Below are 57,304 nucleotides of genomic sequence, written 5' to 3' on the forward strand. Positions count from 1 at the left end.
CGCCCTGGTTCCCAGGCGCACCAGAAGGGTTCATGAACGCTGGACGCATTGCGTAGGTTGATCGGCAGACAGATCCACCATGGGCGGATGTCGTCACGGTTGAACATTTCCGTGACGTGCTCGATGGTGGTTCGATACTGCCCTTCCAAGTCGACAAACAGAGCATGAATGGGCAGGCGCCCCATTTCTCGAGCGACTTCGAGCGCCAAGTGCAATGTGACGGAACTATCCTTGCCTCCGGAAAACGCCACGCAGATCTGTTCGAAGTGCTCGAAGATCAGCCGTATCCGGGATTTGGCGGCTTCATAGACATTGATGTCGTAATACTGCTTCGTCACTATCACCCCGTACGTCGCATCGACCCGAGTCGAGGCGACCAATGTAAGCGGGCGCTCGAATGCGGCACGGCCCGGACAGGTTCTTCAACTCCTGACGCAATAATAACGGAACGTTACTCGTATTACAAACGCTTACAAAATCTTTGTGTTCCTGGTTTGATGGCCATGGGTGGGCTGCCAACAATCGAAGGTCATGCTGACGCATAGGCGTGTTATTCTGCAAGGAGGTGGCGATTGAGGCATATGTACCGATACTTTCGAGAAGGCGGACGCAGTTATGGCGGTGCATGCATGAACCAATACCCATCCAAGGGCACTCGCTCAGACAATGGTAAGCGGCTACTTGGCGTATCACGCGCTTGCAATGAACTCTCGGGCGCCCGTGGCATTTCGCTATCGCGTCACCAATCTTTGCCGGCGCTCGCTGCGGCGATGCAGCCAGAAAGATGCCATGACGCGGGCGCCGATGGCCTGACTCGCCGATGACTGGCTCCTGAAACCTCGAGCCTTCATCCATGGCCCGGCGACAGATTCACCGTCGAACATCCAAGGTGGGAGCCCGGTGCCTGAATTGGGCACGCCGGGATCTGTGCGAGGGGTGTCAAGTAATGGGCATTCCTACCGCGATGAACCGGACTATCCAACGCATTACCGCCTCTACGAGATGGTATTCGCTCCCAGGAAAGAGGGGCTGGGCCCAATGGACAGCTGAAAACTCATCGCTTGCGGTGCGACGACGCCCTGCGTCGTGCGTAGCGCGGATAGCGGGCGCCCAGCATGTCCGCTATCGCCTGTGGACGGCACCCGTCTTCTGGCGGGCACTCGAGCAGATGCGTATCCGCGCAGAAATGCAGGATCTCCTGCAGCAATCCTTCGCGGGGCGCGGGTGGGAAATCCAGATGTCGGGCCTTTGTCCGTTGGCGGTAGCCCGCATGCGAGCCACCTCAAGCCTAATCCACGCCGCTTGAGGTGCGGCAGGTCAATACATTCTGTCTAGGTGTGCCGACCAGCGTGGCGGCGAGGGCCTTGGCTTGAAGCTGCAGGGACTTCGTGTTTGTCATCTCGGGAGATATCCTCAGTCGGCTAGTTGACTGACATCTCCGAGTATCACCTGCGATGCGGCCGCTGCAAGCCGATGCCACCTCCGGCAGGGTTGGAGGAATTTCATCTCTTCCCATTCGGGGATGGCTTTTCGCAGGGGTCCGGCACGGACACTGCGGCGTGTTCTCATTCGCCCTCATTGGAGGGCACAACAGCGGCTCCATAATCCGTTGCCACCGGTCTTCGCTCCTTTCTGCAGGTGCGCTGTTCAAGGACCGACTCGAAATGGTCCTGCACCACGATGATCATTGCGATGTCCTCCAATGCGCAGGTCTGCGTGTTGGGCAGCAACCAAGTTGCGAACGCGCGAGACGTCCCCGCCCCGCGGCCGGCCAACAGCATGTCTCAAGTCTCTTATTCTTCCGCAACACGCAATGATATACGGAACTGCGAATTCCGTAGCGAGTTACGCCTTAGCTACCCGGGACGTCTGCGTCGTACGATGCCGCACGGCCCCGGTCGCCGCATCTGCAGCGGTATCGAAACCGTTCTCGGCAACCTGTACCGCTTGCTTGGTCGTCGACTGCACGGTTTCGTACAACGTAGTGGTTGCTTTGATAGTGGTTTGCACGGCAGTGAACACCGCCTCGGAGCCCGCAGGCCCTGCGTTTCCAACGCTTTCCACTAGGCTCTGGACTCCACGCTTGTTGGCCTCGTAGTGGGCTTCGGCGAGCTTGTCGAACTCGGCCCTTGTCGACGCCGCGATCTCGAGAAAATGGCGGCGATATGACAAGGACCTTTCAGCTACGGGTTGCAGTAGCTCGATGTGCAGTGCCATCAACTCCTGTGGGTCTTTGACCGACAAGGCCCGCTTCATGCCTTCCCGTGTCTCTGCTAACGTGGACCTCATGGTTTGGAGATTCAACTCAAGCAGTCTCTCAAAGCCATCGAAGGCCTTGCTCGTCAGACTAACCAAGGTTTCGAAACTTGCCTTTTGCGCTTCCACGATTTTCTCTGGGGAAAACTGATTCATCTTTCATCTCCTTAGAACCTGTTTCAAAAAGAGAAGCTGGGCATTGCTAACTTGAAGGCGAACCTGTTAACCCCGTCCGTTGTGGCGACAGGAGAGACGGGATGGCAAGCCTATCATCGACGACGAACTGTGGGCACTGATCGAACCGACGCCAGAGGCACGCCGATCGCGGTCATCCTGACCGGGGCGAACCGTAACGACACTGCCTCATTTGCTGGCGCACCCTTCAGCGCGAGGAGCCTTCATTGTGAAATGAGTTCTTAGGCGCCGTCGCTGAAGGTATCCCGAGAGCCCGCGGCGTGGTTACCACCATCCGTGAACGGATCACGGGTGCCCATCGCGTGACCACCGTCGGTGAACGGGTCTCGCGTGCCCATCGTGTGCCCCCCAACGGTAAAGGGATCGCGCGGCGAACTGACGCCAGCATTCGCGATGCCCGCGACGCCGCCAAGGGTCGCCACGATCAGTGCCACCAGAGCAGTTTTCTTCAACGTACGCATTTTATTACTCCTTGTTTCGATAGTGGCTCAGTGAGCCTGCACTTGCAGTGTAGAAAGATGTACACCACCAGGGCCTGACGATAGAATTACAAATGTGTCATGTTGGTACTCCTGGCGATCTGGCCTTGATTAGCCAGCCGTATAGAGTTTGCTGCGCTCGATATAGACGCGCACGCCTTGAGCGTTGGGCATAGCCGGGAACAGGACGCCAAGATCCACGGATTTGCCGTGAATGAATTCGGCGAATGTCCAGGTGGCCTCCTGCGCGCCGCTGCGGAAGGTCACCGTGTCGCCCGAAGCCACATTGACATACTTCAGGCCGGGGGCGAGCGTCACCGCGCGCGCGGCCGTGTTCGCCGGCGCCAGGCTACCGAAGAGCGCCGCTTGCGGCCCCAATGTCGTAACGGACTGCGCCGCGGTCATCGTGGGCGCGGCGCCGGGAACGGTGCGGGGTGCCGGCGTGCCGGCTGATTCGGCGGCTTGCCGCCGCACGTGATCCGCCCAGTTGTCCCCGGCATTGGTTCTGGTCTGGTCCGTGCTCCACGCAGGGGAACTCAGAAGGATGGAAAGGGCCGACAGCGCCGTCGCGGTAGAGACGGTCTTCCTGGTGTTCATGATGCGCTCCTTAACGTTTCGAGGCGTAACCTCTTAAGTGTCATGATAGGGAGCCAACACTCACGCGGACGTTACCCGGGAATGACATCCACGTAAGCTCCCCCGCATCCTCCGTCTCCGCAGAAACGGGTACGTCGGCAGGATCAAGGTCAAGAAACTCGGTTGCCAGATGACGAGGGCGTTGGCCCGCCTGCGACGCTGCCGTGATGGCAACCCGTATCAACTCAAGGCAGTGCGCCCGCTCTCGCGCCACAGACGTGTGCCAGGCGATCGATTGAAACGCGGCCTGCGGAGTCCTCGTCGTTGACGCCAAGCTCCACAGCCCACGCGTGGTATTGCGTTCCCGCTACGAAGTCCAGCCCTTCTTCTTGGCCACCAGCAACAGCGAGCCGCCTGCCGAGAAGCGCAAGCCGGCGCGTACCAGGTTGTGCTCGAGGGTGCAAACACCCCCTAGCACGCTGTTCATGGTCGACCCAATGCGAAACCCGTCGTCCATGGCATCGCTGGGCGGCTTGGCGCGCTGCCACACCCGGGAGATGGCCATCGCGGGCAGCAGCAGCGTCATGAAGGAGGTGACGTCCACAATTTCGAACCCGGCCGCCTCCACTTTCTTCATCAGTTCTTGGCGGGTATAGCGCCGCTTGTGCTTGGCCGCATCGTCCATATGGCTCCACAGCGACGGATGCTGGGGTACTGTCAATACGATCCCGCCATCGTTCCTGCACGCACGATACATCTCGGCCAAGACCTGGGCATCTTCCTCGACGTGTTCGATGACGTCAAACGCCCCCAGGACGTCGAAGGCGCCGCTATAGGGAATTGCACGGGCATCCATCTGCAACAACAGCGCTTTGCATTTGCGTTGCCCCGTCTTCAGCGCGCGCATCGATGCCTCGCCGCCCACCAGGCGAGCATGCGGAAACCGGGCCTGGACCGCCCGCAGGTTCTCTGCGGTCCCGCAACCGACGTCCATGAATGAGCGCAGGTTCGGAAAGTAGCGCTGCAGCGCATCCAGGATCAGTTTGCGGCGATAGACGAACCAGAAGTGCGTCGCTTCTAGCTTCTCGTATTCGACAAAGAGCGGCTCGTGAAAGCCATCATGGTCAACCATCATGGTGGGTGCCAGACAGAGCATGCCGGCAAGAACACGGGGCTGCCAACCGCACGCGGTGCACGCCCACACGTCAATCTTGAGCGGGGCCTTACATTGATTACAGATGCGCATCGCTGTCTCCAATATCGTGCGAGCGCGACTGTCAGATCGCACGCCGCACCATAGTTACCCTGCATTGCCATCGTGCATGGACGAGCAGGCAGGTGTGTTTCGCCTTCAGTCACAGGCCGAAGGACGATATCTACGAACGTGGGAGGTAGCCGCCCCAAACTGCGTGGGCGGCGTCAGAGATGGCGGGAAGGCGGGCGCAGCAACGTCTCGGGCGTTGTGCTGGCAAATATCGAGAGGAGCGATGCAGGCAGCATGTCGTTCGTTGATAACGCTTGCGTTGCCGAGAAGACAAAGATGGCTGGTGCCAAGGCCGCCGAGCAGGCAGAACAAGCATAGCAATCGCGCGCCTTGCCGCGTTCCTCGGTTGCCGGACAGTGATGCGACTTCGTATCGCAGTGTGCGTCAGTCTCGTCGGCGCTCGCCTTGCCAGCGGCGTGGATGGTGGTGAGCGTTGCGAAGAGAGCAGAGCCCTGCCGCAGCACGGTCAGTTCGTCGCACGAAAGGGTAGCCACCGCGCCAACGTTCTGAATTGGCAATGCAAATACAACGAGCCAAAGCGACAGGTAGCGCAACAGTCTTCTCATCCGGCGGCATCAAGCATCAATTGATTGCGGAGTTTATAGAAGCCGCCTGTCAGTCGAATGACGGGGACATGACAGACTCGGCGACCCTCCCGAGTCGAAGCCGCCGCGGCTCAAGTCGCAGCAGTAGCGCTGTGACGGGTGCCGTGGACTCTTGCTAACCCACGGCGGCGTCACGGTAAGCATGAGAAGGAAGCCAAGAAGCGACGCATTGTGCGACGGAGGGCATGCGGATTTTGCCTGATTAGCATCACGCTGCGGCTATCTCGCGTCGGCGTGCCGGCGGGCAATCGACAGGCGCGTGCCGGTGTTCAGTGGCCGCGAGAACCGTAAGCGCCATTGTGGCGACGACGCTCTGATTAGATGACTGGCGCACCATGGTCGGATAATGGTCGCGCGTATGAAACGCGATACTCCGTGCCAGAATCGGTTGCCGCAAAGAGGACCGATGTGTGATCTCTGCTGCAACTATCAACGGTCCGGCACTGACTGCCAACTGCGGCGTCAGTGATCTACGTTGCGCTGCTGCCCGGCGGCACGGCTCCCCTTTGCGCTCAGCCCTAGTGGCCTAATCGGCCTCGCGCAAGTGGCTGAAAACCACCGAATGCGGCTGCAGCGCGGCCCTAAGTCCACCATGGCTAGCACCGCACTGCTGGCGTGATTGGCTGATCCGCAGCCTTGTCGGTGAAAGCGATCAGCAACTCTCCGCGAATGGCGGCGGTGCCGCAATGCCTTTCACCGCCACGCCGATCGCTAGAAGATGCTTGATGTGCATGAATATCCCTCTCCGATCATTCTGTCATCGCTTCGGGTCACTGCTTGTCCGGGTACCCGGCCTCGCTAAGAGCCGCGAGGAAAGCGCTCTCGTCCAAGGCGCTATCGACCCGAACTTCACGCGCGGGCGGGTCGGTTTCGATGCGGGCTTGCGGGTCGACGCTCAGCAGCGCCTTGGTGACGGACTTGGCGCAGCCGCCGCAGGTCATGTTTGGAATGTAGAAACGAAGCATCTTGATCTCCTGGTTGGTTACTGTGTCCGACTAATATGGGCTTTGACAGCGTGGTAATGTCAAACGCTTTTCAGCGATATTTCTTACTTCGACTTCAATGGCGAGATTCTGGCCCCCGCGTTTGAGCGAGCCCGAGAAGGGATGACCATCGGAGAACGTTGACCTCGATTGGATAAGAGCGAGGCTGAGAAAGCTGATGCGGGTTCACCTCGGTTCACGAATGAGTCACCGTGGCGGCGTGGCGAGGCGGGTGTGTCGACCCCAAACCGAGGCGTCCTAAAGGATCGGGCAATCCGGGCGGTCACTACCGTGGTAGCGATTGGCCAGGTGCTCGAGCGTTTGCGCCATCGCTTAAGCCAAGGTCGCGTGCGCGACGGATGAAGCGAAGGCTATGCACGTCCGGCGAGCTGTAATGTCGGTAGCCGGCATCAGAACGAATGGCTTTCGGAATCAAGCCAATCTGTTCGTAGTAGCGAATCATCTTCGCCGAGACGCCGGAGAACTTGGCTGCTTGACCGATATTCATCGTTCATTCCTCCTGGGGGACCAATCAGAACCCACCCGCAATCCGGGGGCTTGCCTACGCGCCGATGCTACCTTCTCACCCACCAAGGTGATCGGTGCGACACGCACCCGGTGCGCGCCTTGGCTTCCACCATGATCTCGGGGTCGGAGAGGTCGCGCTCTTCGAACGCGATCCCCTCTCTCGCGAGCCAAGCCTTCAGCGTCCGGCAGTCGGGGCAAGTCGGTGTCGTGTAGATGATGACTTGGGGATGAGATGCGCTAGCCATGACGGCCTCCTCCATCTTGTTTTGGTGTTCAGTCAGGCGGCGTTTCGGTCCGGGGTCAATGGTCATTCACCAGGCGTGACTGGGGCGATGCCGTCCCGCTCCCCGGCGTCTCGGTGCCGGTTTCGACCGTCATGGGTGCCCGCAAGCGCTTGAGCCGGAGCGCGTTGCCGAGCACGAAGACACTGGAGAACGCCATCGCGGCTGCGGCAAAGATCGGCGAAAGCAAGGTGCCGTTCACCGGGTAGAACGCGCCCGCCGCGACCGGGATCAGCACGGCGTTGTAGGCGAAGGCCCAGAACAGGTTCTGCTTGATGTTGCGGATCGTCGCCTGGCTGAGTGCGATGGCATTCGGCACGCCACGCAGGTCGCCCGACATCAGCACCACGTCAGCCGCCTCGATCGCCACATCAGTTCCCGTGCCGATGGCGAGCCCAACGTCCGCTTCGGCGAGCGCCGGCGCATCGTTGATGCCGTCGCCCACGAAGGCGACCCGCGTGCCATGGACCCGGAACTTCTTCAGCGCCGCGACCTTGCCGTCGGGCAAGACCTCGGCCGCGACCTCATCGATGCCAAGCTGCCTGGCGATCGCCGCGGCCGTCGCCGCATTGTCGCCGGTGATCATCGCGACCTTGAGTCCAAGCGCGTGCAGCGCCTTGATCGCCTCGGGCGTCGTTTCCTTGATCGGATCGGCGACCGCGATCACCGCCGCCAAGCGGCCGTCGATCGCCGCATAGAGCGGACTCTTGCCTTGCGCGCCGAGACGCTGGGCGGTCGGCAGCAAGCTCGCCACATCAAGACCGAGCTGCGTCATGAACCGGTCCGCGCCGACGGCGACGGTCCGACCGGCGACCTTGGCCGACACGCCGAAGCCCGGGGTTGCGTCGAAGCCCTCGATGGGTGCGAGCGTGATGTCCCGCTGCTTTGCGGCTACGACGATCGCTTCGGCGATCGGGTGCTCGGAACGGGTCTCAATCGCCGCAACGAGAGCGAGAACTTCGTTGTACTCGAAGCCCTCCGCGGGAACGAGGTCGGTCAGCTCGGGGCGTCCTTTGGTCAGCGTGCCGGTCTTGTCGAGAGCGATGACGCTCACATCGCGCAGCGCCTGCAAGGCTTCGCCCTTGCGGAAGAGAACGCCGAGCTCGGCCGCGCGGCCCGTACCGACCATGATCGAGGTCGGCGTGGCCAGCCCCATGGCGCACGGGCAGGCGATAATGAGAACCGCGACCGCATTGACAAGCGCGAAGGTCAGTGCCGGGGCCGGACCGAAGATCAGCCAGACCAGGAAGGTCAGCGCTGCCGCTGCCATCACCGCCGGGACGAACCACATGGTCACCTTGTCGACCAGCGCCTGGATCGGCAGCTTGGAACCCTGCGCTTCCTCGACCAGGCGAATGATCTGCGCGAGCACCGTATTCGCGCCGACCTGGGTGACGCGGAAACTGAAAGCGCCCGTCTTGTTGATCGTGCCGCCGACGACTTCGGCGCCCACCCCCTTAGCCACGGGCACCGGCTCGCCGGTGATCATGCTCTCGTCAACGTAAGAAGCACCCTCGATGACCTTGCCGTCGACCGGAATCTTCTCGCCCGGACGAACGAACACGACGTCACCGGTCGTCACCTGGTCGAGCGCAATCTCGAGCGTATCGCCGTTGCGCTCGACGCGCGCGGTCTTGGCCTGAAGTCCGACGAGCCGCTTGATCGCCTGCGAAGTGCGCCCCTTGGCGCGCGCCTCCAGCGTGCGTCCGAGCAGGATCAAGGTCACGATGACCGCGGCGGCTTCGAAATAGACGTTGGCGGTGCCCTGCGGCAGCACTTCGGGGACGAAGGTCGCGACCACCGAATAGCCGTAAGCCGCCGCCGTGCCGACCGAGACCAGCGAGTTCATGTCGGGGGTACCGCGCAGCAACGCCGGTACGCCCTTGCGGAAGAAGCGCAGACCCGGACCGAACAGGACCAGGGTGGCGAGCGCGAACTGCACAGTCCAGCTTGTCTGCTCACCCAGAACACCCATCACCCAATGATGCATGGCGGGAACAAGGTGCGAGCCCATCTCGAGGATGAAGACTGGCAGGGTGAGGATGGCTGCAATGAGCAAAGAGCGCCGCAGCGCCCGTGACTCGCTCTCACGACGCTCGGTGTCCCGATCGCCCACATTCGCCGATTCGGCGGACAAGCGGCGGGGCTTGTAACCCGCCTGTTCGACTGCCGCTTCAAGGTTGGCCGTGGAGACGACGCCGGCAAGGTGGCGCACCCGCGCGCGCTCGGTCGCCAGGTTGACATTGGCATCGAGCACGCCCGGGATTTGTGCGAGCGCCTTCTCAACCCGGCCCACACACGACGCGCAGGTCATGTCCTCGATCGCGAGCTCGGTGGTCTCTTCGCGGACGGCGTAGCCGGCGCTCTCGAGGGCGCGGACAGCCGCCTGCGCATCGGCCACGCGGGTGAAGGTGATGTCCGCGCGCTCAGTGGCTAGATTGACCGCGGCCATCTGCACGCCGGGGACCGCTTTCAGCGCGCGCTCGACACGGCCGACGCACGATGCACAGGTCATGCCTTCTATCGGGAGGCTCAGGCGTGTACCCAAGGACCTGGATGGATTGGCGCCTTGTTGGCGGGCAACGGAAGCCATTGAACTACCCCTTGAATGTCTGTGTTGAAGCAGAGCTTAGAGATTCCCACCATGGGAAGGTCAATGCCTGTGGGTGATTTCTTTCGCGAAGCGCAAGCTTGACGTGCCGTCGGCCCCGCAACGCCAAGGGGAGCCGCGAGGGGAGCGGGTAATCGAGGCGATCTCTCCAAAGTTCGATGGCCGAGGCTGCGAGGAAGTAGACGGCAATGAGATGGTATGCAGTGGCCAGCAGGGCGTCGACGAGTGGAAACTGAGTGATGATCCCGACAATGAACCATCCCGTGGGGACGGAGAGCATCAGCCAGCGATGGATTCTGGGCCGACCGCTCTCGCTACGCATGCCGCCCCAGACCAGGACGTAGCCCGTGATGCCGAGCAGGAGACCAAGGTGCGCCCATAGCCATTGAGGCAGTGCGGCCCGCTCGCCCAGGGAGGGCAGGGTGGCGCCAACAGCCAATGTGCTGATTCGGCTCCCTTGGCCTCAACTCGAAGGAGCATTGGATTGAGCACAGATGTAAATCGCAGAGTCCTGGGTGGTTACTACTTTGTTCCACGCAGCCGCAGCGCATTGAAGATCACCGAGGCCGAGCTCAAGCTCATCGCCAGCGCCGCGATCATGGGGGACAGCAGCCAGCCGGTGACCGGGTACAGGACTCCGGCAGCAATCGGTACACCAATACCGTTGTAGATGAAGGCGAACATCAGGTTCTGCCGCATGTTGCGCACCGTGTCAATGGAGACTTCGCGCGATGCCGCTATGCCGCGCAGGTCGCCCTTGATCAAGGTGACCTGGCCACTGTTCATCGCCACGTCAGTGCCGGTTCCCATCGCCACACCCACATCGGCCCTGGCCAGCGCGGGAGCATCGTTGATGCCGTCCCCTGCCATGGCGACCACATGGCCTTCTTTCTGCAGCCGCTCCACCAGTGCCAGTTTGTCGGCGGGCTTGACTTCGCCGTGCACTTCATCAATGCCTAGCTTGGCCCCCACGGCCTTGGCGGTGGTGAGTCCATCTCCGGTTGCCATCACGATACGCAGGCCGCTCGCGTGCAAGGTCCGGATGGCCTCGGGCGTGCTGGCCTTGATGGGATCGGTTACCGCCAGAATGCCTGCGAATTCGCCATCGACAGCCAGGTGCATGATGCTGGCACCTTCACCGCGCAGGCGCTCCCCGTCGGCTCGCAATGCCGACACAACCACGCCTTCCTGTTCCATCAGCGCTGTGTTGCCCAACGCCAGGCGCCGGCCCTCAACGGTGCCACGCACGCCAATACCACTTCCCGACTCGAAATCGACTGGCTTCGCCAGCTGCAGGCCCCTTGCGCGGGCCGCGTTGACAATGGCATCGGCCAGCGGGTGTTCACTGCCCTGGTCCAGGCTGGCCGCCAGCCGCAGCACTTCATCGGGAGTAAAGCCGGAGGTGGCAATGGCGGTGTCGAATGCAGGCTTGCCCTCCGTGAGGGTGCCGGTCTTGTCCACGATCAGGGTATCGACCTCGCGCATCCTTTCGATCGCGCTGGCATCGCGGAACAGAACGCCTTGTTTGGCGGCGCGGCCAGTGGACACCATCACCGACATGGGCGTCGCCAACCCCAGAGCACACGGACACGCGATGATCAGCACGGCCACCGCGTTGATCAGCCCGAACACCCAGCTCGGCTCCGGTCCGAACAGACCCCAGACCAGGAATGTGGCAATGGCGATCAGCACCACAACCATGACGAACTTGCCCGCCACCACGTCGGCCATGCGCTGCATGGGCGCCTTGGAGCGCTGGGCCGAGGCAACCATCTGCACAATCTGCGACAGCATGGTGGCCGCGCCGACTTTCTCGGACCGCATCACCAGAGCGCCGTTGGTGTTGAGTGTGGCACCGATCAGCTTGTCGCCGGCACGCTTGCTCACTGGCACCGGCTCTCCGGTGAGCATGGATTCGTCGACCGCGCTGCGCCCTTCGGTGACGACGCCATCGACCGGGACTTTCTCGCCAGGACGCACGCGCAGCAGGTCGCCGACATGCACATGAGTGAGCGGCACATCTTCCTCGCTGCCATCCGCGTTGATGCGTCGCGCGGTCTTCGGTGCCAAGCCCAACAGAGACTTGATGGCCGCGGAGGTCTGGGAGCGTGCTTTCAACTCGATGATCTGGCCCAGCATGGTCAAGGAAATGATGACCACCGCCGCCTCGAAATACACGGCCACGCGGCCCATCGATACGAACGAGTTGGGAAACACGCCCGGCGCAACCGTGGCGACGATGCTATAGACAAAGGCCGCAGCCGATCCCAGGCCGATCAGCGTCCACATGTTCGGGCTGCGGTGGGTGATCGATTGCCAGCCTCGCACGAAGAATGGCCAGCCGGTCCATAGCACCACGGGCAGGGACAGGACCAACTCAATCCAGGTCTGGGTCTGCATGCTGAACCAGCCCAGACGATGGCCAAACATGGCCAGGATGGCGACAACCAGCGTGAGCGGCAGCGTCCACCAAAAGCGCCGCTGAAAATCCTTCAACTCGCTGTTATCTTCCTCGTCCAGTGGAATGATCGGCTCCAGCGACATGCCGCACTTGGGGCAGCTACCCGGACGATCCTGCTGCACCTCGGGGTGCATGGGGCAGGTGTAGATCGTGCCAGCAGGCGTTTGCGCCGGCACGGCCGCGGATTCCGGCTGCGCGTGGTTCCCCGCATGGTGGGCATGATGACCGTGGTGATGTGCTCCGCCCGAGCCATGCTGGGCCTCACTTTCAGGCACCAGATGCATCTGGCACTTGGGGCAGCGGCCGGGGTGGTCCTGACGCACTTCAGGGTGCATGGGGCACACATAGAACGCGCCAGCGTGCGGCGCTTCGGCCTGCGCAACGCTCACTACATAGCGCGCGGGATCGGCAATGAACTTGTCTTGGCAGCGCGTACCGCAAAACCAGTAGTGCTTGCCGTCCTGGGTTTCGCGATGAGGCGATTCGGATGTCACGCTCATGCCGCATACAGGATCCTTGGGCTCTCCATCCAGCAATGCGGATTCTTTCTGGGTGCCCACTTGCTCTCCGTGGTGATGCAGTTGATGATTCATGGCTATGCCCTTTGCATTTGCGACGCCGTTTTGATTCTTCACCTTCCTACCGCGTCAATGTCAAGATTTTTCCGATGAGCCGTTTGCCATTGCCGTCACGATCGACAGCTGGCGCTCATGTTCATGGTCACGTCAACCGTGAGCGAGATCTTGGCCGGCTGGCCCGGCTGGCCGGCTGCGGACTTAATGGCGCTGGCGGGCTCGCATGGCCGTCCATGCTGCCTGCGGCCCAGACCAGCATCGGCGACAGGCCCAAAGCCAGCAGCAACGGCTTGATCGTCTTGATGGAGCCTCCTTGGCGGTTGCTTAAAAGATTGGCAGGCGCAGCCTTGCTGCGCGGTTCCGGAAAACAGTGGCTACATGCCTGAGGGGGATAGGATGCCGAGCGAGGCGACGAGAGCCAGAATAAGCGTTGCCGCACTGGTCTCGAACATCAGACTGCGGCGCAAGCTAAGAGCGGCGGCGGCATGATCGCCTGCCCGTACGGCATGCTCCAGGCGCGGGCTCAAATGAAAGCGGTTAGCCGCGGCAAGGGCGAGCATGGTAGCGAACAGCGCCAGCTTGGCCACCAGTAATCCGCCGTATGAGCGCAGTGACAACTCCGGCAAGACTGGACCGACAATCAACCAATAGTTCACGACGCCCGTGCTGACCAAGGTTGCGACGACGACCGTGCCCACCTGGGCGAAGCCGTTGGAGGTGCGGCTCAGTAACGCAACCTTGCCAGGCGTGGCGGACGGTTGGGACAACAGGACGAAGGCGAGCAGAGCGCCGACCCATGCACCGGCGGCCATCAGATGAGCGATATCCGAGCTCAGGTGAATGTAGCGTCGAATGCCATCATTCATGACGCCATGGCCGCCCCAGGCAAGGGTCGACAACGCGATGCCGCCCGCTGCAGCCAGAACGCCGAATTGAAGCCCTGGCCGCTTGCGGACAAACAACACGACCAGCACGCAAAGGAGCAGGGCAACGAGCCGCACGGCCCAGGCCGCGCCAAACGCGGTGCCCGTCACGATCATTTCGAAGACATGGCCTTGCAGTTCGGCGTAGGACGCGGCACCGGTCATGCCCTTGGCCATGATGGCAATATTGGCCATCGACAGGATGATGCCCAGGGTCGCAACCATCATGCCGATCGTCAAAAAGCGCGCACCAGTTGGCGACGCCATTTCATCACGGCGCAGTGCGTACAAGCCAAACAGCGGCAGACCAAACAGCGCGGTCAGATCGAAATAGAGTGCGAAACGCACTGCAACAGTTGCCCAGTCCATCGGCGGATCACTTCACGGTGAACGCGATATTGCCGTTAATCGGGTGCGTGTCGGACGACACTGCACGCCAATCGACGCGGTAGCTGCCAGGCGCCAGCGTCTGGGCCGGGGTGATCACCATGGTCTTGGGATCGTCGCTGCCGGAAACCTTGGCGGCAACCTTCATCGACGCATGGTTGGCCATGCCAGGCATGCCGGTCATGACGAGGTTGGCTCCGGAGAACTGGGTCACCAGGTTCTCTGAGAATTTCAGTTCGATCTTCTGTGGCGAAGAAACTTCAGCCTTGTCGGCGGGCGAAGAAGACTCCAGCTTCGGATGCGCGAAGGCAGGGGAACTAGCCAGCACGGCAGCGACGGCCAGTGTGGCACGGATCGTGAAGCGGGGCGCTTGCATGGTGAACTCCAAATAAGAATGTGGGTTGAAAAACGTGGTTAGAACCACATGCGAACGCCCGCTACGAAACGGGTTTCGCCACTTCGGCCGCCTGAGGTGCGAACCATGTCGGCGGTATTGCCAAAGCTTTGGTACCGTTCAATGCCGATATACGGCGCGAACTGACGGCTGACCTCGTAGCGCAGACGCAGCCCCACGGCACCGCTGGACAGCCCGCTGCCCACGCCGACCTCCGGATCGTTCTTTCCGTAAAGATTGGCCTCGACTCTGGGTTGCAGGATCAGTCGCTGGGTAATCAGCAATTCATACTCGGCTGACAGGCGCAGCGCGGTGCGGCCTTCGGTGCCGATATAGCCGGTGGCATCGACCTCGAACCAGTATGGCGCCAGGCCTTGCACACCGAAGGCCAGCCAGTTCCGGGTCGGTCGGCCATAGCCGGCATCGTTGCGGATACCCAACTGTGTGTCCCAATAGGCGGAAATGGCATGGCCCCACAGCAGCTCGGTGCGGGCCTCCGGAATCCTGCGTTTCTCCGATTCACCCTCGGCCTTGATCACGAGGCGGTTAAAGCTGCTGCCGATCCACGCCTGCGCCTCATAGACAGCGGCATTGCTCTCATTTCCCTTGACCCATTCCAACCGGTCAACGAGTACTGAGGCAAACACGTGTTCGTCTGCCATGTGCAGTGAACGGTTTGGACCGATGGCATATTGGCCTACGCCGAGCTGATACCCACCCGAGTACCCATGCGGATCGCGCGCGTCCGCAGGTGCGCTCCCCCCCTGCATCTGCATGTCGCCATGATCCATGCCTTGCATTTGGCCGTGGTCCATGCCCTGCATCGAACCCATGCCTTGCATTTGGCTGTTGTCCATGCCCTGCATCGAACCCATGCCCTGCATCTGGCTGTGGTCCATGCCCTGCATCGAACCCATGCCTTGCATCTGGCTGTGGTCCATACCCTGCATCGAATCCATGCCTTGCATCTGGGCGTCCGTCGCCGCAGTGCCGCCAACCTTGTCCGAAGACTTCGATTTCGGAGCGGATTTCGCCTCCTGCGCAACGGCGAGCGGCGAAGTTTTCGCTCGAACCTCTTCGGAGTGTGAGTGCTGAGCCCAAGCCGCGCTCATGCCCGCGGACGCAAGCAAGGCGGCAAGTACTGTTCTTGTTGGTTTATCCATGTGCGTATCGGTAAAGGTCAGGCCACAACCACTTCGCGGAACATCCCGGCGTCCATGTGCAACATCAGGTGGCAATGCCACGCCCACCGGCCCAATGCGTCGGCCGTGACCAGAAAACTGATGCGTTGCGCTGGCTGCACGGCAATGGTGTGTCGTCGGGCCAAGAAGGCGCCATCCGGCGACTCAAGCTCGCTCCACATGCCATGCATGTGCATCGGATGCGTCATCATCGTGTCGTTGTGCAGAATGACGCGCAGCCGCTCGCCGTATTTAAAATGGACCGGAGTCGAATTCCCGAACTCCACCCCATCGAAGGACCAGGAGTACCGCTCCATGTTGCCGGTCAAATGCAGTTCCACTTCGCGCCCCGGACCGCGCTTGTCCAACGGGCCGCCAATGGTATGCTGATCAGCCAGTGTCAGAACGCGGCGTCCGGTGTCGCGCAAGCCAATGCCCGGGTCATCCAGATTGGTGCGCGCCATGTCGACACGCATATCGGTGGTGGCGCCGTACTCGGTCTTGGCGTGCCGAGCCTTGGTGCTAGGCACCTTCAGCGACGCCTCGGTCGCCATGCCTGCCATACCTGTCATGTCCCCGGCAGCATGCTGGCTGTGATCCATGGCTATTGCGTCATGGTTCATGCCCTGCATGGCCATGCTGCCATGGCTCATTCCGCCCATGGCGCCGTGATCCATGCCTCCCATGCCTCCCATGCTGCCCATCATGTCGGCCATGGTGAGCCACTGCGGCTTATCCACCGCGGGCACCGGCGCCGTCAGCCCGGCCCGGGTCGCCAGGGTGCCACGCGCGTAGCCGGTGCGGTCCATCGACTGCGAAAAAATGGTATAAGCCTCGTCGCGCGGCTCGACCAGCACGTCACAGGTTTCACCTGGTCCGAAGCGGAATTCGTCCACAGTCACCGGTTCAATATTCTGCCCATCGACTTGGACGACCTTGAGCTTGAGGCCAGGAATGCGCACATCGTAGAACGTGTTACCCGCGCCGTTGATAAACCGCAGACGGACCTTTTCGCCCGGCTTGAACACACCGGTCCAGTTGCCGGCCGGGGTGACGCCGTTAGTCAGGTAAGTCAGCGTGGCGCCCGAGAGATCCGCCAGATCGGTCGGGCTCATCCGCATCTCGTTCCACATCTTGCGCTTGGCGAGCGCACTCTTTATCCCTTCATTGGAGACGTCGCGGAAGAAGTCGATAACCGTCGGTTGGTTATAGTTGTAGTAATCGCTCTGAACCTTCAGTTTCGAGAGCACCCGCATCGGATCTTCGTCGGTCCAATCCGAGAGCAGCACCGTGTAATCGCGATCGGCTCGCACACCATCCACGCCAGTGGCCGGATCGATGACAATGCCGCCATACACGCCGGTCATCTCCTGGAAGCCCGAATGCGAGTGATACCAATAGCTGCCGGTCTGATCGATCTTGAAGCGGTAGGTGAAGGTCTCGCCCGGCGCGATGCCGGCAAAGCTGATGCCCGGCACGCCGTCCATCTCGAAGGGCAGGATGATCCCGTGCCAATGAATCGACGTGTGTTCGCGCAACCGGTTCGTGACCCGAATCGTCACTGTTTCGCCCTGGCGCCAGCGCAGCGTGGGCCCCGGCAACATGCCGTTAATGGTGGTGGCCACGCGCGGCGTCCCGGTGAAGTTGACCACCGACTCGCCAATCACGAGGTCGAATTCGGTTCCGCGCAGCACTGGTGCTGTGCCGGATAAGACATCTGCCGGTCGGCCTGACGGCTGGGCCCAGGCCGAACCGCCCAAGCCAGACAGCCCCGCCACCACTCCACCGGCGGCCAGGCCCTGTACAAAACGGCGGCGCTGCAGGTTAGGCAGAACAAGGCCAGACGGTCGATCACGTCGCATGAAATAGTCCTCTTTGCTTGAATGGCCGCGTCGGAAGGCGGCAGCAAGAGAGTAACGAGAGCGAGGCTACCGTCAACTTACCCAAACATTACATTCTGGTAAGGTTGGGATCATTCGGGAAGCGGCTGGGTAGACTACTCCCGCATAGAGTCGGCCCCAACGGGCAGGCACACAGTCCGAAGGAACAGGGGGGAGACTCGAAGATGAAGCTGCTGGTGGTAGAAGATGAATCCAAAACCGGCGAGTACCTGCGCCAGGGGCTGACCGAGGCTGGGTTCGTGGTCGACTTGGTCGCCAACGGGCTGGACGGACAGCACATGGCGCTTAACGAGTCGTACGACCTGATCATCCTCGACATCATGTTACCGGAGCTCGATGGCTGGCACATTCTGCAGGCAATTCGTGCCACGGACAACCCAGTGCCGGTGTTATTCCTAACGGCCCGCGACAGCGTGGCCGACCGGGTCAGGGGGTTGGAGCTGGGCGCTGACGACTATCTCGTCAAGCCGTTTGCGTTCGCGGAACTGTTGGCGCGCGTGCGCACGCTACTGCGCCGCGGGACCGTACAGCTGGCCATGGACCGCATTCAGGTGGGCGACCTCGTGCTGGATTTGGGCAGGCGCCGGGCGTCGCGGTCAGGGCGCCGCATCACGCTGACCAGCAAGGAATTCGCGCTGCTCGAGTTGTTCGCGCGCCGGCACGGTGAGGTGCTGCCGCGCTCGTTGATTGCCTCCCAAGTCTGGGACATGAATTTCGACAGCGATAGCAACGTGATCGATGTGGCCATTCGCCGCTTGCGGGCAAAGATCGACGACGACTTCGACACCAAGCTGATCCAGACCGTACGCGGCATGGGCTACGTGCTGGAAGCGCCGGAGGAGCAGCCATGACACATCGCCTGTCCCTGACGATGCGGCTGACCATTCTGTTTTCGCTTTCGTCTGCGGTGGTGTTGCTAGGGCTCGGCGTGGTCATCTGGCTGGCGATGGATCGCCACTTTGCCACCGAGGATTATGTGGTGCTCGGCGACAATATTCGCCTGATCGAAAAGATCGCGAAGGAAACGCCGGCCGAGCGATTGCCCCAGCGGCTTCAGGAAATGGTCGATCACCATCCTGGCTTCGTCGCTCAGGTGCAGACGGCACAGGGCCACAAGGTGTATGCGACCAAGGATTTCGATTTTGCGATTGCTTTCGAGGTAATCCCACGCGATTTGGCGAGTGACGATACCTTCGTCTGGCAGCAAGGCGAGCAGGAATACCGCGGCATGCGTGCGCAGGTGAGTGCGGCTGATCCGCGGATTGCGCCATTGCGCGTCGTGGTCGGCATGGACACGAAAATCCATGCGCATTTTATGCATGCGTTTCGCCATTCGCTGGCGTTCTATACGGCATTGGCGGTGGCCGCTAGCGGCCTCTTTGGTTGGTGGGCGGCGCGACGCGGACTGGTGCCCTTGCGCATGATGGCCACGCGAGCCAAGGGCGTCACGGCGAACAAGCTGGATGCGCGCATGCCGGTGGAAGCGGTGCCGGTGGAGATGGCAGATCTGGCGGCAACGTTGAATGCCATGCTGGAGCGACTGCAGGCTGATTTTCGGCGGCTATCTGAGTTTTCTTCGGACCTGGCCCACGAGTTGCGGACGCCGATTACCAACCTGATGACGCAGACGCATGTCGTGCTGTCACAGCCACGGGACGCCGCCAAGTACCGCGAGGTTCTTACCTCGAATGCCGAAGAATTGCAGCGCCTTGGCCGGATGGTCTCCGATATGTTGTACTTGGCCAAGATGGAGCACGGCATTACACTGCCCAACGAGGAAGCAATCGACGTGGCCGCTGAAGTGCAGGCGCTGTTCGAGTTCTACGATGCGCTGGCGGAGGACAAGGGCGTCAATCTGTGCCTTCGCGGTCAAGCGAAGATTACCGGCGATCATCTGATGCTGCGCCGGGCGCTCAGCAACCTTCTGTCGAATGCGCTACGCTACACGTCACCAGGCAAGGAGATCCGGGTCGAGGCGCGCGAGCAGGGCGGCAATACGACCATTGTGGTCGAGAATGAGGGCGAGGAAATCAGCGCCGAGTTGCTGCCGTTGCTATTCGACCGCTTCTTCCGTGCCGACAAGTCAAGGACGCGCGCCGATTCCGATAGCGTGGGACTGGGACTTTCCATCACGCAGGCCATTATGGTCGCACACGGCGGCTTGGTTTCGGCGGAATCGTCGGGCGGCAAAACGCGTTTCATCTTGACATTCCCGCGCCACCGAAATGTCGGTCGCAGTGGCGGGGCATCTGGAATTTGACCTCAATCGCTTCCCATTGCATGTACCGCGAGCCGGTCACCCCCGAGCAAGTCCAGAAGCAACGCGCGCAGCGACAGGCTGTGCCTATTGAGCAAGGGATGTCGATCGAAGAAAAGCCCGCTTGCGTGGGCTTTTTCTTGCGGCGGATATTGGCGAAGCTCAGATAGCAGCTGGAGGGTTCTCCATGGAAGATCGGACGAACTCAGCAAACGGCCGTATATCACCGTCGAAGCTGGCGGCATTGAGCGCTTCCATGTATTCCGCGCGGCGCGGAAGCTGGATGATCGTCCAGGGATAGCCCCCGGAGCCCAGCATCGCGTTCATCAAGAATCGGCCTAGGCGCCCGTTGCCGTCCATATAGGGATGGACGAACACGAAAACGAAGTGGCCGAGCACCGCTCGGACAGCCGCGCTCGGCTCGGCCCGGAGCTGCTTTATCAGCTCAGGCATCATTTGCCGCACGGCGTCTTTGGGCGGAGGGACGTGCTTCGCGTTCCTGATATACACCTGGTGCCCGCGGTAGCCGGCTAGATCTGCCGGGGTCAGAATCCCGGCATCGACGCTTGGAGCGAACAGCTGCCGGTACCATTGTGCATGGTCGGCTTGATACGCTTGGCCAGCATTTGCGCCGGTCAGGATCTTTTCGATGGTTCTCTTCACTTCGATGTGCGCGAGCCAATAGCCTCGCGCCGCCATCGCGTTCTTCGCGTCCTTGTCGGACTGGGATTCCTCGGGATGCCAATCACCGTTCGCCACTTTGCTGATCATCGCGTCGGAGACCTTGTAGCCTTCGATTGACAATGAGTGATATGCGTCCGTCTTGTAGACATCCTCCAAGGCACTCAAATAACCGGCCACGTCAGCAGGCAATCCGGGCTCCGGCGGGAAAATTTCCAGCACCCGCTCTCGCATATCCGCCCACATGAGCCGCACCCGCAGGGCCGCTGGCCCCGCCGCATCCTCGGACGAGATGGTATGCACAAACTCGAAGGGGTTTACCTCCGGCGCTGTATAGCCAGCCGCCTGCATCACGCCCAAGATGTCGTCCGCAATATCCTGGCGCCCTATGGCTCGAAACGCGCCAGCCAAGCGTCCCGCGAAATGGCTTCGTCCTTCTTCGAGAAGCACTCGGTTTAGTTCAGACGCGTCCGGTATCTGAGCGAGCACGATTTGCGCATCGCGCGGATAGCTTCGATAAAACGGTTGCTCGACTCGGCTGAGAGCCGTGGGTAGCCTCAAAACGGAGATGCCACGGACCTTTGTTAGCGCATCGACTGACGGCATAGCCTTCACCCTTAGGTCGAAGAGCGAATACCCATCCGGCAGCCGGATGTTGTTGTTGCTGCCCGTAAGGCTGTGGATGACGAATTGCTTGGGCAACACCGTTGTTCCCGCATGTAGCAAGATGGAGAGGTCCGGGGAGGCGTGCCAGTCGTTGCCAAAGCGGTGGGTTGCGTATGCTGCTAGGAAACTATCCATTGCCGCATACCAGGGGGTCGTATCTCCGGGCTTTTCTTCGGGCCGGCTCGCCATGTACCAACCTTTGATGACGGGCTGTATGAAGCCAGCCTTCTGGAGGGATTCGCGGTGGCGCCGAGAGAATTCGTCAGTCTGGAAGACGGAGGATCCCTTGTCTTGAAGCGCCTTAAGCGCCGCAAGTGCCTCGCTAAGTTGCCGTGTTGCTGGCGAAGTTGCCATCTCTCACCCTATGAAAGTGCGCTATGAGGCTAATAAATTGTTTTGCAAGTATTTTGTGTTTTGGTTATACACGTATTTTTTGTGATTCTATCACAAGTATTCTGTGATTTGTAGTGACAAGTATATTGTGTCATGTCAGGACACGTGAATTACGTCTAGGTTGCCTAAGGAGCGTCTCAGCCTGTCGAGGAAGGAGTTGCGGCCTGGTGCCTGCGCAGGGATGCCTGACGGTCTCCCGCGGCCGTCCAGGCGGGCAAAGACGGTCGCAAGCTCGCTGGGAGGCGGCGGTACAGGTGCCGCCGGCGGGGCAACCTTCGGGGCTGCGGGAGAGCGGGGTGGTGCGGGACACGGCTCGGCCGCTGGGACGGGCGCTGGCGACGGCCGTGACCGCAAACTGCCTGACCGCATCGCCTTTTCCGGTAGTCATTCCGCGAATAGATTGCAGCAACTCTGTAGCCAGAACACGCTCGGCGTTGCGAGTCAACAGATCGCCCACCATCGGTGGGACTGCCGCTGCGGTGGCGCTACAGCGCGGCAATCAGAGCGGCGACATTAGCGGCGACTTTGCCGAGTTTGACCAGCGCATCGGTGACGTCTGCCACTTTCCTCGCGGTTTGGGCTGCGGCTAGGGCCTCCTCACCAGCCTTTTCCAACTGGTCTACGGAGGGCCGTACCGTTGTCAATGCGCTTTTGAGCATTGCAGTTTGTGCAGCAGTCACTGCAGCCTCCGCCTTGGCCAACTCTTCCTTTGCAACGTCATGAATTTCATCGCTCAGCGTTTCATCGTCGCGGACTTTCCTAACCATTAGCACCACGTGCCGAAGTTGCGCGAGAAGGAGAGCATTCTGGAAAATCTGTGCTTCGTTGACTGCCATGATTGCTCCTAGATTACTGCTTTCCGGCTACTGCCGCGTCGGCGCTGCTTGCCTTGCCGGCATCGCCTTTGGCGGCGCCGGCGCTCACTGCGTCATCTTGGTGCTTGTGCCGAACCACGCCGCCGGCCAAATTGTCGAGCCGTGCTTTGAGCGAGGCCAAGTCCTGCCGAATGGCTTCGGCTTCGTCATCGGCGGCCTTCTTTGCCACGGCCGCGTCATCGAACAGCACTCCCCGTTGGAAGACCAGCAGGTATTGGTCGTTAAGCTTGGAAGGCACCGTCTTTATGCCGGCGGCGGTCAGGTAGTCCTGCATAGGCGTTGCGTCGTCAAGCATGCCCGCCTCAGAGAGCTGGGCCCGGATCGCGGCCCGCTTGGCCGCCCGATCCTCTATCACACTTGCCACCGGGACCTTGGCGTAGGCGATGTAATCCGAGAAGTACTCCGCGAGTGGCGCCGCGCTCTTCGCGAAGGCTTTCACGTCTTTTGCCCGAATCGCGTCCGAAACACCTGCGGCGATCGACCCGATCTTCTTCTTGTCGTCGTCCGTCAGCTTCTCTTTGATGACCCTGGACGACTGCAGCAAACTCGCTGCTGTCTCCACGTCCTCAGCGACATCAGCAGCTGCCTTGCCAATGTCTTCTCCGGCAAGCTTGCCCATGGACGTGAAAGCTTTGGTGAACGCATCCGCCACCTTGACGCTGTCCTGGAGCACTTCGATCTGAGCGCGTTCACCGCCCCTGCCGTCGCTCCCGTCGAGGCACACCTTGTATTGGCTCGCGGCCTTGTCCGCCGCAGCCTTGAACGCTGCCGAATCGAGCGGTGGCGCATGGTTGTGTTTGGCCCGTGCACTATCCTGCAACGATGCCTCAAGGCGATCGTCAGCGCACCGTCCCTTACGCGCGGCGATTCCCTTAGCGAAGTACGAGCTCATCCGGGCGCCGACGGCCTGGCCTTGCGAGCTCACCTTTGCCGCGTCATCCAGGTAGTTGCAGCCACCGAGACTAGATACAGCGACGCCGGCGAGTAAGGTCGTAAGCCATAAATTCCGAATTGCGTTCATCATTCTTCGCGGGAAACCTCAGCGGTAAGGCTGGAGAGGGATAGCGCACGACGCGATGCGCCGCCCCTTCTGTCCGCTCTCCTTTGCGATATGCGCTACTAGTGAGTAACCGTATCCGTCGCGGGGTGATGGAGCCGCCGCACATCCAACCATCGGCATTTCTGCCGCAGCGGCTCAGTCGTCGCGATGACCAGGATCATTCTTAATGACCCACCGGACCGCGGTAACGAGGGCGGCGATGAGACCGGCAACGTATCCTGCTGCAGCTGCGAATTGCATCTTGAACCCCGTTAACGACAAATTATGAGGAACGACAGGTTGGGAAACTATTGCCCGTGAGAGGGGATCTCTGAGACTACGGAGCTAGTCAGCCTGCATGAGCAACTCGTGTGCCTTGGCCTTCTGCCTGCGCTGATGATCCTCCTGCTCTGCGATCACGCGCAAGGTCGCCTGCTTGAGCAGAGAGCCGTCAGTTAGCACTGAGGCGAACGATCTCAATTCCTCTAGCGAAATTCGAACCGGTTGGCTATCTGGCTGCATGTCGATTCTGCTTGAGAGCGAAAGGAAACTATTGGCCGCAAAGCACGGACTTGCAAGCTGGGCAACTTTAAAGGTAGGCAGATCCTCAAAACTCTGCGCTTGAAATAATTTGATGCTGACTCGCCGTCGTCAGCTTTGTATGGGACGGCGCGTTCGAATGACCACGGTGGGTGCCTTGGGATCGCTCTCGGAACCCGCGCCCGGCGGCCGGACAGGACCTTCCAATTGGACGGACGTGATGGCGTGCTTGTAAATCGCGTGTAAGCCGTCCGTCGTGTTCAGTAGCACAACAAAATTGTCGAACGACTCGATTGAACCTGCCAACCTGACGCCAGAGACCAGATAGACTTTGACACGCTTCTGCCGTTGCCGCGCGGCGTTTAGGAGCCAGTTCTGTGGGCCGACAGCGAAATTTTCCATTTTAGGCTGGATGACTGGCAAAAGAAGTCGCCGCCCTAGGATCGGCAACTTAACGGTGTTTCGACCGGACGGGGGTCTGGCGACGAATCCAGCATAGACGATTTAATGCGATCCCGATTCCAGCGTTGGTAGGGATTAATACAATGCGCTATCCATATATTGATGGCGTAAATGAGATGGAGAACGTTTGCTTTTGGCTGCGAAATCCTTAACGCAGAAATGGAAAAGCCCGTCGATGCCGGCCTTCCAAAACGCAGAACCGTCGCTCACTGAGTGGTGAAGCTCCAAGTCTTGTTGATCGGCTGGCCGTTGTTCGTGCCAACCAGCTTGGCGGTGTACGTCGTCTTGGCCGCCAGCGGCGCGTCGGGGATTAGCGCCACCACGTTGCTCGACAGCATCTTGTTCGGGTCTGTCGCGCTCGTGAGCAGTATCGCCTTGAGCGCCGCTGTTCCACCGGCGGGGGTGAGCGAGAACTCCGAAACGGTGAGGGTCTGATTGACCCTCACCGATGCGATGATCACTCGACCGGGGCGATTGGTTGAGAAATCGCGCCCTGGGATTGGGCTTGGCGTCTCGCCGTCATGGATTCGAGTCACCCCCGAGCGCAGCACACACCCGGCTTACCGTGTCGAAGCGAGGTGCGCTGTCCGGCCGCAATGCTTTGTACAAGGCCTCGCGGTAACACCGGCTGACTTGGCGATCTCAGCCATTCCCCGGGGCACGCGCAATGTCGCCGAGTGCGGCCGCGAGGAGGGACGCATCATTTGCTTCCAGAATATCTGTTGGATATCCGGCGATCGCCGCCTCGCTGTCGAGATACGGCGCTGCGTCGAAGTTGGGGAGATGTTCCACGTTGATGCGTCTACTCATGTCCCCTACAACGCCAAGGTCGGCGAGGATCGATATTGCCGAGCGTTCCAGCGCAAGACGCTCTGCTTGACGGGACAGCATCCACCCATCGATCAGGAATACGCACGCTACAAAGACCCGGAGCTGACGCCATGGCTCTCCGAGGTCCCGTCGCAAGTGCTGCGCAATGGCGCGGTACGCTGGAAGCAGGCCTACAGCCGCTTCTTCCAGAAGCTCGGTGGCCGACCAACGATTCAGCGCAAAGTCGGGCCGTAATCGGTCTGGCTCACGAGCGAGCTGTTCTCGTTCCAACCGATTGCCGACACGCCGACCGGCGAGACACGCTATCGCCTGCACGTCGGCAAGGGCAAGTTCCCAGTGGGCGAGATCGCCTATACAGCGCACCGTCCCCACGCGATGCCGGCGAGTATCACGCTGACGATTGACGCCGGCCGCTGGCACGTCTCGTTCAGCACAGATGACGGACCGCCGGCGGTGACGCCAGAAGAGGTCGCGGCCGAGTTGGCTACATGGTCCGAAGGCGAGCTGCGCACCGCCGCGGTTGGCGTCGATCGGGGCATCACGGTGCCGGTCTATGCGGCAGCTCGTCCCATAGCTCAGCGCCCATTGAGGCCAACAGCGGCCAGCGCTCACGCGCCTGCAGGACCGAATCCTCACGCACGATTTGGCGATAGTCTTGGGGGTTGTCGCCAATGCGCTGGAACAGTTTCGATAGATCGTCGGAGTACATCGAAGAATTTCCTCGGTTGGGATTGAGGCTTAGCGAAATTGTCCGCTCGTCCCGTGCCTTCGCAACCGAAGCAATACCCCGCATCGATGGGGATGGTCCGCATCCCCCGCAGCTTGTCGGGCCTACGCTGTAACAAAAGGGGAACGCCCGAGATCATTCACGTGCCCGTCCGGCACGCTGGCGAAATTCTCTGCCAGCCACCGGCGATTGACGCTGATTTCTTCGCTCGTCTCCAGAAACGCCAGTTCCTCCGGGCGCAATAGCGTCAGGGCCACCATGCGCACCTCGCCGTACGGCGTATCAAAAGTGGCAGGCACCGATTTCGCCGGTAGCCCGATGAGCACTCCGGCCTTGCCCTCTCCCGACAGCCATTCCAATGGGAGGCCCTTTACCTCCAACAGCATCGAGAGCACTCCATACCGTGCCAATAGGTCGAGACACTGGCCGTGGCTCGCTACGTTCTGGCTCACCTGATACGTCAGATCGAACAGCCACGAACGCGACATCTCTGCGATCTGCCCTCGGGCCTCCGCGAACACCTCAATTCCGAATCCGAGCGCTACCGGCGCAGCATTCGTCTGCTCAAACGGATCGGACAGGCCGTTGCTTGCCACGGCGGTCGAATCTGGCCTACGGATCACGCTCCAAGCTTGCCGCAGTGCCGGCCACGTCGGGCCGCCCATGAGAGCCGGATTGATCAGGGGCGCTAACACATCGGGTTCAAGCGCGCCGAGGCTGGCGTAGAACGCGTCTCGAGAGTTGGCAGTTGCTTCCAGCATTGCTTGCGTCGCGGCATCGCAATTGTCGCCAATACCAGTCGTCACTGGCGCGGCAGCGGACCCCAGAGCAGGATCCGGTGCGTGCGCATCCTGCTTCGTGTTTTGCTGCATTTCCCCCAACAGCCTTTCCCACCAGCGCATCTTTCCATCTCCGTGGCATGTCGAAGAATACCTTGCATCGTCTCCGCGCGGCGCAAGCGAAGGGCGATCCAGATTGCAGAAAGAGCGAGCGAATGTTGCTCGGGCAGCAATCGCCGATCCTCCAGCCGCTCAGTCGTCGCGATGACCAGGATCATTCCTAATGACCCACCGGACCGTGGTAACGAGGGCGGCGAGGAGAACGGCGACGTATCCTGCAGCAGCTGCGATTTGCATACTTGACTCCGCTCGAGACAGATTATGAGGAACGACCGGTTGGGAAGCTACTACTTGCGAGAGACGATCTTTGCGAGTGCGGAGCTGGTCGGCTCCGGATTCAGTCGATCGTGTGCTTTGGCCTCCTGCCGGCGCTCGCGATCCTCTTGCTCAGCAATGACGCGCAAGGTGGCCTCCTTGAGCAGGGACCCGTCAGTCAGAGTGGCGGCGAACGATCTCAATTCCTCGAGCGAAATTCGAACCGGGTGGCTATCTGGTTCCATGTCGACTCTGTGTTGGAGCGTAAGGAAACTATTGTCCTCAACGCAAGGCACTTGCAAGTGCGATTGCCTTAATGGTGCGCAAATATCACAAATCTTGCGCAAGCGAGATTTTTTTCTGCGGGCTGGCCGCCCTCATTCTCGTATCGAACGGCGTTTTCGCACGACCACGACCGGCGTCTTGGGATCGCTCTCGGCGCTCTTGCTCGCCGGACGGACAGGATCGTCCAACTGGATGGACGTGATGGCGCGCTTGTAGATCGCTATTTGTGCGCTGACCTGATGCAGGTACTGCGTTCGCAATTATCGCGCGCTGACATTTAGAGTGACGACTCCGATCACGATGAAGGCGAAGCCCAGCAGGCGTACGGCATGGGCCGGTTCGTTGAAGTAGAGCATCCCGACCAGCGCGGTAAGCGCCGTGCCTCTACCGGCCCACACGGCATAGGCGAGGCCAACTTCGAGGTGCCTCGCCGCCAGGGACATGAGCCAGATTGCCGCGCCATACAACAGGAAAACGGCGACGGACGGAAGCGGGCGGGTGAATCCGTCTGCGAAGCGCAGCGCGATTGTGCCTGCAACCTCCGCAACGACACTGGCTGCGATGAGCAACCACGGGAAGACCTGTGAGTTCATGGCGCACCGTCTCAAGTTGCGCGCTTGTACCGAGCGCGATCATGAGATTGGGAGCGGTACCCCAGGGAAGCAAACATCTTATCTCATGCGGGCCTGCCGTCCTCAGTCTCTTATGAGACGGCGCTTTCGCACGACCACGATCGGCGCCTTGGGATCGCTCTGGGAGCTCTTGCTCGCCAGATGGCCAGGGTCGTCCAACTGGGCGGACGTGATCGCGTGCTTGTAGATCGCGTGCATGCCGCCAGGTGTGTTCAGTAGCACGACTAGTCTGTCGAACGACTTAATCTTGCCAAGCAACCTCGCACCGGATACGAGATAGACCTGCACACGCCTTCGTTCCTTGCGCGCGGTGTTTAGGAGCCAGTCCCGGGGACCAACGGCGACATGTTGCATTTGATGCTGGTGCTTAACGAAAAAAAGTCGCCGTCCAGGGAGGGGGTGGCGACTTAAAGGAGCGTCGACCGAGCCGGGGAGCCTAGCGACGAGTCCAGCATAGACGATTTGATGCGATCTTTTTTCCGCCTTTCGCGGGGATTAATTTTCTGCGTAATTTCTATATTGGTAGCGCAAAAAGAGATGCCAATATTTCGAGTTGGACTTGCGAAGCGGGTATGAGCGAGACGGCGGTACTGTCGGCTGGATCACAGCGTTGGGCGCCGCCCGTCCCAATGACTAGAGTCTGAAAGCGGGGTTCCAGTTTCGGTTTTGCGCCTTGTAAATGAGGCCAAGGGCTCCCGTTGTGTCGGTATAAAACAACTCCAATTGATTCTCTAGAGGCTGAAATTTCACTCCCAAGGCACTACCTGGTTGTGCGGCACCTCCAGCCGTGAGAGGAACGAGCGGCTTCCAAGCGCCATTTTGTGCCTTCCAAAGCAAATTGACCGCACCGTTTGCGCCGATGGTAAAGACTTCAAGCTGGTTATTGGGTGGGTAAAACGACGCAACTACCTCCTTTCCCGGAACGCCGGCTTGCGGCGGACTGATGCCAACAGGCGGATTCCAAGCACGGTTCTGCGCTTTCCAAACGACGTTTACCTTCCCCGCATTATCCACAAAAAAGGCTTCGAGTTGATTGTTTGGCGGGTAGAACTGCAGAGTGATTCTTGCGCCGGCAGGCGTGATATTGCCGGGCGAAATACCGACCGGTGGGTTCCATGCCCCGTTATTAGCCTTCCAGGCGACACGGATACCTCCATCATTTGCTGCAAACAGCGCTTCAAGCTGGTTGTTAAGCGGATAGAATGCTGCACTAATACCGCCGCCTGACGGAGCTAGGTTTGGCGCGCTAATCTTTGCCGGTGGCTTCCATTGCCCGTTCTGAGCTTTCCAAAGAACACTCAGAGCTCCATCTACCCCAACATACAAAACCTCAAGTTGATTGTTCAGTGGATAATAAACGGCACTTAGGTCGCCTCCGGCGCGCAACGTGTTGGGTGGAGTGAGGCGGATCGGCTCGGACCAAGCGCCATTATTGGCCTTGTAGGATACGTAAATGGCTCCATCATTTCCTGCATAAAACGCTTCCAATTGGTTTCTCAACGGGTAGTTAACAACAGAAATATGAGCATTACGCGGAAGAAAATTTGGCGCAGATAGAAATACCGGTCCTTTCCAAACTGAATTGTTTATTTTCCAAACGAGGCCCAGCGCACCCGTGGGACTTACAAAAAGTGTCTCTAGCTGCTTACTATCCCCAGAAATATAAGATGCCATTGAAGGCCCAGCGCCGGGAACGGGTGCAGGCCCCTTACCGTACAGAATGTTGGCGCCGCTCCTATCAAGGTCGCTGAGTTGCCCGTTACCATTCCAATTAGGATTGCAGTAATTCATGACCGAAGCAGTGTCGTATGGCGTGACGTTGAAATCAGGATCTGTACCCTGGTGGGCCAAGGTACAGTTGAACCTATCCGAACGGTTGTGTTCATGGGCTATGCCAAGGGCATGACCAAACTCATGTATCGCAATAGCCTCGATGCAGAACTGGGTTCTTGGTTGACAAAAGGCGCTACTGAACGTGTTGAATGTGAAGTTAAGTTGCATACCGTTGGCCTTGCCGTCAAGGTGGTTCCCCAAGCCCTCGGTGTGTGGGTTATTGTCAATGATCTGTATGCGTATACCTCTGGAATTGGCGGCGCATTGTCCCCATCCAGTAAAACGGACGGCAGAGGCTGTTTCCCACGTGCGTTGCACGGCCTGCTGCACCCAGCCGCGCTGCTGTCCATCATTGCCGGGGTTTTCCCAGCAGACCGGGATCTGGTCTGAAGGCCAAACGCTTTGTCGTTGAACGCTGAGCGGTTCCCGCGCAGTTCCTATTGTTTCCGCGCGAGAATTTGCCGCCACCGTGAATAGCCAAAAAACAAAAAGTAGGGCAGTTTTTAGTTGGTGACTCATGATATTCTCCAGTCGCGCCCCGGTAGTCGGAGTAGCCGAGCAGTCTCGGAGCGTCGGACGTGCTCGGCTGTGACCTAAGACGCCCAGGAGTAGGCCTAGTTATGGGCTGTTCAACTCGCTCCGCATAAATCTAAGCGACAAAGGCAGCCTGTCAAATTAGATATAATTTACATCAGATGTTATGGATTTGAATTTCGTGTCAATGATGAAACTTTTGGCGTGAGACAGAAAGCCTAAATGCCCTCTCCCGAGCGCGCCAAGTAAGTGTATGCGCGGCTACGGCCGGACCAATCAAGTGAATGATTTATCGTTAAGACTTCCGTGGAAGACGTCGCCTGAGATAATGAACGCGATGGCGCTCGCTGCAGCTTCGCCAATAAGTACGATCTGAGGTGCGGAGGTGCATGCAGTAGCTGTTGCGAATAGCATAGTCGGCTCCACCTGTGCGAGAGGTGGATCCTCGCGGCACGTCTTGCCCGCTTAGTCGGGCTGCATGCGCAGCTCCAGCGCTTTCGCCTCCTGCCGGCGCTCACGATCCTCTTGCTCAGCAATGACGCGCAAGGTGGCCTCCTTGAGCAGGGACCCGTCAGTTAGCGTGGCGGCGAACGATCTCAATTCCTCGAGCGAAATGCGAACCGGGCGGCTATCTGGCTCCATGTCGATTTTGCTTGAGGGCGAAAGGAGACTATTGGCCGCAACGCAATGCCTTGCAAGCGCTGTGGCCGTAATGGTGCGCAAATTGCAAAAATTGTGCGCATGCGAGATTTCTTGCTGCGGGCCGGCCGTCCTCACTCTCGTATGAGACGGCGCTTTCGCACGATAACGACCGGCACCTTGGGATTGCTACCGGAGCTCTTGTTCGCCAGAAGGCCAGGGTCGTCCCACTGGACGGACGTGATGGAGCGTTTTTCGATTGTGTGCATACCGCCAGTTGTCTTCAGCAGGACAACTAAGTGGTCGAACGACTTGACCGTACCAACCAACCTGACGCCGGATACCAGACAAACCTGAACAAGTCTTCGCTCTTTGCGCGCGGCATTGAGGAGCCAATTCTGGGGACCGAGTGCGACATGTTGCATTTGGATCTGTACCGACTAACGAAAAAAGTCGCCGTCCAGGGAGGGGCCGGCGACTTAAAGGAGTGTCGACCGAGCTGGGGGGCCTAGCGACGAATCTAGCATAGACGATTTGGCGAGATATCTATTCCAGCTTTGGAGGGGACTAATACAATGCGCCAACCATACATTTCTGGCGCAAAAGAGACGGAAGCCGTTTGCTTTTGGCAGAGCAATACTCATTGCAGAAAAGGAAGAGCCCGCCGAAGCGGGCCTTCCAGGACTCTACGACGACGCTCACAAAGTCGCGAAGTTCGAGTACGAGCGAACTAGACGGGTTTTCAGCGGCCAGGGGCGGAAAGCAAGGATCCAGATGCAGATCAATGGGCCGACTAGGGGGAGCAGCGCTATCAAGGCATAGTACCCGCCAAAGCGAGCGGCTATGAAGACTTTTCTGAACGGGAGGAACCACGATGCTTCGAAAAGAAGTAATCCTAAAAGATAAATCATCACAGCTGCATTTCCCGCATCTTGTTGATATTGCGAAAAGGAGGGGTGTAGGCGCAGGGAGTTGACCTACACCCGCGAAAACGGCAACACCGAAGGGTTTATCCTGTTGCCGCCCGGAAGTTTGCCGCATCGCAGCAGTCTCCATGCCCCTATTAAGTGGCGGGCATCGATCGGAGGGGTACGTGCGCACAGCAGCACTTTTCGCGTCTACCCTCGAAAGGAAAAGGCCTGCCGAAGTGGGCCTGGGACCTACATGACGAAGGGCTTCGTCGCATCGCGAGTAACCAATCGCCCGTGACGACACAACATTGAACTCAGATTATCTAGTACGCGCACTAGCTGTCGCAACAGCGCAGCCTTTTACATCGTCGTCACAAAGACCGGTACTGTAAGCAGGAATGGTCGCCTAATCTAAAAGTGCCGCAGGACCATGTGGCACCTTCTACGTCCATCGTGGCGTATGGGTGGAGTCGGTAGCCGGAAGCTGGAAGCCTCCCGCTGGTGGTACCCGCCGCCGCCTGATATCTCCTGGCATCACCACGGCCCGCTTCGGCGGGCCGTGTTCTTTCCAGAGCGTGAGCTTGTTGACGATTCCCACGACGAGCCAATTCCGACGTCACGCTCACCACAATACCCCAAATCCTCCCTGGCCTAACGCCTTCTGGATCTTCTGGACCGTCTTTTTCTGGCCGAGCGAGTACACATCCCAGATCGCAGCGGGAATCCAGCCGATCAGCGTGCTATCCAAAAACCGCACCGCCGCTCACAGCGTTGTGAAGCTCTAGATCTTGATTCGGTACCGTATAGGCACGAGCCTGCCAAGCCACTTGTCCGTTGGAGAGTCTGCTCCTGAGAGTTATTTTCCCCCGCTAACGTTGGGAGCGGTATCAGGTGGTTTTTCGTTACAGTGTTAGCGGTATGGAGCACTGAATGGCTATCGCAAGAATGGCCGAAACCACAGGGAGGAACTCATGAGGCTAAGACACCTCGTCGGCGCCGCTATGGCGGCTGCCGCGCTTTCGGCATGCGGAGGCGATGACACGAACGGCACGTCGCAAGGTAATCCATCAGCCGGTGGCAATCCGCCATCCGGCGGCGGTGCGCAAACACAATTGAGTACAGCAGACAAGATCAAAGCGCTTGAGCAAGCAGGAAAGCTACCAACGCTGGATCGCTCGTCGGATGTCAAAGGTCCTGATTTGAATGCGAACGGGATACGAGATGACATCGATGTCTGGATCGAGAAGCAGGGTCTCGGCAACGCTGAAAAGAAGGCGGTACAACAACTCTCCCGCGGACTTCAGGTGGCGCTTCTGGTCGACCTAACCAATCCGACTGCCATACGGGATGCGGCGACAGCGAACAATCTCGCTGTCAAGTGTGTGATCACCCGCAGCCCGGACGCCGGGAGTGGATACAGGACCGTTACCGATCTGGAAAAGATCACGGCTAACACCAAGTCACGGGTTAAGGCGTACCTGGCCTACAACGCCACGCTGGACGGCACCGTTTCAAAATCCCCGGAAGGAGACGGCTGTGCAGAATAGATGCAAGTTTTTCCGCAAGTTGGTGGCATCGTTGCTGGCACTCTTTGTCTCGATGCCGTTACAGGGGTACGCGCAGACCTCCAATACAGACTTATGCGCACCGAGCGGATATGTCCTTGGCTTCTTCAACGGTGTCTGGAATACTCGTTTGCAGGCAGAAGCCGGCCGGGAGGTGCTCGCCCGAACCGTAGGCCCTAAGTATAAGAACGAGGCGATCGAACCCGAACTCTTCTACAACACCTCTGGCACTGAGCCCAGCCGAAAATGGGTCAGCGGCTGGGAGGACATAGCGGAAGTATTCGATCAACGTTCTGCCGAAATGGACGGTATTCTGGGCACACGCTGGGAACTGTTCTGGGAAGTGTTGGGTGGAGATCAATCACTTTGGGATACGTTATCGGGTACCATATCGAGCGTAGAGGCTTTGAAGGCCGCTCTTATTCAAGTGATGCAGGCTAGGGCGGTCGCAACCCTCAGCGGCCTAGCCAGTAGCCCCCCCACAGCCGGTGATTATGCAATCCATGAGACACGGATCAAGGCATTGGCCACCGAGCGCAAGAAACTCCTCTTCGTAGCGCACTCCCAGGGCAATTTCTTCGTGAACAATGCCTACCAAGTGGCGCTTGGTCAAGTGAAGTCCAATAACGTCAAAGTTGTCCATATCGCACCAGCCTCAGGTACGTTGAATGGCCCTCATACGCTAGCCGCTATCGATCTAGTGATCAACGGCCTGCGCTTAACGCCTGGCAGCACGATTCCTGGGATCAATAGCTTCATTCCGCCAGCCCTTATTAAGGATTGGTCCGGGCACAAACTAGTCGAGACCTACCTCGATAGATCTCGTACTGCGCACGGCATGGTCCGCGAACAAATGCTGGCGGCTCTTGATGGCCTTGAAACGCCGGCCACGACCGGGAGTTCAGGTTTCTTCACCGTCACACTTACATGGGATGGCCCGGGAGACGTGGATCTGCACTCCTTCGAGCCAAATGGTTCGCATGTCTTCTACTCAGCGAGGGCCGGCACCGCGGGGTTCCTCGACGTGGACAACGTAGTGGCGAATGGTCCGGAGCACTACTATGCGAGCTGCGATGCATCGAAGCTGCTTACCGGCAAATATCGCTTTGGCATCAACAACTACGCTCGCGCGGCAGGAAGAACTGCCACGGTGCAGATCGCGAGTGCAGCCAACGGGGAGCTTCTGACAAAGGTGCTTGGCGTTGGCCCGGTGCTTGGTTCCGGTGGGAACAGCTCACCAATCCCCGTGTTTGAAGTCGTGATTAGCAAAGACCTAGCCGGGAAATACTCCATCGCTGCAAACTAGTACCAGCGCGGGGCCGCAATCCGGCCCCGCTGGAGTGAATACGCGCTTTGGACAGATCAAGCGTGACGCACCGAAGAAGAAGCCCGCCGAAGCGGGCCCGGGACCTACATGACGAAGGGCGTCACCGCATCGCGAGTAACCAATCGCCCGTGACAACACAACATTGAGCGCCGATTATCTAGTGCGCGCACCGGCTGTCGTAAAAACGTAGCCTTTTGCATCGTCGTCACAATGACCGGCACTGCAAGCAGGAAAGGTGACCTAATCTGAAAGTGCCGCTGTGCCACGCGGCACGTTCTACGTGCATCGTGGCGTAGGGGTGGGGTCGGTAGCCGGAAGCCTCCCGCTGGTGGTACCCGACGCCGCATGATACCTCCTGGCATCACCACGGCCCGCTTCGGCGGGCCGTGTCCATTTCAGGCTCTGCGGCGAATTGAAAAGGCCCGCCGAAGCGGGCCTTCCAGAACACGGATCCGTCGCTCACTGCGTCGTGAAGCTCCAGGTCTTGTTCAACGGCTGGCCGTTGTTCGTGCCAACCAGCTTGGCGGTGTACGTCGTCTTGGCCGCCAGCGGCGCGTCGGGGATTAGCGCCACCACGTTGCTCGACAGCATCTTGTTCGGGTCCGTCGCGCTCGTGAGAGCGCGGCATCGATGGCTGCCAGCACGTTATCCATGCCTGCGGCCAGTGGAAGGGCGGCGACGGAGCCACCGGACAGCATTCCGCCGTGCAGGATCTGGTAGCTGGTGAAGCCTGCCGAAGGGCTCTTGGCCGCGATGGCGGTGGTCGAGCCGCTCCGTCGGACATCACATTGCCCATGTGCTTGCTGGCTTCGGTGTCCGGCAGGATCGCATGGCGCAGATTGTCGCCCAGCCCGGATAAGGTCCGCTTCGGCATGCCGCGCAATGCTTCGATCTCGGTGGTGGCTATTTTGGCGGAGTAGTCTAGGCCGTTGCGCAGCACGGCCGCGATCATTTTGTGCGCAGCCCAAATGTCGCCCACCGAGAAGCCTTCGGCGACGGACGTCTTAAGCATGGCCCCGGCCAGCCTGACCGAGTCCAGCGACACGAACATCGTTCCCGCCGGGCGCGTGCCGGCTATGTTGCTGTTGGCGGCGCCAGTCAGCTTAGCGAGATTGTCCGCAAGGCCGTCCAGGGTGCTCTGCGGACAATCTGGCTGCACTACCTGCTCTCCGGCAGCGGTCCGGGCGTGCCGCAGATCGCTGCCCGAGCCGATGCCCTGTAGGCCGGAGAGAATCTTGCCATTGGGGTAGATGTTGACGATCTCGGCGAAGCTGTCGCTTGCCGCGTGCAGGATCGGGGGCACAATGTCGCTTGCCATTCCGATCACCGTCACGCAGCCTTCGTTGTCCAGCGGCACCTCGGCCGGAGTGTCGTGGTCCAGGCTGTAGACGAGGCCGTTGGCCCGGACCCAGGTCCATTCCGAGGCGGTTATCCTGAGCGACACCCCCCCTGCAGCGGCGGCGCCCCAACGGAGCTCATGCCGATGCGGGTGGTGTAGGTGGGCACGTTCAGCAAGTTGCTCTGCCCCGACAGGTGCAACGTCTGCTCCTGCCAGAGCGTCGTGGCAGGATCCTGCCAGTGGTGCGTGACCGATAGGTCCGAGTTGACCACGAAGAGTTCGTTGGCCATGCGCGACCGAACCCGCATCGGCGCGATATGCGCCACCGAGGATCGGAACAAGATCGCGGGGTTCCACTGGTAGGTCGGGCCCTTGCGGCCCAGGATGTAGTAGAGCCGGTCCGGGCCGCACATCACCCATAGCGCGATATGGTCCTTGTCCTGCTTGACAAGGATCTGGCGGGCATCCTTGACACGGTCTGTCACCAGTTGCATCTGGTTGGCGTGGGCGCCGCAGAACACATAGATGCCGCTGTCCGTACCCACGTAGACATCCGAGGAGATGTTGAAGGCATTGGTGTTCTGCCCCGTGGGCGTCGCCACGCAGTTATAGCGCAGGTTGGCCGGGATCTGCTTGTATCCGGGGCTGTAGTCATAGGTCAGCGACCCCTGGTTCGGTGTGGCCAGGGTGGTGCATTCCAGCGTCTGGCTCTGGCCAGTCTTGTAGAGGAACCACAGGCCGCGCTGGCCGAAGGCATAGCCGATAGCGATGTCGAGCATGGCATCGGCATCGGGCGGGACGTTCTCTGGGAATTCCAGGCGAGAGGCGGATTGGGAAGGGTCCAGCAATTGGTAGTACATCTGCTGCTCGCCCAAGGCACCAACGGCCGTCACGAAGGGCGCCTTGCCGTCGTCGGAGGTGCCCATGCTGATACGGTGCGCGACGAACCGGGCGTCGATGCCTGTGATGGGCTTGACCAGCAAGTCCAGGCGGCGCCAATCGGTGCAGGACGGGTCATTCGACAGCATCGAGGCGATGAACAGATTGGTCGCCGGCCCTTCGTCGCGCAACATCGCCACCACCAGGGTAATGTTGCCGTCCAGGTCCTCGCTGACATCGAAGGCTGCAGCGCCGACGCTGCCGGTGAAGCAGGTGGACAGGTCGGTCACGGAGAACCCCGCGGCAGAGCCAATGTCCCGGCGGATCAGGCGCAGCTTTCTGTCGGCCCCAATGGAAAAAAGCATAGGCTCGCCATTGCTGTCCTGGACCACCGCCATGTCACTGTTGGGCTCCACCGGGGAGCCGGGGAGCTGGTTGTGCATCAGGTCGGCGGCCACCGACATCGACAGCATTGTGCCCGCGCTTGGACCGACGCCGGTCACGGTGAACAGATCGACTGCGGCTCCCAGGCTGGAAGATGGCTTCGTCATGGCTCAGTTCTCCGCCTTATAGGTGAGCTGCATCGAGAGATTGCCCTCGTTGTCGATGCCGGGCGTCTTAAAGAAGAAGACCTGTCCAGCCGGTAGAACCAGCACAGTGGAAACGGAATTGGTCAGGTTGCCCAGGCAATCCGTGAAGTTGCCGATACCGGGAATGTGCAGGTTCAACAAGTCGTCGAACAGGTTGGAGAAGAAGTTACCGTCCAGGAAAAGGGTCAGAGCATCCAGGATGGTGCCGATGATCTTGCCGATCCATTCGAAAATATCGGCGCAGGTGTTCTTGCCGGAATCCGAATAAGTGTTGGAGGTTTGCACCGGACTGACTGTCATCTGTAGAGTCGGTTCCCCCTTGTCGTTCTTGACTGTCACCAGCGAAACCGTGGCTGCCCAGTTCAAGTGCCCGGCCGCATGAGCGGCAGCGGTACAAACGCCCATATCCCTGTCGACCCCCTTGTAGACCCCGATATATCCGCTGAAGGCGATTCTGGCGGTGGTGCCATCGATGGAATATTTGACCGCCATGTTATTGACGTACTGGTTATCACCAGCAGATACGTCGGAGATCAGGAAGGACAACCCGTCGCTGGTCGTTGACCGGGCAACGTCATAGGTCTGGTTTTTGCTAATGGATATGTCATTGTGGATCTTGTTGTAGACACCGTCCCGTATTTGGTCGAAGACTGGGCGGACGATGTACTTCTCGACCAAGCAACTGTGCGAATACACCATCTTGGCATCGCACTGTTCGTCAGGCTGGATCCAGTTAGTGTCGAAATTTCCCGGCGACCCGGTGATGCCGCCATGTCCGCCCTTGGTCGCCAGCACGAAGTTCAAATTGCTGAGGTCAGGATAGTTCGGATCGTGGTAGACGATGAAGGTGGTACCAACCGGACGCAGGGCGTCGGGCACGTTCTGGTCCGGGTCGTAATTGGTGTGGTCGTTGGTATCCAGGCTGTAGCCCAGGATGTAGGGGTTGCCCTTGGCAACCAGGTCCTTCAAGTAGAAGTTCATGAACAGGACCATCTGTTCCATGCCATCATCACCGGCCTCGCCCGTTGAGGTATGGACCGGGTCGAAACGCATCAAATCGGTCGACTCAAAGTCCATGAACAGGCTGTTGACCGTGAACATATTGGACATGAAGTGATAGAGTTGATTCTTGACCAAGTCAGGCACACCGATGTTTTTGGCCAGATCTTCCTTCTCGACGGCCTGCAGGTCGAGCGTGATGTTAATCCCGTATTTCCACCCCGACATGTCATACTTCTTCAGCTTGGCGGCCGGGCCATGTCCGTGCCAGAAATAGGCTGAGCCTTCCCTGAAGTTAATGACGAAGGTAATGTTTGTGCCACTGGCCGCCATTTTCACCTGGGGGATTATCTGTCCGATTATACACGCCTCAGCAGGAGTTCCATCGGGACCAAGCGGAATATCGTTTGGGTTATTGAAAATCGAATAAGTATAATCTCCAGCATCATTCTCGGATTGCGATAGCACTAGATCGCTGTGAATGACGCCCATCTTTGTCAAATGGGTAAGCTGGTCATTGATGGTCTTGAGGGGCAGGCTGACGACCATGTCGTAGCTGTTGAATATTTCCGGATTTTTCATTTTTCTGTCGTTTGTCAAGAACAAAGTGGATTGGAACGCGGCAATGCATGGCACCTCTACCATCGATAGCGTAGATGCGAGGATTTGATCAACAGCCAATAATCAGGGAACAGAAAAAGGCTACGGCTGAACAGCAGATGAAAACGAAGCGGTAGAGGAAAGAACACGGTCGGCACGGGAGTTGCGTGCGCCCGGCCTAGCGAAACGCGGCATGGGTGTCATTCCAATGCACGGACGATCGCAAAAAGAGCCAGGTCTGCCTTTCTCCAATCATGAGTACCAAGGTTCCCCGGGTTAATCGATCATATTCTCCTGCCCTCCGGAATTTCCACCGCGATTTCGCTTTATGCAATCAGGATGCAATCCATGTCCGTTGGAAAACCCGATCGGTTGGATGATTCGGATATTGCAATGTCTGCATTCTAATCAGGACTTCCTTGGGTGCGATGGGAAATATATTAATCTCTGGTGTGCGTGATATCCATGTCAGAAAGTATTAGCAAAAAGACAGTATTTGACTTCGATGATATGACGGCAGTGCGCGCGTAAAAAATCGCTCCGGACAGTACTGACTGTCCGATGTGTTTCGTTAATACCTCGGCCATCCGCACCGATGCGCGCCTGGATTGCAAGGAAATTGATCCATCCGATTAGCGGATTGACGTTATTTAGGAATGCTGATAAGGCTGCCCTTGTTAATGACACTATGACTTTCCGTGAGGCAGAGGCTGGCCCGCCGTGAGGAATCAGCCGCCGGTTAGCATTTCTGCCAGAGCCGCACGGTGTGGACAGCGCCACACCCGGCGATTTTCGGCACGGAGGCCAGCATGGAAAACGATCGAGCGCTGTATGTCGGTTTGGATGTTCATAAGGACTCGATCACGGTCGCCTATGCGATCGGTGCAGGCGAGGTTGAACTGCTCGGCAAGACCGGTACGACGAAGACGGATATCGATCGCCTGTGTAAGCGCCTGCAGTCGAAGGCGCGGCTCATCCGCATCGTCTACGAGGCGGGCCCGTGCGGCTACGGGCTTTACCGGCAGCTCATCCAGAAGGGATTCGACTACATAGATTGGGCACCGTCAGCCGCCTTGCGTGAGCCAGTGCCCGCGGTGCGCGCTGCGGACTCCTTGGGGCATGCTGGTGGTCGATCATTGTCGCGACTGTGGCGAGCACACCGTGGCGATTGTCGGCTATCTCAAAGCTGACTCCTATCTGGAGTTGCCTCATTTTAGGAAAGAGGGGGAGACGACCGGGGTCTATCTCAGCGACCTGATCAGTGATGAGCTCGTGACGTCGGCTGTCCAGAGCCTATTTACTGATGGGCTCGACTGGGCGGACAACGACGATACGGGACAGGTCTTCTGTCTGATTGGCGTCGACGAGCCGGGCGATCCATTGCAGTTCGATGAGCTTGGGAAGGCGCTCGGCCGTTGGCTCGAGGCGGCAGGAATAGACCGACTGGCGGAGGCCTGCCAGAAGCCGGACTACCTGCGCAAGATTGATTGGTCCTCGGGCTTGCCGATTTCGCAGCTGCTAGCCCATTGATCTGTAACAGGCGATCGCGCTACCTCAACGCGGGGACCTTGATATGCCGAGAACGCAATTCATGCCGGCGGTGACGACCTTGGTCCCGCTTTCTGTCGCGGCGCCCCCTGACGCCGTCATCTCGCATCTAGTCCATGCGATCTGGCCAGAATGGGCAGCCCATGTCGAGGCCGCGCTTTTTTGAGCATCGGTGCTCCCCCGGGTACAGACGAGCTATTCCTGATCGTGGTTGAGGGGGTGGTTGTCGGCATCACGGGCCACTACGCGTACGATAGAACATCCGTCGGATTGTGTTGGCGTGGTGTTTTGCCCGAGATGCGCGGTCGAGGGATTGCCGCGGACGCATTCCACTAGGTGCGTGCGCTCGCTGCGGCCAGCTATCCTGCAGCAACAGGAATCATTGAGCTGATCCCCAGTGACCGTATGGACGCCTTGAGGCCATTTTTTCGGAGATTAGGCTTCCAGGCCACCGGCGAGATTGCGCAGTTCGATTGGTTGCCGAGGGGGGGATTGGCACGTCTATCGAGCGCCGCTGATCGAAAAGCCAATCGCCGTAGTGCCGATAGCTGCTGAGCACGAGGATGGGTGGCGCGAGCTTTGGGACCGCGACTGTGAGGGTGCGGTTTCCCCGGCGGTGACGGAGGCAACCTGGAGGCGGTTGCTCGATCCGTTCTCACCTTAGCGCGAAGGCGGAGCCCTGCCGGGTCAGGCGTCGAGTCCCGCCTCGTCCAGGTCCGCGAACAGGATCGTGCCGGTCTCCGATTCGGTGACGAACAATTTGCGCCCCTGGAATGCCAGATTGGTCGTGGTAGCGCCCGCCGGGCTGGCCAGGATGGCCTCCGGCTCGCCGCGCTTGCCGAGCACCCACACGCAACCCAGGCTGGCGTGGGCAACGAACAGGCGGTCGCGGCCATCGATGGCCATGCCGTCGGGGCCACTGGTGCCATAGAAGGTGAAGAACTGCCCCACCTTGGACACGCTGCCATCCGCCTGCAATGGCACGCGCCAGACGCAGTTGCCACGGGTGGCGGCCACGAACAGCACTTTTTCGTCGCAGGACAGCGCCAGCCCGTTGGGACTCGGCACATTGCCAAGCAGCAGATCGAGCCGCCCGCCAGCGCGCAGCCGGTAGACGCGGCCGGTGGGATCGTGCAGGCCGGTCTGGCCCTGGTCGGTAAAATACAGGTCGCCGTTGCGGGCGATCACCAGGTCGTTCACGCCCTTGAACTGCTCGGCATTGCGGCGGCCCAGCAGGGTGCTCACTTCCCCCGTATCCACCTGCACGCGCAATAGCCCGTTGCGGTAGTCGGCCACCACCAGCTCGCGCTCGCCGAGGAACTTCATACCGTTGGGCTCGCCGTTGTACTCAGCGACTAGCGACCACGCCCCGGCCGGTGAAATGCGAAAGATACGGCCGAATGGGATGTCGGTCACATAGAGGTTGCCGACGGCGTCGAACACTGGCCCTTCCAGGAAGCTGTCGATACAGGCCCCGCCCTTGTTGGCGTCGGCCCATTCGGAATGTACGCCGGTCTTGCGGAAATGCACCGGCATGGCCGAGAAAACCTGCATGGGAACCTCCCGGGGCACCGTTCTGAGGTACATGGTCGTTCCTTTTTCTCTCCGAGACGCGCTGGAGGTGCTGGAGGTAGCGGTGGCTGCCCCGGCCCATGCCAGCATTTGGCCTACTCCGCTTTCACATCGGCGGATTTTGCCACCTGGCTCCACAGCGCGGTGTCGTCCTTAATGCGCCGGGCGAAATCCGCCGGGGCAATCCCGCCCGGTTGCGCGCCCATGCTGGTCAATCGTTCCTTTACCTCGGGACTGTTCACGCTCTTCTGCACTTCCACCTGTAATCTTGTCACCAGCGCCGGTGGCGTGCCCCTGGGCGCGGCCAGCCCGAACCAGTTGACGACCTTGTAGTCCTTCAGTCCGGCTTCGGCAAAGGTCGGCACATCCGGTAGCGCAGGCACGCGCGCGCCCCCGGTGACCGCCAGCGCGCGGGCCTTGCCGCCCTTGATCTGCGGCACCGCGGTCGGCGTAGCCGTGATCAGGATATCCACGTTATTGCCGATCAGGCCCATCAGCGCATCGCCGGCGCCCTTGTACGGGATATGGGTGAGCGTGACTCCAGCGTCTTTCTTGAACACCTCGGCGGACAGGTGCGTCGAGCTGCCAGCGCCGCCGGAGCCGAAATTGAGCTTGCCCGGATTCTGGCGGGCAAATGTGATCAGCTCCTGCAGGGTTTTGAAGCGGGAACCCGTTGGCACGATCAGGATCACCGGCGTCTGTGCAATTGTGGTGACAGGTACCAGATCGCTGTTGTAGTCCCAGGGCAGCGTCTTGAACAGCGACGGCAGCATGGTGTAGGTGGTGTCGTTGGCCAGCAGCGTATAGCCATCGGGCGCGGAACGCGCCACCTGCAGCGTGCCGATGGTGCCGCTGGCACCGGGCTTGTTCTCCACGAAAAAGGACTTGCCCATGCTCTCGGTAAGCTTCTGCGCCACTTGGCGGGCAACGAAATCAGTGGTACCGCCGGCCGTGTACGGTACCACGATGCGTACTGGCTTTTCGGGCCAATCCTCTGCAAGGGCCGGGAGGCTGGTGCTCGCCAGGGCGATGACTAGGCAAAGCTTCTGAAACATGACTATCTCCTTCTGTTATTTCGGCGCCCGTTTCTGTTTACAGCTTTTTTGAGGCAATGAGCCCGGAAAAATGGCGATCAACGGACGTTGGCTTGCATCCACTGCTGCAACCAACTAGCGATATCTAGATTGTTCTTCTCCAGCATCATCATGTGGCCGTTACCTTTGATGCCGAGATTTTCCAGGCGCCAGAACGTAATTGTCGCGCCGGCTTGCGTCAGGTATTTCGCGGTGCAATGATCATAGACCGCGTGATAGGACGCTTCGCCCACGGCGATCAGGATCGGGATGCCGGCCAAGTTGGGTAGTTGTCGTGCAGGCTCACGCTGGCGAAAGCACCTTGCCAAGGTTGGCGAGTCTGGCTGCTCTTCCTGCTCTAGTGCAAGGTTGCCTGCCAGTCCGACTGGTGGGTCGTAGTTCAGAGGGATATCGGTTGGTCCCCACGGGCGAGCCTTCTGCTCGTTGGATACCGCGTTCTGTGCTGGCGGACCGAGTGGTTCGACTGCGACAATGCCTCTGACCGCTTGCGGTCGCGCGTCGGCAATTAGCCAGCCAAAGGCTCCAGCCTGCGAATGGGTGAGCAAGATCGCGGGCCCGATGCGGTCAAGCAACGCTGCCCCTGCGGCCTGTACACGCCGCTGCGTCTCTGCATTGCTCGCCAGATATTCCACCTGGGTCGCGTAGAAGGCGTCAAAGACCGGATCGCCGCGCTTGCCGGATCCTGGCCATTGCGTATGTTGTTTGGCCTGCGGCCAGTTCCCTAGCGTAGCGCTGGCGGTGAAGAGTTTCTCGATCGCCGGCACCGGGAAGTTGGCTAGCGCTCCATCCAGGCCTGGATGCCAGGCGGAGCGTCCTCGCGCCGGCTGGTCTACCAAGTAGACGACATACCCCTGCGATAGGAAATAGTCGGCCCATCCAGGCCGGCTATCTGGCGTCTGCAGCCAATTGGTACCTGTCTGCGCCGCACCGTGGAACATCACCAGAGGGTACTTCTGAGTGATGCGCGCAGGCGTCAACTGTTCCACATACATCTGGCCCTGCATGACCTCCTTGCCAGCTTCCCCGGCATACCCGCCACCCATATAGAAATAGCTGCGAATTACCGGCTGGGTAGCCAATACTGAAGGCTGGGATCGACTCGCATTGGCCTGACCATGGCAGAGGCCGAACAACGTCGAAAGCAGTACAAACGCAGATACCGTCGCGCGTCGGAAGCGCGAGAATAGCGTCACCATGAGGTCTCCATCGTATTGTTAAGGGCGGCTACGGTCGAATCTAAGCTATAGCGGATCGCCCAACAATCAATGTAAACCCGGAACGACGTTCTATACTACGGAATCTCGGGGTGATATGTGAAGAAGCAGCACGTAGCCAAGGGTTGGCCGCAAATCGCAAGTATCTGAAGCTTAAGATCTTTGCGAATCCCGGCCGACCCTCAGCATGCCCTGAGAGTCGCCAGGACTTCGTTCGCATTGTGCCGGGCTCAGCTCTGGACGGCAGATTCTGGTCTTGGGGTACTAAGGCGAGGTGAATCGGTCTATGCTGGTAGGCAGCGGAGTGGAGCAGCTGGAAGCTCGTCGGAGAAGTGCACCGAAGGTCGCGGGTTCAAGTCCTGCCTCCGCAACAAGTTCACATGAAAGCCCGCTCGACTGGCGCCGCGCGGGCTTTCGCGTTTCAGCAAATGCTCAACTCTTCGAGTTGGGATGCGTTGCAGTCAGACCGCGCGACGCGATTCCGGCCGGCTTGCTTTGCTGCGTAGCAGGCACTATCCGCAGCTTGAATCCAGTAGTCCCAGTGCTTGTCGCTGGCGTCGACCCATGCGACGCCGATGCTCACCGTGACGCGGACTTGTGTGCCGGCCGCATCGACGACCATGGCTTCGACGTGTTTTCGTAACCGCTCAGCAATTTCCACGGCCTTGTCTGCGCTGACCCTGGGAAAATAGAGCACAAATTCCTCGCCACCGAATCGCGCGAAGGCATCACTCGTTCGCAGACCACCCCGAATGGTTCTGGCGAAGGCGGCCAACACCTGATCCCCCACGGGATGGCCGAAACGGTCGTTGATCAACTTGAAGTGATCGAGGTCCAGGAAGGCGACGGCACTACCAGGGAGCACCTTGGCCGGCAGGCGGGAGCGGAACCAACGCCGATTGCCGACACCGGTCAGGCTGTCGGTCTGCGCCGCAAGCAGGAGTGCTGCCTCGGTGCGTTCACTGACCAGGGCCATCACGAGGAATGCGATCAGGAAATTGGCGAAGATCTGCAGGAAGAGGGCCGTGGCCGGGTCAAAAAATGTGGCGATGCCGCCAGCAAGGAAGATGAGGCGAGTCGCTTCGATTGCCGCACTGGTTGCCAGGCAGGCAATCAGGGGCAGCCGCGAAGGGAGCGGGTCACTGAGGCGATCCCTCCAGAGTTCAATGGCCGCGGCGGTGAGGAAGCACACGGCAGTGAGGTGATAGGCGCTGCTTCGTAGGGTATCGACGAGTGGAAACCGAGTGATGATCCCGACAAGGAACCATACCGTGGGGACCAAGAGCATCAGCCAGCGATGGATCCTGCGCCGGCCGCTCACGCTGCGGATGCCGCCCCAGACCAGTACGTAGCCCGTGACGCCGAGCAGCAGACCGAGGTGCGCCCATAGCCATGGAGGCAGTGCGGCACGTTCACCCAGGGAGGACAGGGTGGCGCCAACAGCCAATGCGCTGAACCCCGTGGCCAGCATCGCCAACCCGCGTGGCTTGATGGACTTCCGGCGAGTGTTCAGGATGCCAATGGCGCCCGCCAATGTCGAGGTATTGTGAAGCAGGAGGGTCGTGGCGAGATCTATAGTGATGCGCATAGGTCAGACGACCAGAGCGTACGCCGCCGAAAGCCGCAATTGGAAAGAGGTGATTTATTAAGCAATAGAATGCGCCGTGCAGATCAGCGAGCACAATGAGTTTCTACCCCGCACCGGAGGGGCATGGTATAAGAAATTGCGCAGAGTTGATATTTAGTGCGCGATAAAGATACTAAATTAATCGGTCGAGGCCGGCGAAGCTAAGCTGATCTGTCGCATTTTGGATATGACTTGAAGTCGCGAGCACGCACCAAGCTGGAGCAGAATGGCAGAAATATGTTTTCTGACGGTGTTTTCCGTTAATCCAAGACGTTGCGCAATTTCCTTGTTGGACATGCCATCGAGCAAATGGAGCAGCACGGTACCTTGGCGGTTCGTGAGGCCGAGGGCCTTAGTCTCGAATGAGCAGCTCAGTGCCGCGCCGACAGGTTGATTAGGTCCGCCGCTCGTTGGGCAGACAGATGGGCTGCTATTGTCTTCAGGCTTCGCCCTCGATATAAGCTCTATGCGCCTGCGAGCGCCTAGGCGCTTCAGGATGGCGGCGACATGTTGCTTGACGGTATTTACCGCCAAGCCCAAGCGGCGCGCGATGAGCTTATTGGGCAGTCCCTCCAGAACGAGGAAGAGCACGACCTGTTGACGTTCGGTCAGGCCTTGTCGAGCGGGTGTGATTGGAGCGTTTGGGATGCCTTCGGCGTGCAGCACGTCGATCGTCGTCTGGATCTGCGAAACCGAAAGCTTCGGTAGTGTCGCGAGAATGTCCCTAAGCTGCCCGTTCACAGCCCCCTCCCGTTTCTTATCCCGGCAAGCGCCTTCCCCACCGGTTCCCCAAAGCGCGACTTTTGAATGAAGTGAGCAAATAACCTCTTGATGGGCTTCTGCTCTTTTTATTGGTCCAATCACGATACCATATGAATGTCTTTATTCTATGACTTCTGGCAGAATTTGATCGCTTCAGGAAGTGAGGGGGAAATGATGAGAATAAAGCGCATCGTCCAAGCATGCGCACCGTCTTTGCGACTCGCCCCAGCAGTGTGGGTGATTGGCGAGCCAATATGACTGAGAGACCAGCGATCCACGCCGAGACGGTGATCGCAAGCGATGCCGACGAACTTTCGGCGCGCTTGCGACCGATCCGGGGCAACGTTGCGATCGAATCGGGGAGGGGAGATCATCTTGACGTGCGGCTGGCGTCGAGTCTCGCCGGCGGAGCGGTGACGCATCAAATTCAGACGACAACGGGTGCTCGATTCCGGTTCGACAGTCCGTTTGACGGCTACGCGCTGGTGCTGCTCCACGAGGGCGGGCTGCGGGCCAGGATTGGTCAACAGGAGCGCACTTGGTTGGCAGGCGCTTGCGCAGTTCTGGAAGCGACGCAGGTCAGACAATGGCAATGGCAGGCCGGCAGCTACGACGTACTGCTGGTCGGCGCGAACGATATCACGCAGCGACTATCGGCGCTGCTGGACGCACCGGTGACGCGTCCGGTGACCTTCCAGTCCGAGGTCTCCCCGGAATCGGATGGAGTGAGACTGGGCCGCGCCGTGATGCAGATGATGCAGTCGTGTTTCGGAGAGGACGGATCCAGGGCGACGGCGATGGCCACGGCGGCCAGCATCCGTGACGTTGCCGTGGGGGCCTTTCTGGAGGGCTTGCCACACGATTACTCCGACAGGCTGCTAGGCAAGACGCCTGGACCGTCGCCACGGCACGTAAAATCCGCGATCGAGTTCATCCATGCCTATGCGCGGGACAGCATTTTGGTCGAGGATATCGCCAAAGCCGCCGGCGTCAGCGTGCGCGCCCTGCAGGTGGGATTCGCCACCTTCAAGAACACCACGCCGATGGCGTACTTGAAGCGGGTTAGGCTGGAGGGCGTGCGCAATGAACTCCTGCACGGCGATCAAGCGTCGGTTGCTGAAGTCGCGATGCGCTGGGGGTTCAAGTACCTCGGCAAGTTCGCCAAGGTGTATCGCGATGCGTTCGGCGAGCTGCCATCGCAGACCCGTCGGATTGCGAGGCGGTAGGGAGATTCCAGTATCGCCGTCGCGGGATATTCGTGCTCGGAAAGGGCAAAAAAGCAGACGATCCGCAGCCCCCGCGGCGCGGATCGTCTGGGCGTCAATAGCGGGAACCTTGGAACGCAGCGCGGATATTAGATGCGCCATATCTGGCTGACTACCCTGCCATCGATCGGGCAATCGAAATGGCTGCGCATATTGAGTGTGTCGTGCGTTATTTTGATATTTAGGCGAAAAAGAAGGCGACCTGCCACATGGAGACATGGAGGTGGCGGGTCGCCTTTCCGTCAACCGCGGGAGATCAGCGCCGCCGGGGCCCCAATTCGAGGCTAGCAACTGTGCTGCGGGCCACCAGCCGGCCAGTCGTGCAACCGGTTGCGTGCAAATTCGTCGCTTATCGCTTCTTGACTATCGCCCGAGTGCAAGCCGGATACATGAATGCAGACCGTTTCGACATCACAAACAAGAAGCTTGCAAAAGGCCCTGGGTCCGTGAAGTGAAAAGCTGGGCTCAAGCGGTTTCGCGCCCGTGCAGGACGGCTCGGGTGGTTTGCAGGATCACGTCCAGTATGGACTGATGCGAGCGGGTCGAGGGGCGATGCGAGCTGACCGCGAGCACCAGGCGCATACGCAAACCGGGCGGGGAGATAGGCCGAGCGACCAGTCGGTCTGCATGCGTCGAGTTCAACAAGGCGTTGATCGGCAGCACTGCGCTGCCGGCGCCATCGGCCACCAGGTCGAGCAGCGAGGACACGCTGTCGATTTCCAGGGCGATGGTGGGGACGAGGCCGACGTCGGTCAGCCGCGTCTCTACTTTCATGCGCATCGCATTGGGCCGACTGGGAATCACCAGCGGCGTTTGCGCCAATTCTTCGAGGACGACCGGTGCGGTCGCATTGCTGCTACCACGCAACTCGATCAGAAAAAGGTCTTCCTCGCAGACCTGCGTGATTTCCACGCCTGAAGCCATGGCATTGCCGGGGAGTTCATAGAGCAGCGCTGCATCCAGCCTACCGTTGAGCAGGGACTCCTGCATCGCGGTGGAGAGGCCTTCGCAGACCGAGAGCACGGTGCCCGGCAACGCCGCCCGGAATTGACGGATCAGCGGCACGATCAAAATGCGCGAGAGGCTTGGCGGCATGCCGAGGGCGATGTTGCTTCCCGTGGCGCCGCGCAGGCGCGCTAATTCCTCCTTGGTAATGGCAAATTGGTGCAGTAGTCCACGGCCATGCTCTAGTAGCAGCTTGCCGGCCTCGGTGGTGGTGACCCCGCGCCCGTTGCGAATCAACAGGTTCTGCCGCAGTTCGACCTCCAGCAGCCTGACTTGCCGACTAAGGGCAGGCTGAGCCACATTCAGCACGACCGAGGCACGGGTGAAGCTGCTCAATTCGGCAACGTGCACGAAGTATTCGAGTTGTTTGATGTCCATGTCATTGGGTACAACGCAGCAGATCACGCTTTGCGTTATAGCAGAATGATATATCTGCTAGTGGGATTGTGCGCTGTTTCGATCTTGGCCGAGTCTCCATAATCGGTCGCATGCAAATCTCAATCCCCACCTTCCTGATGCGCGGAGGCACCTCGCGCGGTCCGTTCTTCCTCGAGACTGACCTGCCCGCAGATGCCGCCAGCCGCGATCGCGTGCTGCTTGCCGTGATGGGTTCGCCCGACCGCCGCCAGATCGACGGGCTTGGCGGCGCCAACCCGCTTACCAGCAAGGCCGGCATCGTGGCACGCTCCACACAGCCCGGCGTCGACCTCGAATTTCTGTTCGCGCAGGTTTCCGTGGACAAGGCACTGGTCGATACCACCCCCAACTGCGGCAACATGCTGGCCGCGGTGGTGCCGTTCGCGCTGGAAACTGGGCTGGTGCAGGCGCATGGCAAGGCCTCCACCTATCGCGTACTGACCCGCAATACCGGCATGCAGTGCGACATCACCGTGCAGACACCGAACAGGACTATTTGCTATGACGGTGACGCACGCATCGACGGCGTGCCTGGCGCGTCGGCCCCAGTTCTGATCAATTTCCTCGACACCGCCGGTTCGGTCTGCGCGGGCCTCCTTCCCACGGGCCGTGTGCTAGACACGATGGACGGCCTCGAGGTGACGTGCATCGACAACGGAATGCCGATGGTGCTGGTGCGAGCCGCCGACCTAGGCCGCACCGGCGCCGAGACGGTGGACCAGCTCAATGCCGACACGGCGCTGAAGGAGCGCGTGGAAGCACTCCGGCTTCAATGCGGTGAACTGATGGGGATGGGCGACGTCAGCGCCAAGCCCTATCCCAAGATGTGCCTGGTGGCGGCGCCGCGCCAGGGCGGCAGCATCGCCACGCGCTGCTTCATCCCCCACGTATGCCACGACGCCATCGGCGTGCTGGCCGCCGTGACAGTCGGGACGGCATGCGTGCTGCCGGGTACCGTTGCCGAGGGCTTGGCGTCGGTGCCTGACAGCGTGCCGAAGGCGCTCTCAGTCGAGCATCCGAGCGGAGAGTTCAGCGTCTCGCTGGAGATGGATCCGGCCAATCCGCACAATGTACTGCGCGCCGCGCTGCTGCGCACCGCCCGTGCCTTGATGAAGGGCGAGGCATTGATTCCTCAGTCAGTATGGAAGGGAGACAAAGCGTGATCATCGATTGCCACGGCCACTACACGACTGCCCCCGCGGCACTGGAAATCTGGCGCAAGCGCCAGATAGACAGTCTGGACAACCCGGCTATCGGGCCCAAGGCTGGCGACTTGCGCATCAGCGACGATGAGCTGCGCGAGAGCATCGAGCACAACCAACTGCGGCTGATGCGGGCGCGGGGCCTCGATCTGACGATTTTTTCACCGCGCGCCAGCTTCATGGCTCACCACGTCGGCAATTTCGAGACCAGCTCGACCTGGGCCTCGATCTGCAACGAACTGTGTCATCGCGTGGCGGGGCTGTTCCCCCAACAGTTCATCGGCGCGGCCATGCTGCCGCAATCGCCGGGCGTCGCACCCGAAACCTGCATTCCCGAGCTGGTTCGTTGCGTGGAAGATTACGGCTTTGTCGCCATCAACCTGAATCCGGATCCGTCGGGCGGCCACTGGACCGCACCGCCGCTCTCCGATCGCTCTTGGTACCCCATCTACGAGAAGATGGTGGACTACGACATTCCGGCGATGATCCACGTAAGCACCAGTTGCAATGCTTGCTTCCACACCACCGGGGCGCACTACCTGAATGCGGATACTACGGCGTTCATGCAGTGCCTGACATCCGATCTGTTCAAGGACTTCCCGACGCTTCGCTTTGTGATCCCGCATGGGGGCGGCGCCGTGCCTTACCACTGGGGCAGGTTCCGTGGCCTGGCGCAGGAGTTAAAGAAGCCGCTGCTGCAGGATCACCTGCTGAACAACATCTTCTTCGACACCTGCGTCTACCACCAACCCGGCATCGACCTGCTCACCAGGGTGATCCCCGTGTTCAACACGCTGTTCGCGTCGGAGATGATTGGCGCCGTACGCGGCGTCGATCCTGAGACCGGTTTCCACTTCGACGATACCCGTCGCTACATCGACGCCGCGTCCACGCTGACGGAGCAGGACCGCCATCAGATCTACGAAGGCAACGCGCGCCGCGTCTATCCGCGGCTCGACGCAGCCCTGAAGGCCCAGGGCCGCTGACAGAACAGCCCCAGGTGATCACAACCCATTCTCAATCCCCAGTCATGAATCAACTCGGCATCGTCAAGCGTCATATCGAGCGCGCCTCCGCCGCGGCGGCAAAAGAACTGTCCAAGTTCGGAGTCGCCACAATTCATGAGGCCATGGGCCGTATCGGGCTGATGAAGCCAGAGATGCGTCCGGCCTTTCCCGGCGCACGCCTGTGTGGCACTGCGGTCACCGTTCTGCTGCAGCCCGGCGACAACTGGATGCTGCATGTGGCGGCGGAGCAATTGACGCCGGGCGACGTGGTGGTCGCGGCCTGCACGGCCGAAAGCAGCGATGGTTTCTTTGGCGATCTGCTTGCAACCTCGTTCCGGGCGCGTGGCGGCGCAGGCCTGGTGATCGACGGCGGTGTACGCGATGTCAAAGAACTGAGAGAAATGGGCTTTCCAGTGTTCTCCCGAGCCATTCATGCGCGCGGCACAGTCAAGGCCACGCTGGGCTCGGTCAACGTGCCAGTGGTCTGCAGCGGGGCCTTGGTCAATCCGGGGGATGTCGTGATCGCCGACGAGGATGGTGTGGTGGTGGTGCCTGCCGCCATCGCCCAGCAAGTAGCGAATGCCGCCAGTGAGCGCGAGGACAAGGAAGCGGCGAAACGCGTGCGCCTCGCAGCCGGCGAACTTGGCCTGGACATCTACAACATGCGGCCCAGCCTAGCCAAGGCTGGCCTGCGCTATATCGACTGACATCATGACCTCATCGAACGATGCTCGCCAGTGGCATATCGGCTTGGTCGGCTATGGAGAGGTTGGCCGCACGCTAGCCGAAGACCTCCGTGCGGCCGGTGTGATTGTTTCCGCCTTCGACCGGCTGTTGCAAGCCCCAAGCGGGGAAGCGTTGCAGCGCCACGCTGCCGCCATCGGCGTAAGGCTGGCAAGCAGCCATTCCGATCTGGTCGCCGGCGCGGACTTGGTCGTCAGTGCCGTCACCGCCGATCAGACCCTGGCGGTGGCGCAGGCCTGCCGGGCGGGGCTGCGTGCCGGGGCCTTCTTCCTGGACTTCAACTCCGCTTCGCCCGGCACCAAGATCGAGGCTGCCGGGTTGGTGGACGGCGCGGGTGGCCGCTATGTGGAAGGCGCTGTGATGACCTCCATCGGCCCCTACCGGATACGCGTGCCCTTGCTGCTGGGCGGACCGTCGGCAGCGCGCTTGCACCCACACCTGGAGACGCTGGGCTTTCAGGCAAAGGTAGGCTCGGCCGCGCTTGGGGTCGTCTCGGCTACCAAGATGTGCCGCAGCATCCTGATCAAGGGTCTGGAGGCCATGGTGATCGAATGCTTCTCTGCGGCCCGCGCTTACGGCGTGGAGGACGCGATGCTGGCTTCGTTGGCTGAAACCTTCCCGGGAATCGATTGGGAGCAACAAGGTAGCTATTTCTTTCACCGGGTGATTCAGCATGGCCGCCGCCGCGCGGAGGAGATGCACGAGGTCGCGCGCACTGTCAGCGAAGTCGGCCTGGAGCCAATGTCGGCCAGTAGCACCGCCGAACGACAGGCATGGGTTGCCGATCTCGCGGCCCGAGGTCTGTTCGGTGATGGCGACGCGCCGCTTGGCGACTGGCGCATCGAAGCCGACCGTATCCTCAATGCCACCGTCTGATCCGGGCGTGTCTTTTCAGTAAGCCCAGACCCATTTCAAGGAAGCGACTCATGCCGATGGACCCGAACTGGCTGCCATTCCACCCAGCTCCCTCGCTCCCCCAATTCAGGCTGCCAGCGGGCGCGGTTGATGCGCACTGCCACGTGTTTGGCCCGGAGCATCTTTTCCCGTTCGCGCCGGAGCGCAAGTACACACCCTGCGACGCTTCCTGCGAGCAACTCTTTGCGTTGCGCGATCACCTTGGCTTCGAACGCAATGTCGTGGTCCAGGCCACGTGCCACGGGCATGACAACAGTGCCCTGCTCGATGCGCTGGCCCGCTCCGAGGGCAAAGCCCGAGGCGTGGTTTCGGTGCCGCGTGAAGTCAGCGACGCCGAGTTGCACGCCATGCACGAGGCAGGGGTGCGGGGCGTTCGCTTCAATTTTGTCAGGCGCTTGGTCGAATTCACACCTCGCGAGGTCCTGTTCGACATCGCCAACCGCATTGCACCGCTCGGCTGGCACGTAGTGGTGTACTTCGAAGCGCAAGATCTGCCCGAACTTTGGAACTTCTTCACCACGTTGCCGTCCCCGGTGGTGGTAGACCACATGGGACGACCAGACATCAGCAAGCGCGTCGACGGTCCCGAGTTCGGGCTATTCCTGCGGCTGATGCAAGAACATGACAATGTCTGGTCGAAGGTTAGCTGTCCGGAACGCCTGAGCTTGTCGGGGCCGCCAGACTACGAGGATGTAGTCCCCTTTGCGCGCACGCTGGTGGAGCGCTTCCCGGATCGTGTACTGTGGGGCACCGACTGGCCACACCCGAATCTAAAAGGCCATATGCCCGACGACGGCAAGCTCGTTGACTACGTGCCGAAGATCGCTCCGACCGCCGATCTCCAGCGCAAGCTGTTGGCGGACAATCCGACCCGGCTGTACTGGGGCGAAGGCAGCGGACGCTAAGCGCCACCGACGCGATACCGGGAACCGGTCGGGGTCGCACACCGCTCCCCTCCCATGCGGCTCGGCAGCACACCCAGCGATGGCGCCAAAGAGCGCAAGCACGTATGCAGCGCGCCTTGAGAGAGCGGCTGTCTACGCGTACGTACCATGACCAGAATGGAGACGACATGTCTAAGAAACCAACCACCACACAGCCACTTTCACCAACCCCGGTCCAACTCGGCAGGACGACGGTGCCCGGCCTGCGCCAGCGCTTGCGTTGGCTGGCCCCCATTCTCGCCGCGTGCGGCATGCTGGCGAGCACGGCGGCACTGGCGCAAGCGCCATTCCCCAGCAAGCCGCTGCGCATCGTCGTGGGCTTCGGTGCTGGCGGCGTAGCCGACATCGCAGCGCGCATTGTGGCCCAGGGCCTGGGCCAGGAGTTGGGCAAGCCAGTGGTGGTCGAGAACCTGCCCGGTGCCGGCGGCATCAACGCGGCAGTTGCAGTGGCCAAGGCAGAGCCAGACGGACACACACTACTGCTGGTCAGCAACCAGAACGCGGTCAGTTCTTCGCTGTTCAAGACGCTTCCTTACCGCCCGCTCGAAGACTTTGCCATGATTTCGCCGATTGGCAGCTTCGACCTGGTCATGGTGGTGGACAAGGCGAGCAAGCTCAAGACCGTAGGCGAGGCTATCGCCCAGGCGCGCAAGGATCCGGCAGGCTTCAATATCGGCACGGTGGGGATCGGCAGCACACAGAACCTCGCTGCGCAACTCTTCATCGCAATGGCCGGGCTTGACGCCCAGGTGGTGCCGTTCCGATCTAGCGGCGATGTGGTCAGCGCGCTGCGCGGCGGCAATGTGCAGGCCGGATTCGAGACCATGCCGGCAGTGCTGCCGCAGATCCAGTCCGGCGCCCTGCGTCCGCTCGCCGTCACGGGAAGCAAGCGGTTCGCCAGCCTGCCCGGCACACCCACCATGAGCGAGACTGGTCTCACGAACTACCAAGCCACGTCCTGGAACGGCTTGGCCGCGCCCGCGAAGACTCCGGTCGCGGTTGTGACGCGCCTCAACCAGGCGCTTGCCAAGGTGGTGCAGTCCCCCGCATCGGCAAAGAAACTGGCGGACCTGGGACTGGAACCGCGCTCCAGCACCCCGCAGGCGTTCCAGGCACTCGTCGCCGGCGAAATTCGCAAGTGGCATGAGGTCATTGAGCGCGCGCACATCGAAAAGCAATAAGCACGCTATCGCTGGGCCGATCGAGGCAGCCACTGCCAGCAACCCGCCCGGCGCCTGATCCAACGTGGATTTCTCTCACGTCGACGCGACGGTTGGCAGGAGACGTCATGTCCAGCGCGCTCACACGCAGCCACAAGTAGACACCACAACAAAGAGGAGACGCCCTGCATGTCGCGATATTCGGTACGTTGGCAGCCGTACAAGACTGAGACGCGCGAGCGAAGTCTGGAAGAAATCGCTCCATAGTTCGGTTTGCGTCCAACCCAATAATCAAAGGAGAAAAGAACGAAGCTCGACATCTTTACAAGCACGTTTGAATGCAGCCGGGGGGCTCAGCCCGTAGCGGCCTGATCGCTATGGCATCAAAAAGAAGGTCCTGTCAAGGGACGGGTGAGGAGGAGAGACGATGAAAAGCAATGTCACGTTGAAGCGAACTGCGGGTGCTGCCTTGCTGGCGGCAATCGGTGCAGGGATGAATGCTGAGGTTCGCGCACAAAGCTCGGTAGAGTTATACGGGCTGGTCGGTACTTACGTCGCGTCGTCAAAGCGCGCGGATACGCCAACGGCGACGTGGTTGGAGGGAAGCGGGGGGCTTACCACGTCCTATTGGGGTATGCGTGGGACGGAAGACCTCGGTGGGAATCTAAAGGCAGTATTCACGCTGGAGAGCTTCTTTCAACCCGACACCGGTGGGCAAGGACGCAATGCCACGGACCCGTTCTTTGCCCGCAACGCCTATCTTGGGCTTCAGGGGGGATTTGGGCAAATCACGTTCGGGCGGCAAACCAACCCGACCTACGCGGTGATGCAGCGGCTAAATCCGTTTGGTGCCTCTGTTGTCTTTTCGCCGTTGGTGACGCAGTCGTTCGTTGCGACCTTCGGTGGCGCAATCGTAGGCGATACGGTCTGGAACAACGCCGTCCGGTATGAAACCCCCGACTTTGGCGGATTCAGCGGTACAGCCATTTACGGTTTTGGCGAGGTTCCTGGTCACAATGGCACTGCGAATATCGGGCTTCACGGCTTTTACTCAGGTGGGAACCTGACTGCTGGTGTTTCGTTGCAACGTGTACGCAGCGGTATCACCGCCCCCATCATTTCGCAGGATGCCTACCTTGCGGGCATTGGCTACGATTTCAAATGGGCCAAGCTCTTCGCAACGATAGAGGGAACGAGCACCAATGGGAATGACGCTTTGACGCGGACTTACCAAGTTGGCTTCTCTGTGCCGGTCACGACGTCGGGTTCGGTGCTAGTGGATTGGGCAAGAACAACACGCAACCAGCCGCGGACCCCGTACTCCATCAGGAACACGGCATCGCTTGGCTACGACTACTTCCTGTCGAAGCGCACCGATGTCTACGCCATCTATATGTTCGACAAGCTATCGACCGCATCCACCGGAAGTACCTTCGCGCTTGGTCTGCGTCACAAATTCTGAGTGCGCCG

Annotated in this window: 50 protein-coding genes and 5 pseudogenes; 16 read left to right on the plus strand and 39 right to left on the minus strand. The window is 60.1% G+C overall.

What is annotated here, in order from left to right; translation table 11 throughout:
- The 12 genes and pseudogenes from P3W85_RS14445 to P3W85_RS14500 all read right to left on the minus strand — a co-directional run.
- Positions 1-338, minus strand: a 338-nt coding sequence (locus P3W85_RS14445) for a phosphoadenosine phosphosulfate reductase family protein (RefSeq protein ID WP_276265285.1), incomplete at its 3' end; no start/stop codon positions are given.
- Positions 339-1,565: 1,227 nt separating this feature from the next.
- On the minus strand, positions 1,566-1,688 hold the full coding sequence (locus P3W85_RS14450; protein ID WP_276265286.1) for a hypothetical protein: 123 nt from the start codon (positions 1,686-1,688) through the stop codon (positions 1,566-1,568).
- Positions 1,689-1,845: 157 nt separating this feature from the next.
- Positions 1,846-2,412 (minus strand): phasin family protein, encoded by a 567-nt coding sequence (locus tag P3W85_RS14455; RefSeq protein ID WP_276265287.1) that lies wholly within the window; start codon positions 2,410-2,412, stop codon positions 1,846-1,848.
- A 260-nt stretch (positions 2,413-2,672) separates the two neighbouring features.
- Positions 2,673-2,912 (minus strand): hypothetical protein, encoded by a 240-nt coding sequence (locus P3W85_RS14460; protein ID WP_276265288.1) that lies wholly within the window; start codon positions 2,910-2,912, stop codon positions 2,673-2,675.
- 129 nt (positions 2,913-3,041) lie between these two features.
- On the minus strand, positions 3,042-3,527 hold the full coding sequence (locus tag P3W85_RS14465) for a CzcE family metal-binding protein (protein ID WP_276265289.1): 486 nt from the start codon (positions 3,525-3,527) through the stop codon (positions 3,042-3,044).
- 346 nt (positions 3,528-3,873) lie between these two features.
- Positions 3,874-4,752: a class I SAM-dependent methyltransferase gene (locus tag P3W85_RS14470; protein ID WP_276265290.1), complete on the minus strand. Its 879-nt coding sequence runs from the start codon at positions 4,750-4,752 to the stop codon at positions 3,874-3,876.
- Between the two features lie 173 nt (positions 4,753-4,925).
- The gene (locus P3W85_RS14475; protein WP_276265291.1) at positions 4,926-5,324 is read right to left on the minus strand and encodes a hypothetical protein; all 399 of its coding nucleotides are present in this window, start codon (positions 5,322-5,324) and stop codon (positions 4,926-4,928) included.
- 821 nt (positions 5,325-6,145) lie between these two features.
- Positions 6,146-6,340, minus strand: a complete 195-nt coding sequence (locus tag P3W85_RS14480) for a heavy-metal-associated domain-containing protein (RefSeq protein WP_276265292.1) — start codon at positions 6,338-6,340, stop codon at positions 6,146-6,148.
- Between the two features lie 276 nt (positions 6,341-6,616).
- Positions 6,617-6,866 (minus strand): annotated as a pseudogene (locus P3W85_RS14485) (MerR family DNA-binding transcriptional regulator).
- 67 nt (positions 6,867-6,933) lie between these two features.
- Positions 6,934-7,197: a glutaredoxin family protein gene (locus P3W85_RS14490; protein ID WP_276265293.1), complete on the minus strand. Its 264-nt coding sequence runs from the start codon at positions 7,195-7,197 to the stop codon at positions 6,934-6,936.
- Positions 7,187-9,760: a heavy metal translocating P-type ATPase gene (locus tag P3W85_RS14495; protein WP_276265294.1), complete on the minus strand. Its 2,574-nt coding sequence runs from the start codon at positions 9,758-9,760 to the stop codon at positions 7,187-7,189. The genes P3W85_RS14490 and P3W85_RS14495 overlap by 11 nt, the downstream gene beginning before the upstream one ends.
- Positions 9,761-10,300: 540 nt before the next feature.
- Positions 10,301-12,832, minus strand: coding sequence for a heavy metal translocating P-type ATPase (locus tag P3W85_RS14500; protein ID WP_430869546.1), 2,532 nt, complete (start codon positions 12,830-12,832; stop codon positions 10,301-10,303).
- Positions 12,833-12,843: 11 nt separating this feature from the next.
- On the opposite strand from P3W85_RS14500, the gene P3W85_RS14505 reads away from it, so the two are divergent.
- Positions 12,844-13,200, plus strand: a complete 357-nt coding sequence (locus tag P3W85_RS14505) for a hypothetical protein (protein WP_276265295.1) — start codon at positions 12,844-12,846, stop codon at positions 13,198-13,200.
- Here the strand turns inward: P3W85_RS14505 and copD are convergent.
- The 4 genes from copD to P3W85_RS14525 all read right to left on the minus strand — a co-directional run bounded on the left by copD (position 13,189) and on the right by P3W85_RS14525 (position 17,561).
- On the minus strand, positions 13,189-14,106 hold the full coding sequence (gene copD, locus P3W85_RS14510; protein WP_276265296.1) for a copper homeostasis membrane protein CopD: 918 nt from the start codon (positions 14,104-14,106) through the stop codon (positions 13,189-13,191). The two genes, P3W85_RS14505 and copD, sit on opposite strands and share 12 nt — an antisense overlap.
- A gap of 7 nt (positions 14,107-14,113) precedes the next feature.
- Entirely contained in the window at positions 14,114-14,500 is a 387-nt protein-coding gene (copC, locus tag P3W85_RS14515; RefSeq protein WP_276265297.1) for a copper homeostasis periplasmic binding protein CopC, read from the minus strand.
- Positions 14,501-14,538: 38 nt separating this feature from the next.
- Positions 14,539-15,486: a copper resistance protein B gene (locus tag P3W85_RS14520; protein WP_430869550.1), complete on the minus strand. Its 948-nt coding sequence runs from the start codon at positions 15,484-15,486 to the stop codon at positions 14,539-14,541.
- Positions 15,487-15,698: 212 nt separating this feature from the next.
- Complete coding sequence (locus tag P3W85_RS14525) at positions 15,699-17,561, minus strand: copper resistance system multicopper oxidase (protein ID WP_276265299.1); 1,863 nt, start codon at positions 17,559-17,561, stop codon at positions 15,699-15,701.
- A gap of 203 nt (positions 17,562-17,764) precedes the next feature.
- Here P3W85_RS14525 and P3W85_RS14530 point away from each other — a divergent pair, with 203 nt between their 5' ends.
- Both P3W85_RS14530 and P3W85_RS14535 read left to right on the plus strand, forming a co-directional pair.
- Positions 17,765-18,451: a heavy metal response regulator transcription factor gene (locus P3W85_RS14530; RefSeq protein WP_276265300.1), complete on the plus strand. Its 687-nt coding sequence runs from the start codon at positions 17,765-17,767 to the stop codon at positions 18,449-18,451.
- A complete protein-coding gene (locus P3W85_RS14535) occupies positions 18,448-19,860 on the plus strand; it encodes a heavy metal sensor histidine kinase (protein ID WP_276265301.1) in 1,413 nt (470 codons plus the stop codon). The genes P3W85_RS14530 and P3W85_RS14535 overlap by 4 nt, the downstream gene beginning before the upstream one ends.
- Before the next feature lie 159 nt (positions 19,861-20,019).
- Here the strand turns inward: P3W85_RS14535 and P3W85_RS14540 are convergent, their stop codons facing one another.
- The 14 genes and pseudogenes from P3W85_RS14540 to P3W85_RS45525 form a co-directional block, all read right to left on the minus strand.
- On the minus strand, positions 20,020-21,558 hold the full coding sequence (locus P3W85_RS14540) for a Fic family protein (RefSeq protein ID WP_276265302.1): 1,539 nt from the start codon (positions 21,556-21,558) through the stop codon (positions 20,020-20,022).
- A 524-nt stretch (positions 21,559-22,082) separates the two neighbouring features.
- Positions 22,083-22,433: a hypothetical protein gene (locus P3W85_RS14545; RefSeq protein ID WP_276265303.1), complete on the minus strand. Its 351-nt coding sequence runs from the start codon at positions 22,431-22,433 to the stop codon at positions 22,083-22,085.
- 13 nt (positions 22,434-22,446) lie between these two features.
- The gene (locus P3W85_RS14550) at positions 22,447-23,496 is read right to left on the minus strand and encodes a hypothetical protein (RefSeq protein ID WP_276265304.1); all 1,050 of its coding nucleotides are present in this window, start codon (positions 23,494-23,496) and stop codon (positions 22,447-22,449) included.
- A gap of 666 nt (positions 23,497-24,162) precedes the next feature.
- On the minus strand, positions 24,163-24,453 hold the full coding sequence (hfq, locus tag P3W85_RS45515; RefSeq protein ID WP_430869547.1) for an RNA chaperone Hfq: 291 nt from the start codon (positions 24,451-24,453) through the stop codon (positions 24,163-24,165).
- 266 nt (positions 24,454-24,719) lie between these two features.
- Positions 24,720-24,974 (minus strand): Ig-like domain-containing protein, encoded by a 255-nt coding sequence (locus P3W85_RS14555; protein ID WP_276265305.1) that lies wholly within the window; start codon positions 24,972-24,974, stop codon positions 24,720-24,722.
- A gap of 58 nt (positions 24,975-25,032) precedes the next feature.
- Positions 25,033-25,404: pseudogene (locus tag P3W85_RS14560) on the minus strand (addiction module antidote protein).
- 478 nt (positions 25,405-25,882) lie between these two features.
- The gene (gene bcsP, locus P3W85_RS14565; protein ID WP_276265306.1) at positions 25,883-26,053 is read right to left on the minus strand and encodes a cellulose biosynthesis protein BcsP; all 171 of its coding nucleotides are present in this window, start codon (positions 26,051-26,053) and stop codon (positions 25,883-25,885) included.
- Between the two features lie 122 nt (positions 26,054-26,175).
- On the minus strand, positions 26,176-26,973 hold the full coding sequence (locus tag P3W85_RS14570) for a hypothetical protein (protein WP_276265307.1): 798 nt from the start codon (positions 26,971-26,973) through the stop codon (positions 26,176-26,178).
- 284 nt (positions 26,974-27,257) lie between these two features.
- Positions 27,258-27,470: a hypothetical protein gene (locus P3W85_RS14575; protein WP_276265308.1), complete on the minus strand. Its 213-nt coding sequence runs from the start codon at positions 27,468-27,470 to the stop codon at positions 27,258-27,260.
- Positions 27,471-27,770: 300 nt separating this feature from the next.
- A complete protein-coding gene (locus tag P3W85_RS14580; RefSeq protein ID WP_276265309.1) occupies positions 27,771-28,103 on the minus strand; it encodes a DMT family transporter in 333 nt (110 codons plus the stop codon).
- Between the two features lie 210 nt (positions 28,104-28,313).
- Positions 28,314-28,496 (minus strand): annotated as a pseudogene (gene hfq / locus P3W85_RS45520) (RNA chaperone Hfq); the annotation flags it as partial.
- Between the two features lie 279 nt (positions 28,497-28,775).
- Positions 28,776-30,494: a hypothetical protein gene (locus tag P3W85_RS14585; protein ID WP_276265310.1), complete on the minus strand. Its 1,719-nt coding sequence runs from the start codon at positions 30,492-30,494 to the stop codon at positions 28,776-28,778.
- Positions 30,495-30,974: 480 nt separating this feature from the next.
- Positions 30,975-31,151: a hypothetical protein gene (locus P3W85_RS14590; protein WP_276265311.1), complete on the minus strand. Its 177-nt coding sequence runs from the start codon at positions 31,149-31,151 to the stop codon at positions 30,975-30,977.
- A 131-nt stretch (positions 31,152-31,282) separates the two neighbouring features.
- Positions 31,283-31,573, minus strand: a complete 291-nt coding sequence (locus P3W85_RS45525; RefSeq protein ID WP_430869548.1) for an RNA chaperone Hfq — start codon at positions 31,571-31,573, stop codon at positions 31,283-31,285.
- Positions 31,574-33,030: 1,457 nt separating this feature from the next.
- Between P3W85_RS45525 and P3W85_RS14595 the strand changes: the two genes are divergently transcribed.
- Both P3W85_RS14595 and P3W85_RS14600 read left to right on the plus strand, forming a co-directional pair.
- Entirely contained in the window at positions 33,031-33,606 is a 576-nt protein-coding gene (locus P3W85_RS14595) for a hypothetical protein (protein WP_276265312.1), read from the plus strand.
- Complete coding sequence (locus P3W85_RS14600) at positions 33,596-34,930, plus strand: hypothetical protein (RefSeq protein ID WP_276265313.1); 1,335 nt, start codon at positions 33,596-33,598, stop codon at positions 34,928-34,930. The genes P3W85_RS14595 and P3W85_RS14600 overlap by 11 nt, the downstream gene beginning before the upstream one ends.
- A gap of 382 nt (positions 34,931-35,312) precedes the next feature.
- Here the strand turns inward: P3W85_RS14600 and P3W85_RS14605 are convergent, their stop codons facing one another.
- From P3W85_RS14605 to P3W85_RS14615, 3 genes are read right to left on the minus strand one after another with little or no spacing between them, the layout of a single operon-like run.
- A complete protein-coding gene (locus tag P3W85_RS14605; RefSeq protein ID WP_276265314.1) occupies positions 35,313-36,395 on the minus strand; it encodes a hypothetical protein in 1,083 nt (360 codons plus the stop codon).
- On the minus strand, positions 36,380-37,720 hold the full coding sequence (locus P3W85_RS14610; protein WP_276265315.1) for a hypothetical protein: 1,341 nt from the start codon (positions 37,718-37,720) through the stop codon (positions 36,380-36,382). Before P3W85_RS14610 ends, P3W85_RS14605 begins: the two co-directional genes overlap by 16 nt.
- A 3-nt stretch (positions 37,721-37,723) precedes the next feature.
- A complete protein-coding gene (locus tag P3W85_RS14615; protein ID WP_276265316.1) occupies positions 37,724-39,340 on the minus strand; it encodes a hypothetical protein in 1,617 nt (538 codons plus the stop codon).
- Positions 39,341-40,167: 827 nt separating this feature from the next.
- Between P3W85_RS14615 and P3W85_RS14620 the strand changes: the two are divergent.
- Both P3W85_RS14620 and P3W85_RS14625 read left to right on the plus strand, forming a co-directional pair.
- Positions 40,168-40,533 (plus strand): annotated as a pseudogene (locus P3W85_RS14620) (IS110 family transposase); the annotation flags it as partial.
- Entirely contained in the window at positions 40,478-40,888 is a 411-nt protein-coding gene (locus P3W85_RS14625) for a hypothetical protein (protein ID WP_276265317.1), read from the plus strand. The pseudogene P3W85_RS14620 and the gene P3W85_RS14625, both read left to right, overlap by 56 nt.
- Before the next feature lie 705 nt (positions 40,889-41,593).
- Here the strand turns inward: P3W85_RS14625 and P3W85_RS14630 are convergent.
- The 3 genes from P3W85_RS14630 to P3W85_RS14640 all read right to left on the minus strand — a co-directional run bounded on the left by P3W85_RS14630 (position 41,594) and on the right by P3W85_RS14640 (position 44,768).
- Complete coding sequence (locus P3W85_RS14630; RefSeq protein ID WP_276265318.1) at positions 41,594-42,493, minus strand: SMP-30/gluconolactonase/LRE family protein; 900 nt, start codon at positions 42,491-42,493, stop codon at positions 41,594-41,596.
- A gap of 80 nt (positions 42,494-42,573) precedes the next feature.
- Positions 42,574-43,533, minus strand: coding sequence for a Bug family tripartite tricarboxylate transporter substrate binding protein (locus P3W85_RS14635; RefSeq protein ID WP_276265319.1), 960 nt, complete (start codon positions 43,531-43,533; stop codon positions 42,574-42,576).
- A gap of 77 nt (positions 43,534-43,610) precedes the next feature.
- Positions 43,611-44,768, minus strand: a complete 1,158-nt coding sequence (locus P3W85_RS14640; protein WP_276265320.1) for an alpha/beta hydrolase — start codon at positions 44,766-44,768, stop codon at positions 43,611-43,613.
- A gap of 316 nt (positions 44,769-45,084) precedes the next feature.
- Between P3W85_RS14640 and P3W85_RS14645 the strand changes: the two are divergent.
- Positions 45,085-45,157, plus strand: a pseudogene (locus P3W85_RS14645).
- A 50-nt stretch (positions 45,158-45,207) separates the two neighbouring features.
- Here P3W85_RS14645 and P3W85_RS14650 read toward each other — a convergent pair.
- The gene (locus P3W85_RS14650) at positions 45,208-46,374 is read right to left on the minus strand and encodes a GGDEF domain-containing protein (protein ID WP_276265321.1); all 1,167 of its coding nucleotides are present in this window, start codon (positions 46,372-46,374) and stop codon (positions 45,208-45,210) included.
- A gap of 177 nt (positions 46,375-46,551) precedes the next feature.
- A complete protein-coding gene (locus P3W85_RS14655) occupies positions 46,552-47,154 on the minus strand; it encodes a response regulator transcription factor (RefSeq protein ID WP_276265322.1) in 603 nt (200 codons plus the stop codon).
- Positions 47,155-47,429: 275 nt separating this feature from the next.
- Between P3W85_RS14655 and P3W85_RS14660 the strand changes: the two genes are divergently transcribed.
- Entirely contained in the window at positions 47,430-48,401 is a 972-nt protein-coding gene (locus tag P3W85_RS14660; RefSeq protein WP_276265323.1) for a helix-turn-helix transcriptional regulator, read from the plus strand.
- Positions 48,402-48,905: 504 nt separating this feature from the next.
- On the opposite strand, the gene P3W85_RS14665 is transcribed toward P3W85_RS14660, so the two are convergent.
- Complete coding sequence (locus tag P3W85_RS14665; protein WP_276265324.1) at positions 48,906-49,823, minus strand: LysR substrate-binding domain-containing protein; 918 nt, start codon at positions 49,821-49,823, stop codon at positions 48,906-48,908.
- Between the two features lie 110 nt (positions 49,824-49,933).
- Between P3W85_RS14665 and P3W85_RS14670 the strand changes: the two genes are divergently transcribed.
- From P3W85_RS14670 to P3W85_RS14700, 7 genes are all read left to right on the plus strand, one after another.
- A complete protein-coding gene (locus P3W85_RS14670; protein ID WP_276265325.1) occupies positions 49,934-51,025 on the plus strand; it encodes a 4-oxalomesaconate tautomerase in 1,092 nt (363 codons plus the stop codon).
- Positions 51,022-52,050: an amidohydrolase family protein gene (locus P3W85_RS14675; RefSeq protein ID WP_276265326.1), complete on the plus strand. Its 1,029-nt coding sequence runs from the start codon at positions 51,022-51,024 to the stop codon at positions 52,048-52,050. Before P3W85_RS14670 ends, P3W85_RS14675 begins: the two co-directional genes overlap by 4 nt.
- A gap of 44 nt (positions 52,051-52,094) precedes the next feature.
- Complete coding sequence (gene ligK, locus P3W85_RS14680) at positions 52,095-52,778, plus strand: 4-carboxy-4-hydroxy-2-oxoadipate aldolase/oxaloacetate decarboxylase (protein WP_276265327.1); 684 nt, start codon at positions 52,095-52,097, stop codon at positions 52,776-52,778.
- 4 nt (positions 52,779-52,782) lie between these two features.
- Entirely contained in the window at positions 52,783-53,691 is a 909-nt protein-coding gene (locus tag P3W85_RS14685) for an NAD(P)-dependent oxidoreductase (RefSeq protein WP_276265328.1), read from the plus strand.
- 50 nt (positions 53,692-53,741) lie between these two features.
- Entirely contained in the window at positions 53,742-54,635 is an 894-nt protein-coding gene (locus tag P3W85_RS14690) for an amidohydrolase family protein (protein ID WP_276265329.1), read from the plus strand.
- A 167-nt stretch (positions 54,636-54,802) separates the two neighbouring features.
- A complete protein-coding gene (locus tag P3W85_RS14695; RefSeq protein ID WP_276265330.1) occupies positions 54,803-55,855 on the plus strand; it encodes a Bug family tripartite tricarboxylate transporter substrate binding protein in 1,053 nt (350 codons plus the stop codon).
- Between the two features lie 406 nt (positions 55,856-56,261).
- The gene (locus P3W85_RS14700; RefSeq protein WP_276265331.1) at positions 56,262-57,296 is read left to right on the plus strand and encodes a porin; all 1,035 of its coding nucleotides are present in this window, start codon (positions 56,262-56,264) and stop codon (positions 57,294-57,296) included.
- The last annotated feature ends 8 nt before the right edge of the window (positions 57,297-57,304 follow it).

This window comes from Cupriavidus basilensis (assembly GCF_029335485.1).
Taxonomy (GTDB): Bacteria; Pseudomonadota; Gammaproteobacteria; order Burkholderiales; family Burkholderiaceae; genus Cupriavidus; species Cupriavidus basilensis_E.

What these genes read in the sequence shown, in the direction of transcription:
- P3W85_RS14450 (WP_276265286.1), bottom strand. Translation starts at nt 1,688, where the DNA reads ATGATCATCGTGGTGCAGGACCATTTCGAGTCGGTCCTTGAACAGCGC.
- P3W85_RS14455 (WP_276265287.1), bottom strand. Translation starts at nt 2,412, where the DNA reads ATGAATCAGTTTTCCCCAGAGAAAATCGTGGAAGCGCAAAAGGCAAGT.
- P3W85_RS14460 (WP_276265288.1), bottom strand. Translation starts at nt 2,912, where the DNA reads ATGCGTACGTTGAAGAAAACTGCTCTGGTGGCACTGATCGTGGCGACC.
- P3W85_RS14465 (WP_276265289.1), bottom strand. Translation starts at nt 3,527, where the DNA reads ATGAACACCAGGAAGACCGTCTCTACCGCGACGGCGCTGTCGGCCCTT.
- P3W85_RS14470 (WP_276265290.1), bottom strand. Translation starts at nt 4,752, where the DNA reads ATGCGCATCTGTAATCAATGTAAGGCCCCGCTCAAGATTGACGTGTGG.
- P3W85_RS14480 (WP_276265292.1), bottom strand. Translation starts at nt 6,340, where the DNA reads ATGCTTCGTTTCTACATTCCAAACATGACCTGCGGCGGCTGCGCCAAG.
- P3W85_RS14490 (WP_276265293.1), bottom strand. Translation starts at nt 7,197, where the DNA reads ATGACCATTGACCCCGGACCGAAACGCCGCCTGACTGAACACCAAAAC.
- P3W85_RS14495 (WP_276265294.1), bottom strand. Translation starts at nt 9,760, where the DNA reads ATGGCTTCCGTTGCCCGCCAACAAGGCGCCAATCCATCCAGGTCCTTG.
- P3W85_RS14500 (WP_430869546.1), bottom strand. Translation starts at nt 12,832, where the DNA reads ATGAATCATCAACTGCATCACCACGGAGAGCAAGTGGGCACCCAGAAA.
- copD (WP_276265296.1), bottom strand. Translation starts at nt 14,106, where the DNA reads ATGGACTGGGCAACTGTTGCAGTGCGTTTCGCACTCTATTTCGATCTG.
- copC (WP_276265297.1), bottom strand. Translation starts at nt 14,500, where the DNA reads ATGCAAGCGCCCCGCTTCACGATCCGTGCCACACTGGCCGTCGCTGCC.
- P3W85_RS14520 (WP_430869550.1), bottom strand. Translation starts at nt 15,486, where the DNA reads ATGCAAGGCATGGATTCGATGCAGGGTATGGACCACAGCCAGATGCAA.
- P3W85_RS14525 (WP_276265299.1), bottom strand. Translation starts at nt 17,561, where the DNA reads ATGCGACGTGATCGACCGTCTGGCCTTGTTCTGCCTAACCTGCAGCGC.
- P3W85_RS14530 (WP_276265300.1), top strand. Translation starts at nt 17,765, where the DNA reads ATGAAGCTGCTGGTGGTAGAAGATGAATCCAAAACCGGCGAGTACCTG.
- P3W85_RS14535 (WP_276265301.1), top strand. Translation starts at nt 18,448, where the DNA reads ATGACACATCGCCTGTCCCTGACGATGCGGCTGACCATTCTGTTTTCG.
- P3W85_RS14540 (WP_276265302.1), bottom strand. Translation starts at nt 21,558, where the DNA reads ATGGCAACTTCGCCAGCAACACGGCAACTTAGCGAGGCACTTGCGGCG.
- P3W85_RS14545 (WP_276265303.1), bottom strand. Translation starts at nt 22,433, where the DNA reads ATGGCAGTCAACGAAGCACAGATTTTCCAGAATGCTCTCCTTCTCGCG.
- P3W85_RS14550 (WP_276265304.1), bottom strand. Translation starts at nt 23,496, where the DNA reads ATGATGAACGCAATTCGGAATTTATGGCTTACGACCTTACTCGCCGGC.
- hfq (WP_430869547.1), bottom strand. Translation starts at nt 24,453, where the DNA reads ATGGAAAATTTCGCTGTCGGCCCACAGAACTGGCTCCTAAACGCCGCG.
- bcsP (WP_276265306.1), bottom strand. Translation starts at nt 26,053, where the DNA reads ATGTACTCCGACGATCTATCGAAACTGTTCCAGCGCATTGGCGACAAC.
- P3W85_RS14570 (WP_276265307.1), bottom strand. Translation starts at nt 26,973, where the DNA reads ATGCGCTGGTGGGAAAGGCTGTTGGGGGAAATGCAGCAAAACACGAAG.
- P3W85_RS14575 (WP_276265308.1), bottom strand. Translation starts at nt 27,470, where the DNA reads ATGGAACCAGATAGCCACCCGGTTCGAATTTCGCTCGAGGAATTGAGA.
- P3W85_RS14580 (WP_276265309.1), bottom strand. Translation starts at nt 28,103, where the DNA reads ATGAACTCACAGGTCTTCCCGTGGTTGCTCATCGCAGCCAGTGTCGTT.
- P3W85_RS14585 (WP_276265310.1), bottom strand. Translation starts at nt 30,494, where the DNA reads ATGAGTCACCAACTAAAAACTGCCCTACTTTTTGTTTTTTGGCTATTC.
- P3W85_RS14590 (WP_276265311.1), bottom strand. Translation starts at nt 31,151, where the DNA reads ATGGAGCCAGATAGCCGCCCGGTTCGCATTTCGCTCGAGGAATTGAGA.
- P3W85_RS45525 (WP_430869548.1), bottom strand. Translation starts at nt 31,573, where the DNA reads ATGCAACATGTCGCACTCGGTCCCCAGAATTGGCTCCTCAATGCCGCG.
- P3W85_RS14595 (WP_276265312.1), top strand. Translation starts at nt 33,031, where the DNA reads ATGAGGCTAAGACACCTCGTCGGCGCCGCTATGGCGGCTGCCGCGCTT.
- P3W85_RS14610 (WP_276265315.1), bottom strand. Translation starts at nt 37,720, where the DNA reads ATGACGAAGCCATCTTCCAGCCTGGGAGCCGCAGTCGATCTGTTCACC.
- P3W85_RS14615 (WP_276265316.1), bottom strand. Translation starts at nt 39,340, where the DNA reads ATGAAAAATCCGGAAATATTCAACAGCTACGACATGGTCGTCAGCCTG.
- P3W85_RS14625 (WP_276265317.1), top strand. Translation starts at nt 40,478, where the DNA reads ATGCTGGTGGTCGATCATTGTCGCGACTGTGGCGAGCACACCGTGGCG.
- P3W85_RS14630 (WP_276265318.1), bottom strand. Translation starts at nt 42,493, where the DNA reads ATGTACCTCAGAACGGTGCCCCGGGAGGTTCCCATGCAGGTTTTCTCG.
- P3W85_RS14635 (WP_276265319.1), bottom strand. Translation starts at nt 43,533, where the DNA reads ATGTTTCAGAAGCTTTGCCTAGTCATCGCCCTGGCGAGCACCAGCCTC.
- P3W85_RS14640 (WP_276265320.1), bottom strand. Translation starts at nt 44,768, where the DNA reads ATGGTGACGCTATTCTCGCGCTTCCGACGCGCGACGGTATCTGCGTTT.
- P3W85_RS14650 (WP_276265321.1), bottom strand. Translation starts at nt 46,374, where the DNA reads ATGCGCATCACTATAGATCTCGCCACGACCCTCCTGCTTCACAATACC.
- P3W85_RS14660 (WP_276265323.1), top strand. Translation starts at nt 47,430, where the DNA reads ATGACTGAGAGACCAGCGATCCACGCCGAGACGGTGATCGCAAGCGAT.
- P3W85_RS14665 (WP_276265324.1), bottom strand. Translation starts at nt 49,823, where the DNA reads ATGGACATCAAACAACTCGAATACTTCGTGCACGTTGCCGAATTGAGC.
- P3W85_RS14670 (WP_276265325.1), top strand. Translation starts at nt 49,934, where the DNA reads ATGCAAATCTCAATCCCCACCTTCCTGATGCGCGGAGGCACCTCGCGC.
- ligK (WP_276265327.1), top strand. Translation starts at nt 52,095, where the DNA reads ATGAATCAACTCGGCATCGTCAAGCGTCATATCGAGCGCGCCTCCGCC.
- P3W85_RS14685 (WP_276265328.1), top strand. Translation starts at nt 52,783, where the DNA reads ATGACCTCATCGAACGATGCTCGCCAGTGGCATATCGGCTTGGTCGGC.
- P3W85_RS14690 (WP_276265329.1), top strand. Translation starts at nt 53,742, where the DNA reads ATGCCGATGGACCCGAACTGGCTGCCATTCCACCCAGCTCCCTCGCTC.
- P3W85_RS14695 (WP_276265330.1), top strand. Translation starts at nt 54,803, where the DNA reads ATGTCTAAGAAACCAACCACCACACAGCCACTTTCACCAACCCCGGTC.
- P3W85_RS14700 (WP_276265331.1), top strand. Translation starts at nt 56,262, where the DNA reads ATGAAAAGCAATGTCACGTTGAAGCGAACTGCGGGTGCTGCCTTGCTG.